This is a genomic window from Pseudomonas saponiphila, assembly GCF_900105185.1.
Taxonomy (GTDB): Bacteria; Pseudomonadota; Gammaproteobacteria; order Pseudomonadales; family Pseudomonadaceae; genus Aquipseudomonas; species Aquipseudomonas saponiphila.
Genome location: NZ_FNTJ01000001.1, coordinates 2113147 through 2168689, shown reverse-complemented (window position 1 = coordinate 2168689; position 55543 = coordinate 2113147). Strand labels below are relative to the sequence as shown.

General features: G+C 60.8%; 58 protein-coding genes, 3 tRNA genes and 1 pseudogene (2 of these 62 running past the window's edge). 20 read left to right on the top strand and 42 right to left on the bottom strand.

Translation table 11 applies throughout. The features are described from left to right. From BLV47_RS10200 to BLV47_RS10190, 3 genes are all read left to right on the top strand, one after another. On the top strand, positions 1-652 hold the 3' portion of the coding sequence (locus BLV47_RS10200; RefSeq protein WP_143038255.1) for a dienelactone hydrolase family protein. 194 nt of this gene lie to the left of the window's left edge; only the last 652 of its 846 coding nucleotides appear in the window; its start codon lies off the left edge, out of view; its stop codon occupies positions 650-652. A gap of 185 nt (positions 653-837) precedes the next feature. Next, entirely contained in the window at positions 838-1962 is a 1125-nt protein-coding gene (locus BLV47_RS10195; RefSeq protein ID WP_092312917.1) for a carbon-nitrogen hydrolase family protein, read from the top strand. Between the two features lie 4 nt (positions 1963-1966). Then, positions 1967-3007 (top strand): AraC family transcriptional regulator, encoded by a 1041-nt coding sequence (locus BLV47_RS10190; protein ID WP_092312914.1) that lies wholly within the window; start codon positions 1967-1969, stop codon positions 3005-3007. A gap of 456 nt (positions 3008-3463) precedes the next feature. Here BLV47_RS10190 and BLV47_RS10185 read toward each other — a convergent pair whose 3' ends face one another. The 4 genes from BLV47_RS10185 to BLV47_RS10170 form a co-directional block, all read right to left on the bottom strand. Then, complete coding sequence (locus BLV47_RS10185) at positions 3464-4288, bottom strand: DUF2242 domain-containing protein (protein WP_092312911.1); 825 nt, start codon at positions 4286-4288, stop codon at positions 3464-3466. A 99-nt stretch (positions 4289-4387) separates the two neighbouring features. Continuing rightward, positions 4388-5137: an IS21-like element IS1474 family helper ATPase IstB gene (gene istB / locus BLV47_RS10180; protein WP_062838242.1), complete on the bottom strand. Its 750-nt coding sequence runs from the start codon at positions 5135-5137 to the stop codon at positions 4388-4390. Beyond that, positions 5025-6710, bottom strand: a complete 1686-nt coding sequence (gene istA / locus BLV47_RS10175; protein WP_062838241.1) for an IS21 family transposase — start codon at positions 6708-6710, stop codon at positions 5025-5027. Before istA ends, istB begins: the two co-directional genes overlap by 113 nt. Positions 6711-7064: 354 nt before the next feature. After that, positions 7065-7964: a LysR family transcriptional regulator gene (locus tag BLV47_RS10170; RefSeq protein ID WP_092312908.1), complete on the bottom strand. Its 900-nt coding sequence runs from the start codon at positions 7962-7964 to the stop codon at positions 7065-7067. A gap of 123 nt (positions 7965-8087) precedes the next feature. Here BLV47_RS10170 and BLV47_RS10165 point away from each other — a divergent pair, with 123 nt between their 5' ends. Further along, complete coding sequence (locus tag BLV47_RS10165) at positions 8088-9293, top strand: MFS transporter (RefSeq protein WP_092312905.1); 1206 nt, start codon at positions 8088-8090, stop codon at positions 9291-9293. 166 nt (positions 9294-9459) lie between these two features. On the opposite strand, the gene BLV47_RS10160 is transcribed toward BLV47_RS10165, so the two are convergent. From BLV47_RS10160 to tig, 6 genes are all read right to left on the bottom strand, one after another. Then, positions 9460-11331: a SurA N-terminal domain-containing protein gene (locus BLV47_RS10160; RefSeq protein WP_092312901.1), complete on the bottom strand. Its 1872-nt coding sequence runs from the start codon at positions 11329-11331 to the stop codon at positions 9460-9462. Positions 11332-11557: 226 nt separating this feature from the next. Continuing rightward, positions 11558-11830, bottom strand: a complete 273-nt coding sequence (locus BLV47_RS10155) for an HU family DNA-binding protein (RefSeq protein ID WP_011062271.1) — start codon at positions 11828-11830, stop codon at positions 11558-11560. Between the two features lie 148 nt (positions 11831-11978). Continuing rightward, complete coding sequence (gene lon / locus BLV47_RS10150) at positions 11979-14375, bottom strand: endopeptidase La (protein WP_092312898.1); 2397 nt, start codon at positions 14373-14375, stop codon at positions 11979-11981. 162 nt (positions 14376-14537) lie between these two features. Then, positions 14538-15821 carry an ATP-dependent Clp protease ATP-binding subunit ClpX gene (clpX, locus tag BLV47_RS10145; RefSeq protein ID WP_016965273.1) on the bottom strand — a complete coding sequence of 428 codons (1284 nt, stop codon included), beginning with the start codon at positions 15819-15821 and terminating at the stop codon, positions 14538-14540. A 106-nt stretch (positions 15822-15927) separates the two neighbouring features. Next, positions 15928-16569 (bottom strand): ATP-dependent Clp endopeptidase proteolytic subunit ClpP, encoded by a 642-nt coding sequence (gene clpP / locus BLV47_RS10140; protein ID WP_044464003.1) that lies wholly within the window; start codon positions 16567-16569, stop codon positions 15928-15930. 92 nt (positions 16570-16661) lie between these two features. Further along, on the bottom strand, positions 16662-17972 hold the full coding sequence (tig, locus tag BLV47_RS10135; protein ID WP_092312895.1) for a trigger factor: 1311 nt from the start codon (positions 17970-17972) through the stop codon (positions 16662-16664). A 718-nt stretch (positions 17973-18690) separates the two neighbouring features. On the opposite strand from tig, the gene BLV47_RS10130 reads away from it, so the two are divergent. Then, positions 18691-19014 carry a hypothetical protein gene (locus tag BLV47_RS10130; protein WP_092312892.1) on the top strand — a complete coding sequence of 108 codons (324 nt, stop codon included), beginning with the start codon at positions 18691-18693 and terminating at the stop codon, positions 19012-19014. Position 19015: 1 nt separating this feature from the next. Here BLV47_RS10130 and BLV47_RS10125 read toward each other — a convergent pair whose 3' ends face one another. From BLV47_RS10125 to BLV47_RS09990, 28 genes are all read right to left on the bottom strand, one after another. Next, positions 19016-20638, bottom strand: coding sequence for a hypothetical protein (locus BLV47_RS10125; RefSeq protein WP_092312889.1), 1623 nt, complete (start codon positions 20636-20638; stop codon positions 19016-19018). 22 nt (positions 20639-20660) lie between these two features. Further along, positions 20661-22286, bottom strand: coding sequence for a phage terminase large subunit (gene terL / locus BLV47_RS10120; RefSeq protein ID WP_092312886.1), 1626 nt, complete (start codon positions 22284-22286; stop codon positions 20661-20663). Further along, positions 22276-22611, bottom strand: coding sequence for a hypothetical protein (locus tag BLV47_RS10115; protein ID WP_092312883.1), 336 nt, complete (start codon positions 22609-22611; stop codon positions 22276-22278). The genes terL and BLV47_RS10115 overlap by 11 nt, the downstream gene beginning before the upstream one ends. 1 nt (position 22612) lies before the next feature. Further along, complete coding sequence (locus BLV47_RS10110; protein ID WP_092312880.1) at positions 22613-25177, bottom strand: hypothetical protein; 2565 nt, start codon at positions 25175-25177, stop codon at positions 22613-22615. Positions 25178-25262: 85 nt separating this feature from the next. Continuing rightward, positions 25263-27164 carry a hypothetical protein gene (locus BLV47_RS10105; RefSeq protein ID WP_092312877.1) on the bottom strand — a complete coding sequence of 634 codons (1902 nt, stop codon included), beginning with the start codon at positions 27162-27164 and terminating at the stop codon, positions 25263-25265. Further along, positions 27161-29179 (bottom strand): hypothetical protein, encoded by a 2019-nt coding sequence (locus tag BLV47_RS10100; protein WP_092312874.1) that lies wholly within the window; start codon positions 29177-29179, stop codon positions 27161-27163. Before BLV47_RS10100 ends, BLV47_RS10105 begins: the two co-directional genes overlap by 4 nt. A 3-nt stretch (positions 29180-29182) precedes the next feature. Then, positions 29183-29695, bottom strand: a complete 513-nt coding sequence (locus BLV47_RS10095) for a hypothetical protein (RefSeq protein WP_092312871.1) — start codon at positions 29693-29695, stop codon at positions 29183-29185. Position 29696: 1 nt separating this feature from the next. Further along, complete coding sequence (locus tag BLV47_RS10090; RefSeq protein WP_167365638.1) at positions 29697-30086, bottom strand: GNAT family N-acetyltransferase; 390 nt, start codon at positions 30084-30086, stop codon at positions 29697-29699. A 65-nt stretch (positions 30087-30151) separates the two neighbouring features. Next, on the bottom strand, positions 30152-32302 hold the full coding sequence (locus BLV47_RS10085) for a phage tail protein (RefSeq protein ID WP_092312866.1): 2151 nt from the start codon (positions 32300-32302) through the stop codon (positions 30152-30154). After that, positions 32302-32883, bottom strand: coding sequence for a phage connector family protein (locus tag BLV47_RS10080; RefSeq protein ID WP_208605252.1), 582 nt, complete (start codon positions 32881-32883; stop codon positions 32302-32304). Before BLV47_RS10080 ends, BLV47_RS10085 begins: the two co-directional genes overlap by 1 nt. Positions 32884-32954: 71 nt before the next feature. Beyond that, the gene (locus tag BLV47_RS10075; protein WP_092312863.1) at positions 32955-33416 is read right to left on the bottom strand and encodes a hypothetical protein; all 462 of its coding nucleotides are present in this window, start codon (positions 33414-33416) and stop codon (positions 32955-32957) included. Positions 33417-33457: 41 nt separating this feature from the next. Beyond that, on the bottom strand, positions 33458-34324 hold the full coding sequence (locus BLV47_RS10070; protein ID WP_244168854.1) for a phage capsid protein: 867 nt from the start codon (positions 34322-34324) through the stop codon (positions 33458-33460). Positions 34325-34525: 201 nt separating this feature from the next. After that, positions 34526-35377 carry a hypothetical protein gene (locus BLV47_RS10065; protein WP_092312857.1) on the bottom strand — a complete coding sequence of 284 codons (852 nt, stop codon included), beginning with the start codon at positions 35375-35377 and terminating at the stop codon, positions 34526-34528. Further along, complete coding sequence (locus BLV47_RS10060) at positions 35374-35622, bottom strand: Bbp19 family protein (RefSeq protein ID WP_092312854.1); 249 nt, start codon at positions 35620-35622, stop codon at positions 35374-35376. The genes BLV47_RS10065 and BLV47_RS10060 overlap by 4 nt, the downstream gene beginning before the upstream one ends. Continuing rightward, positions 35619-37223 carry a portal protein gene (locus BLV47_RS10055; protein ID WP_092312851.1) on the bottom strand — a complete coding sequence of 535 codons (1605 nt, stop codon included), beginning with the start codon at positions 37221-37223 and terminating at the stop codon, positions 35619-35621. The genes BLV47_RS10060 and BLV47_RS10055 overlap by 4 nt, the downstream gene beginning before the upstream one ends. Continuing rightward, positions 37220-37426 (bottom strand): hypothetical protein, encoded by a 207-nt coding sequence (locus tag BLV47_RS10050; protein ID WP_092312848.1) that lies wholly within the window; start codon positions 37424-37426, stop codon positions 37220-37222. The genes BLV47_RS10055 and BLV47_RS10050 overlap by 4 nt, the downstream gene beginning before the upstream one ends. Positions 37427-37431: 5 nt before the next feature. Continuing rightward, a complete protein-coding gene (locus BLV47_RS10045) occupies positions 37432-37857 on the bottom strand; it encodes a hypothetical protein (RefSeq protein WP_143038254.1) in 426 nt (141 codons plus the stop codon). A gap of 48 nt (positions 37858-37905) precedes the next feature. After that, a complete protein-coding gene (locus BLV47_RS10040; RefSeq protein WP_092312842.1) occupies positions 37906-38124 on the bottom strand; it encodes a hypothetical protein in 219 nt (72 codons plus the stop codon). Positions 38125-38191: 67 nt separating this feature from the next. Next, positions 38192-38632 carry a lysis system i-spanin subunit Rz gene (locus BLV47_RS10035; protein WP_092312839.1) on the bottom strand — a complete coding sequence of 147 codons (441 nt, stop codon included), beginning with the start codon at positions 38630-38632 and terminating at the stop codon, positions 38192-38194. Then, positions 38629-39066: a structural protein P5 gene (locus tag BLV47_RS10030; RefSeq protein WP_092312836.1), complete on the bottom strand. Its 438-nt coding sequence runs from the start codon at positions 39064-39066 to the stop codon at positions 38629-38631. Before BLV47_RS10030 ends, BLV47_RS10035 begins: the two co-directional genes overlap by 4 nt. Further along, a complete protein-coding gene (locus BLV47_RS10025; RefSeq protein ID WP_092312833.1) occupies positions 39063-39398 on the bottom strand; it encodes a phage holin, lambda family in 336 nt (111 codons plus the stop codon). Before BLV47_RS10025 ends, BLV47_RS10030 begins: the two co-directional genes overlap by 4 nt. A 109-nt stretch (positions 39399-39507) precedes the next feature. Beyond that, on the bottom strand, positions 39508-39861 hold the full coding sequence (locus tag BLV47_RS10020; RefSeq protein WP_092312830.1) for a hypothetical protein: 354 nt from the start codon (positions 39859-39861) through the stop codon (positions 39508-39510). 2 nt (positions 39862-39863) lie between these two features. Next, on the bottom strand, positions 39864-40157 hold the full coding sequence (locus BLV47_RS10015; protein WP_092312828.1) for a hypothetical protein: 294 nt from the start codon (positions 40155-40157) through the stop codon (positions 39864-39866). Beyond that, positions 40154-40600 (bottom strand): RusA family crossover junction endodeoxyribonuclease, encoded by a 447-nt coding sequence (locus tag BLV47_RS10010; protein WP_092312825.1) that lies wholly within the window; start codon positions 40598-40600, stop codon positions 40154-40156. The genes BLV47_RS10015 and BLV47_RS10010 overlap by 4 nt, the downstream gene beginning before the upstream one ends. Beyond that, positions 40597-42024: a replicative DNA helicase gene (gene dnaB, locus BLV47_RS10005; RefSeq protein WP_092312822.1), complete on the bottom strand. Its 1428-nt coding sequence runs from the start codon at positions 42022-42024 to the stop codon at positions 40597-40599. The genes BLV47_RS10010 and dnaB overlap by 4 nt, the downstream gene beginning before the upstream one ends. After that, positions 42017-42784 (bottom strand): hypothetical protein, encoded by a 768-nt coding sequence (locus BLV47_RS36510; RefSeq protein WP_244168853.1) that lies wholly within the window; start codon positions 42782-42784, stop codon positions 42017-42019. The genes dnaB and BLV47_RS36510 overlap by 8 nt, the downstream gene beginning before the upstream one ends. A 2-nt stretch (positions 42785-42786) precedes the next feature. Continuing rightward, complete coding sequence (locus BLV47_RS09995) at positions 42787-43095, bottom strand: CII family transcriptional regulator (protein WP_092312819.1); 309 nt, start codon at positions 43093-43095, stop codon at positions 42787-42789. A 2-nt stretch (positions 43096-43097) separates the two neighbouring features. Next, on the bottom strand, positions 43098-43322 hold the full coding sequence (locus BLV47_RS09990) for a Cro/CI family transcriptional regulator (protein WP_425272145.1): 225 nt from the start codon (positions 43320-43322) through the stop codon (positions 43098-43100). Between the two features lie 53 nt (positions 43323-43375). Between BLV47_RS09990 and BLV47_RS09985 the strand changes: the two genes are divergently transcribed. From BLV47_RS09985 to BLV47_RS09925, 14 genes are all read left to right on the top strand, one after another. Then, positions 43376-44092, top strand: a complete 717-nt coding sequence (locus BLV47_RS09985) for an XRE family transcriptional regulator (protein WP_092312813.1) — start codon at positions 43376-43378, stop codon at positions 44090-44092. Between the two features lie 1161 nt (positions 44093-45253). Further along, positions 45254-45508, top strand: a complete 255-nt coding sequence (locus BLV47_RS09975; protein WP_092312807.1) for a hypothetical protein — start codon at positions 45254-45256, stop codon at positions 45506-45508. Continuing rightward, complete coding sequence (locus tag BLV47_RS09970; RefSeq protein ID WP_092312804.1) at positions 45505-45954, top strand: hypothetical protein; 450 nt, start codon at positions 45505-45507, stop codon at positions 45952-45954. Before BLV47_RS09975 ends, BLV47_RS09970 begins: the two co-directional genes overlap by 4 nt. Beyond that, complete coding sequence (locus BLV47_RS36135) at positions 45951-46124, top strand: hypothetical protein (RefSeq protein ID WP_167365637.1); 174 nt, start codon at positions 45951-45953, stop codon at positions 46122-46124. The genes BLV47_RS09970 and BLV47_RS36135 overlap by 4 nt, the downstream gene beginning before the upstream one ends. Before the next feature lie 80 nt (positions 46125-46204). Further along, on the top strand, positions 46205-47107 hold the full coding sequence (locus BLV47_RS09965; RefSeq protein WP_092312801.1) for a RecT family recombinase: 903 nt from the start codon (positions 46205-46207) through the stop codon (positions 47105-47107). After that, complete coding sequence (locus tag BLV47_RS09960; RefSeq protein ID WP_092312798.1) at positions 47094-48716, top strand: YqaJ viral recombinase family protein; 1623 nt, start codon at positions 47094-47096, stop codon at positions 48714-48716. Before BLV47_RS09965 ends, BLV47_RS09960 begins: the two co-directional genes overlap by 14 nt. A gap of 15 nt (positions 48717-48731) precedes the next feature. After that, positions 48732-48932 carry a hypothetical protein gene (locus tag BLV47_RS09955; protein WP_092312795.1) on the top strand — a complete coding sequence of 67 codons (201 nt, stop codon included), beginning with the start codon at positions 48732-48734 and terminating at the stop codon, positions 48930-48932. A gap of 11 nt (positions 48933-48943) precedes the next feature. Further along, positions 48944-49771: a hypothetical protein gene (locus BLV47_RS09950; protein ID WP_092312792.1), complete on the top strand. Its 828-nt coding sequence runs from the start codon at positions 48944-48946 to the stop codon at positions 49769-49771. A 64-nt stretch (positions 49772-49835) separates the two neighbouring features. Further along, on the top strand, positions 49836-50447 hold the full coding sequence (locus BLV47_RS09945) for a 3'-5' exonuclease (protein WP_092312789.1): 612 nt from the start codon (positions 49836-49838) through the stop codon (positions 50445-50447). 47 nt (positions 50448-50494) lie between these two features. Next, positions 50495-50665 carry a hypothetical protein gene (locus BLV47_RS36130; RefSeq protein ID WP_167365636.1) on the top strand — a complete coding sequence of 57 codons (171 nt, stop codon included), beginning with the start codon at positions 50495-50497 and terminating at the stop codon, positions 50663-50665. Next, a complete protein-coding gene (locus BLV47_RS09940; RefSeq protein WP_092312786.1) occupies positions 50665-51054 on the top strand; it encodes a DUF551 domain-containing protein in 390 nt (129 codons plus the stop codon). The genes BLV47_RS36130 and BLV47_RS09940 overlap by 1 nt, the downstream gene beginning before the upstream one ends. A 58-nt stretch (positions 51055-51112) precedes the next feature. Next, positions 51113-51709, top strand: a complete 597-nt coding sequence (locus BLV47_RS36505; protein ID WP_244168852.1) for an ead/Ea22-like family protein — start codon at positions 51113-51115, stop codon at positions 51707-51709. A gap of 49 nt (positions 51710-51758) precedes the next feature. Continuing rightward, positions 51759-52517, top strand: a complete 759-nt coding sequence (locus BLV47_RS09930; protein ID WP_092312783.1) for a hypothetical protein — start codon at positions 51759-51761, stop codon at positions 52515-52517. A 160-nt stretch (positions 52518-52677) separates the two neighbouring features. After that, on the top strand, positions 52678-52890 hold the full coding sequence (locus BLV47_RS09925) for a helix-turn-helix transcriptional regulator (RefSeq protein ID WP_092312780.1): 213 nt from the start codon (positions 52678-52680) through the stop codon (positions 52888-52890). A gap of 43 nt (positions 52891-52933) precedes the next feature. Here the strand turns inward: BLV47_RS09925 and BLV47_RS09920 are convergent. From BLV47_RS09920 to BLV47_RS09905, 4 genes and pseudogenes are all read right to left on the bottom strand, one after another. Continuing rightward, a pseudogene (locus BLV47_RS09920) lies at positions 52934-54148 on the bottom strand (tyrosine-type recombinase/integrase); the annotation flags it as partial. Positions 54149-54311: 163 nt separating this feature from the next. After that, positions 54312-54396 (bottom strand) — tRNA-Leu (locus BLV47_RS09915). 57 nt (positions 54397-54453) lie between these two features. Then, positions 54454-54529, bottom strand: a tRNA-His gene (locus BLV47_RS09910). Positions 54530-54561: 32 nt separating this feature from the next. Beyond that, positions 54562-54638 (bottom strand) — tRNA-Arg (locus tag BLV47_RS09905). Between the two features lie 280 nt (positions 54639-54918). Here BLV47_RS09905 and folD point away from each other — a divergent pair. Beyond that, a protein-coding gene (gene folD, locus BLV47_RS09900) for a bifunctional methylenetetrahydrofolate dehydrogenase/methenyltetrahydrofolate cyclohydrolase FolD (protein WP_092312774.1) crosses the window boundary here: on the top strand, positions 54919-55543 show its 5' portion. 230 nt of this gene lie beyond the right edge of the window; only the first 625 of its 855 coding nucleotides appear in the window; its start codon is at positions 54919-54921; its stop codon lies beyond the right edge, outside the window.

Genomic DNA, 55543 nt, shown 5'->3' with positions numbered 1-55543 from the left:
GCTCACGCTCTATATCGAGGGCGACGGCCTGGCCTGGCTCAACACCCGCCAGCCCTCCCCTGACCCGACCCCGCTGGACCCCATGGCGCTGCGCCTGGCCATGGCGCAGCCGACAGGCAACGCTGCCTACCTGGGCCGCCCTTGCCAATACCTGGGCACCACCGCGCCCTGCCATGCACGCTACTGGACGGATGCGCGGTTTTCCGAAGAGGTGGTTACAAGCCTTGATCAGGCGCTCGACCAGCTGAAAGCGCGCGCCGGCGCACAACGGCTGATCATCGTCGGTTACTCGGGCGGCGGCGCCCTGGCCCTGCTACTGGCGGCACGTCGCAGTGATGTGGAGCGAATCGTTACGGTGGCCGGCAACCTCGATCCTGCAGCCTGGACGCGCTATCACCGGGTCGCGCCACTCGGGGCTTCGCTGAATCCGGCCGCCCTGTACCCGGCGCTGGCCCATGTGCCGCAGTTGCACCTGGTGGGCGAGGCGGACAGCGTCATGCCTGCGCAACTGGCCAAAGCATTCATCGCTGACCATCCAATAGCGAGCAACACCCGCCTCAGGGTGATTTCCGGCTATGACCACCATTGCTGCTGGGCTCAGGACTGGGCCCGACTATGGCGCGAACAGGTCGCGCCCCTGGCCGAGCCGTGAGGAAGCCAGGCAGGCGAATCCGCCCTTGGCAGGCCCTCAGCCGCCCGGAAACCAGCCGTCGACACCAGGAGCAGGCCTTGCTCAATCGGCAGCGGCTTTCAGTAACCCATTAATTTTGCATATCTTCCAACGGCAATTTGAGCGAAAATCGCCGCTTCCTGCACACGGTCGCTGACTGCATCCCCATGCGCAAATTCCTCTATCTCTGCCTGTTCTCGGCGCTGATCGCAGCGCTCGGCAGCTATGCCCTATGGACCCGCGAACGGCCGGGCGCGCACTACCTGTCGGATCTGCGAATCCAGCTGGCGGTGGATCAGGGCACCCCTGGCGACCATGGCAACCTGCTGGCGATTCAGGCGGAACTCTTTCCCACCGACTACCAGAGCACCGAGCGCCTGCACCGCAAGCTCGCGGCCTACCTGCAACAGGCTCGCGACCAGGGCCTGGTGAATGCCAAGACCGTGGTGGTGCTGCCGGAACACATCGGCACCTGGCTGATGGTCGGCGGCGAGAAGAACGAGCTGTACCAGGCTCGAACGCAACGCGAAGCCATGAACTGGCTGGCGGTGAGCAACCCTCTGCCCTTCCTCAAGGCGCTGCTCGGCGCCAAGGGGCAAAGCCGTCTGGACGACGCCTACCTGCGCATGAAGGCGAAGAAAATGGCCAAGGACTACCAACTGCTGTTTGGCGGCCTGGCCAGGGAATTCCAGGTGACCCTGGTGGCCGGCTCGATCATCCTGCCCGACCCCAGCGTCAACCAGGGCCAGCTGCAGATCGGCAGCGGCGCCCTGTACAACAGCAGCCTGGTGTTCGGCAGCGATGGCTTGCCGATCGGCCAGCCGCAGCGGCAGATCTTTCCCGAAAGGGCCACAGGTGGCTTCGTGCGCGGCGATACCCGGCAAGGGCTGCAGGTGATCGATACCCCGGCCGGCCGCCTCGGGGTGCTGATCGGCAGTGACAGCTGGTACCCCGACAACTATCGACAACTCGACCGGCAGGGTGTGCAACTGGTGGTGGCGCCAGCCTTCATCAAGGGTCGCGATAGCTGGAAACAACCTTTGCGCCGCGAGCGTGACATGCCCCCGGCAGCCAACCTGCAACCCGAGGCCCAAAGCCTGGGCGAAGCCTGGCAGCGCCTGACCCTCACTTCCCGCGCGCCCCAGAGCCAGGCCAGCGCCGGGGTCAACGTGTTCCTGCGCGGCCAGTTCTGGGACCAGGGCAGCAGCGGCCAGAGCTTTGTCTGCAGCAACGGCCAAACCTTCGTCGACCAGGGCAACCATGGCGCCCGCCTACTGAACCTCTGGCTGTAGCGCGATGAAGAACACACCGATGCGCCTGGGCGACTTGTCGGTGGGCTTCGTCCATAGCCTGGCCGATGCGGTGCGCAGCCACGGCCAGGACCCCGCCCCGCTGCTCGAACAATATGCCCTGGACAGCGCACGCCTGGCGGAAGCCGGGGCGCGGCTGTCGATTCCACGTTACATGCGCCTGGGCCATGCAGCGATCCAGCTCACCGGCGACCCGGCCCTGGGCCTGCGCATGGGCCGCCTGAGCCGCCTGAGTCAGGTGGGCCTGGCCGGGGTCACTGCGGCGCAGGCGCCCAGCGTGCGTGAAGCGGCCCGCTGCCTGACCCGTTTCGAAGCCTTGCACGGCTCCAATTATCGTGGCCAGTCGAGCTTTCACGAGGATGCCAGCGGCGCCTGGCTGCGCTTCTACTCCATCAGCCCATACAACGCCTACAACCGCTTCGTGGTGGACTCGGTGATTGCCGGCTGGCTACAGCAACTGTCCAGCGTCGCCGCTCAGCCGATCCACGCTGAACAGATCGAAATCGAGTTCGAACGCCCGGACTATCACGATGCCTACGCTGTACTCGGCCCCACGCCCATTCAATTTGGCGTCGAGCAGAACCAGCTGCGCCTGAGCCAAGCCAGCCTGGCCCTGCGCAACCCGGAGCATTGCCCGAGTACCTGGCGTCATCTGCTGCAGTTGTGCGAAAGGGAGCTGGAACAACTGACCCGCACTCGCAGCCTGCGCGAGCGCATCATTCAATTGCTGGGACCTTTGCTCAATGGGGGCCGTGAGCCCGACCTGGAAGAAGTGGCGATGCGCCTGAAGCTGCCGACCTGGACCTTGCGGCGCAAGCTGGCGGAAGAAGGGACGCAGTTCCGGGCGATTCTCAATGACACCCGGCGCGACCTGGCCATGACCTACATCCGCGATACCGAACTGGCGTTCGGCGAGATTGCCTATCTGTTGGGCTTTGCCTCAGCCGAGGCGTTTCAACGAGCTTTCAAACGCTGGAACGGCCAGACTCCGGGAGAGTTCCGCCGCAGCCATCGGCAGTTCGGCTAAAAAAAACGCCACCGGCGTTACAGCTCGGTGGCGTCTTCTGCTGGTTCCAGAGGATCGAGCTCGAAAGCTTGATACTCCAGCAGTTCCTCTTGGTATTCGTCCATCGCGGACTCCTTTCTCGGTTGATTGAATAACTCTGTGTCCATTGACCGTCGGCACCAGCATAAAGTGCCGGGATGACAGAAAAAATACTACCCCTTCGGTCAGGATTTCTGCAATGGAAACGTAACAGCACATGAGCAATTCAGCTTCCGCCTGATACCGACGTTTTCGGCCCATCCACTAATCGGGAAAACCTGCAGGCATTGCTCGGCATTGCCGCCAACACTTCATTGCCTTGGCAGCGTTGAAAGCGCTGGTCGATGACGGGGAGTTCCCTTACAGGCAGATCAGCGACGCCTTGAAACGTTATCGGATCGACACTGAAAAAGCCGATCCGAGTTCGGTGTAGGCGTCTTAGTAACCGCTGCCCGGCAAGGCCGGAATCGGCTCGCTCGGCGGTGGCAAGTGGCTGGCCGGCGGCGGCGTGATGGTTTCACTGACGGGCGCTGGTTCACTGCTGGCGGCCGGCACGATCGGCGCGGCCTCGGCTGGCGGCGCCAGCGGTTGCGAAACAGCAGGCTCCGGTTCAGCGACGGCAGCCGGCGCGGCCAGCGCGGCAGGCTCGACCACTGGCTGCGAAGTCTTGGGCTCGGGCTTGGTTTCCGGCTTGGCTTGCGGCTCGGACTTGCTCTCGGGAACTCCGAGGTCGGCCTTGGGTTTCTCTTCGATATGCGCGGCCTTCTTGGCCTCAGGCGGCAGGAACAGCTCGACCAGCGCGAAGTAGCGCTCATAGAACTTGGCCGAAGACACCGTCTCGCTGGCCACCTTGACCATGGAGTCATCGGTGGAACCGATCGGCATCGATACCGAGCCCAACACGCCAACGCCGAGGCTGGCCGAGTTGTTGACCTTCTTCAATGCATAGCGGTCCTGCAGGGCATTGGCGAATACCGTCGAGCGCTGGTCGCCGCTGCCGTCACGGGCGCAGACCACGTTGAAGCTGATTTCCATGTGGGTCTCGCCAGTCTGCTGGAAGCTCTTGTGCCCGCTGACCAGTTTCGGATCGTTGCTGGTGATGATGTAACCCTGGCTCAGCAGCGCGCGGCGCGCGGCTTCACAGGAGGCCGCATCGCTGACCGGATAATTGCGCGAAAAAGTGCCGGAATCATCGAAGCTTTCATGCTCGTAGATGGCGGTCTTGTGCGACGAACAGCCGGCCACCGCAGTCAGCAGCAACACCCCGGCTGCGGATTTCGGTGAACGTGACCGAGCGTTTCGCTAATACGTGACCGGTGCTTCCACCCCGGTTGCGCGGGTTCTGGATTGTAATCGCATCGGTCACGATGCGGCTTGTTCCTCGGCTTTTTTTCGGCGCAGCGACTCGCCTTTCATCGTCAGTCGGTAGGCGTTGTGCACCAGGCGGTCGAGGATGGCATCGGCCAGGGTCGGGTCGTTGATCCAGCCGTGCCAGTGCTCGATGGGCAGTTGGCTCGTCAGGATGGTGGAGCGGCTGCCAGCGCGGTCGTCGATCACCTCCAGCAGGTCATGCCGGGCTCCTTCCTCCAGCGGGGCTAGCGCCCAGTCGTCCAGCACCAGGACGTCGACCTTTGCCAGCTGTTGCAGGGTACGGCCGAAGCTGCCGTCGCCATGAGCGATGCGCAGTTGTTCCAGCAGGCGCGGGGTGCGCAGGTACAGGGTGCTATAGCCCTGGCGGCAGGCCTGGTTGCCCAGGGCGCAGGCCAGCCAGGTTTTGCCGGCACCGGTCGGGCCGGTCAGCAGCAGGTTGTGCTGCTGGCGGATCCAGTCGCCACTGGCCAGGGTGGCGATCAGACGCTCGTCCAGGGCGCGTCCGGTGCGGCGGTCGAGATCTTCCAGGCAGGCGTTGGCGTACTTGAGCTTGGCCTTCTTGCGCAGCCGTACCAGGCGCTGGTTGTCACGCCAGGCCAGTTCGCGGTCGAGCAGTAGGCCGAGGCGTTCATCGAAGCTCAGGCTGTGGCTGGCCGGCAGCGTCCATTGCTCTTCCAGGGCGCGGGCCATGCCGTCCAGGCGTAGCTGGTGCAGTTGATTCAGGGTGTGTTGCGGCATCATCGAACAGCTCCTGTTGCGGGGGTTGGTAGTAGTCGGCGCCACGGACGTTCTCGTGGTCGCCGGGTAAGGTCGTTTCGGCGGCACGCTGGGGCAGCGGCTGTTGATCCAGGCCTTGCTGGAGCAGGTTGCGCACGCTGCGCCCGGTGAAGGCGCGCAGGTGTACGGCACGTTCGGCAGCGGCTTCCAGGCGTGCATTGCCATAGCGCCGGGCCAGCGAGAGCAGGCCGAGGCAGGCGCGGTAGCCCATCTCCGGGTGCGGCTTGTGGGTCAGTTGGTGATCGATCAGTTGGCGCGTGTAGGGGCCGATCCGCGCGCCCCAGTCGAGCAGGCGTTGTGGCGTCCATTCGCGATGCGCCTGGTGCGCCGCGGGCATGTGCTCGCGCTGGGTACTGTAAGCGCCGCGTCGCCCCAGCAGCAGGTGGCTGGCCACCCGCCGGTTGCCATGCAGCACTTCCAGGGTGTGTGCCGTCAGTCGCACGTCCACGTTCTGCCGGGCCAGGGCGGAGGGCACGCTGTAGAAGCTGCCATTGACCTCGATGTGGTAGTCGATGCTGACCTTGCAGCGCTTGAAGGTGGCGACCTCGTAGGGATGCACCGGCAGCGCTCGCAAGGCCGGGCGATCCAGGCGCTCGAACCAGTCGCGCCGGCAGCCATCGAGCCGCTTGAACGGGCGCCGATTCAGATCCTCCAGCAGCTCGGCGATGGCCTGGTTAAGCGCATGCAGGCTGAAGAACTGCCGATGGCGCAGCCGCGCCATGATCCAGCGCTCGACCACCTGCACCGCCACCTCGGCCTTGGCCTTGTCCTGAGGCTTGCGTGGCCGTGCCGGCAGGATCACCGTCTGGTAATGACGCGCGCACTCCAGCGTGGCCCGGTTCAGGCCCGGCTCGTAGCGATCCGGCTGGGCGACCAGGGCGCGCGGATTGTCCGGCACAACCATTTCCGGCACGCCGCCAAAGTAGGTCAGAGCCTGGCCCAGCGAGGTCAGCCAGTCCACCTGGGTTTCGCCTGGCGTCGCGCAGGCATAGGTGTAATTCGAGGCGCCCAGGGCGGCGACGAAGATGTGCGCCCGGCGCACTTCGCCGGTGGCCGGGTCGACCACCGGCAGCGTCGGCCCGGCATAGTCGATGAATAGCTTCTCGCCCGCACGGTGCAGCTGACGCATCGAACGTTTGAGCGTCTGGGCGTAGCGCCGGTAGTGCTCGACGAACTGGGTGTAGCGGTAGGTCGGCTGGCCCGCATGCGCGGCGAGATATTCCTCCCACAGCAGCTGCAAGGTCACGCCCTTGCGTCGCAACTCGCGGTGGATGCTCAGCACATCGGGCAGCACTCGCTCACCGCGCGGCTTGTTCGTCGACGTCGGTGCAAACAAGGCGGCCGCCAGCGCGGCCTCGTCCATGGCCACCAGCGCCGGCCAGTCCAGCCCGGCCACCCGCGCCGCCGCGATGTACTTGCTAACCACGCCCTTGGACAGCTGCAAGGCACGGGCAATCTTCTCGTGGGACAAGCCGGCCTCAAACTTGAGGCGCAGACATTCTTTGATGTTTCGCATGGCTACTCGCGGCGCCGCCATCTTCCTCTCCCGAAATCGGTCGAGGATGGCGGCGCATCAGGTCATGCGCAACGAAGGGGAAGGCTTTCGCTAAGTCGTGACCGGCGATTTCGGTAAGCCGTGACCACCTGTTTCGGAACAGGCGGAAAATCGGTCACGTTGCTACCGAAATGAGCGGTCACGCGTTAGCGAAATGACCGGTCACGATCAACCGAAACGGCCGGTCACGGTGCTCCGAAATCCGCACCCCGGCCATGGTGCGCAGATGAAATGATTTATACATCGAGAATCCTGAGGAAAACGCTCCGGCGCGTATTGTGCAACAGATCAATGCCCCGCAGCGCAGGTAATTGGTGTCTTAAATTTCACATAAGTCTAATGACCGCTGTTTGCCGGAAAAAGTCGCTCACTCAAATGCTCGATCAGCACCCGCAGCTTGGCCGCCGTGTGCCGGCTTGATGGCCACAGCACCCAGAATGTCCCGTTGTGCAGCAGAAAATCGTCGAGCACGACCTGCAACTCTCCCCGGCCTACCGCGGCCTGAACCATGAAGTCCGGCAGGCAGGCGATACCCAGCCCACTGCGGGCTGCATGCTCCACAGCTTCGATGGAACTGCTGGTAAAGCGCGTAGGCAACAACGGCTCCGGCTGCTGGACCTGGGGCTTGAAAGGCCAAGGCTCGAGTTTGCCGGTGTGGTGAAAGGTGTGTCGCAGGCAGGCGTGCTCCCGCAGGTCCTGGGGGCTGCGGGGCAAGCCGCGCCGCTCGAAATACCCGGGGCTGCCCACCAACTGCATGCGAAAGCGCCCCAGTTGCCGGGCCAGGAGCCGGGAATCCTTGGGTTGACCGGTACGCACCACCAGATCGAAGCCTTCCTCCACCACATCCACCATGCGATCGGAAAGGTCCACATCCAGTTCGATCTGCGGATAGCGCTGCATGAACTCGGCCAGCACGGGCATCAGCAGGCCATGGACCTGCGGCGCACTGATGCGCAATTTGCCCACCGGTGCACTGGAGGAATCGCACAGCTGGAACTCGGCGGCCTCGACCTCGGCAGCAATCCGCCGGCAACGCTCAAGCAAGCCCGCGCCTTCGGCGGTGAGGCTGATACTGCGGGTCGTTCGATGGAACAGCCGAGTCTTCAGGCGCTCCTCCAGGCGGGCGATGCTTTTGCCCACCGCCGAGGACGACACCCCCAATAGCCGCCCTGCCTCGGTGAAGCTGCGGGTTTCCGCCACCTGCACAAACACCGGGATACTGCCCAGCCAGTCCATTCTGCACTCCCGAATTAAGGACATCTGCGTCCGATAAGTTCGGAACCTTAGCCCATTTTTCCGCCATGCACAGCGCCCTACCCTAGGCCCCTCACCTTTGAGCCAACCCAACGGGACCTGCCCATGAACAATTCCGTCAATGCCTGCGAGCTGTTGCAAGCGCCTGGCGAAACCCGCGAGCGACTGCCTGTCGGCGGCCTATTGGCCCTGGCGACTGCCGGGTTCATCACCTTGATGACCGAGACGCTACCCGCCGGCCTGCTGCCACTGATGAGCGTCGACCTGGGCGTTTCACCCGCCCTGATCGGCCAGCTGGTGACCTTCTACGCCCTGGGATCGCTGCTGGCCGCCATCCCCCTGATCCTCCTGACCCAAGGCTGGCGGCGGCGACCGCTGTTGTTGATCGCCATCGGCGGCTTCGCCCTGGTTAACAGCGTTACCGCCCTTTCCACCAACTACAGCCTGATTCTTGTGGCGCGCTGGTGTGCCGGGGTCTTCGCCGGCCTGCTCTGGGCCCTGCTGGCCGGGTACGCCAGCCGAATGGCGGCGCCGCACCAGCAGGGACGGGCGATAACCCTGGCCATGCTCGGCGCGCCGCTGGCGTTGTCCGTGGGGATGCCCGCCGGAACCTGGCTGGGCGGCTTGCTGGGCTGGCGCATGAGCTTCGCCTGCATGACGCTGCTGACCCTGGGACTGATCGGCTGGGTGCTGGTTCAGGTACCGGACTTCCCTGGAGTTCGGATGCACAAGCGCCTGTCGCTGACTCGGGTCCTGACCTTGCCAGGAGTCCGCTCGGTGCTGTTCGTGACTTTCGCCTATGTGCTGGGACACAACATTCTCTACACCTACATCGCGCCCTTTCTTGAGTCGGCCGGTCTTGGCAAGCAGATTGAGCGGGTGCTGCTGGTGTTCGGCCTGGCAGCCTTGCTGAGCATCTGGCTGGTAGGTCTTTTGATTGACCGCTGGTTGCGTAAGCTGGTGCTCCTTGGTTGCCTGCTGTTTATCGGCGCCACCCTGGTATTGGGGCTGCTCGGCGATCAACCGCTGGCGATCTATGGGGCCACCGCAACTTGGGGGTTGTCCTTTGGTGGCATGGCCACCCTGCTGCAAACCGCACTGGCCAAGACAGCAGGCGAGCACGCCGACACCGCGCAGTCGATGCTGGTCACCCTGTGGAACCTGGCGATGGCCGGCGGCGGCGTGGGTGGCGCCTTGCTGCTGCAGGGACCGGGGGTGGCGACGTTCCCCTGGGTGATCGCCACCCTGTTGCTGCTGACCCTGTGGGTGGTGGTGAACGCCCGGCGCCACGGATTTCCAGCCAGCTCTTGAAAGGGGTTCATCGCGCTCACGACCGCCGGCTCACTAGGAGTGGCCGCTGGTGGTAACCGGCATACGCGCAACTGCTGGAAAACCGTCGTCACCCAAGATTGATCCGCCCCAAAAAAAAGACCCCGGCCTTGCGGACGGGGTCTTTTTCAACACAGCAGATCAGGCATCAGTAACGCTTGATGTCCGCCTGGTTTTCCAACTGCTTGCGATAAGCAGAGAAGTCCTGCTGGCCGATACGCGAGGCCAGGAAGCGACGGTATTGAACCTTCTCTTCCTCGGTCGGCGCGGCAGCTTCGTTGACGCTGTTGAGTTGCAGCACCAGCAAGTTGCCGTTGGGCAGAGTCACGCTGGTGAAGGTCGGCTTGTCTTTGGACTCGGGCTTGCTCATGCGGAACAGCGCCTGCAGTACGGTCGGATCGACACCGTCCTGGCCACGAGTCACGGCTTGCATGACTTTCCAGCTCTGACCGTCCACCGGCTTGTTCAGCGCGGTCTTGCCATCACGCAAGCTGGCGATCAGTTCTTCGGCCTTGGTCTTGGCCGCAGCACTGGCGTGCTCCTTGGCCAATTGCGCGCGAATGGCAGTGGCAACACCTTCCAGCGGCAGTTGCTCGGGCTTGTGGTGCTCTTTGACACGCAGCACCACGACGGTTTCTGGATCCAGTTCGATAGCGGTGCTGTTGGCACCCTCATCGAGAACCTCGGTACTGAAAGCAGCCTGCACCACGTTACGGTTGGCGGCGATGCCATCACCGCCCTCGCGGCCGAACGGCGCGGAGGTGTGAACAGTCAGTTTCAAATCCTGAGCCGGCTGAGCCAGATCGGATGCCTCGAACGACGAATCCTCAAGCTGCTTGGTGGCCTCGACAAAACGCTGCTCGACCTGCTGAGTTTTCAGATCGCGGGTCAGCTTGTCCTTGAGGCTGGCGAAGCTCGGCACTTGCGGTGCCTCGATGCCCAGCAGCTTGATCAGGTGGAAACCAAAGTCGGTACGTACCGGCGCCGAAACCTGATCCTTGTTCAGCGCATACAGCGCTTTTTCGAAGATCGGGTCATAAACACCTGGGCCGGCGTAGCCCAGGTCACCGCCGTTATTGGCCGAACCTGGATCCTGGGAGAACTCCTTGGCCAGTGCCTCGAAGCTTTCACCCTTGGCCAGACGAGCCTGGATTTCTTCGATCTTGGCCTTGGCCTGAGCCTCGTTCACCTTGTCGTTGACTTCGATCAGGATGTGCGCGGCACGACGTTGCTCGGACAGGTTGGCGACTTCTTTCTGATACAGCGCTTGCAGGTCTTCGTCCTTGACGCTGACCTGGTCGAAGAATGCGGCCTTCTTCAACTCGATGTAATCGATGACCACCTGGTCAGGAGTCATGAACTCCTTGGCGTGCTGATCGTAGTAGGCCTTGACCTCTTCGTCGGTCAGCTTGACTGCCGCCGGATCGGCCTTGATGGTCAGGGAGGCGAAATCACGGGTCTGCTTTTCCAGACGTGCGAAGGCCAGCACCTGGGCGTCGGTCACAAAACCGCTGCCGGCAAGACCGGCACGTACCTGGCCGATCAGCATTTCCTGAGCCAGCATCTGGCGGAATTGCAGACGGGTGTAACCCAGTTGACGGATGACCTGGTCGAAACGCTCGGGGCTGAATTTGCCGTCCACCTGGAACTCAGGTGTCTGCAGGATCACTTGATCCAGTGCGCCTTCGGAAAATGCGAACTTGGAATCCTTCGCCCCTTGCAGCAACAGCTTGCGATCGATCAGCCCTTTCAGAGCGGCTTCACGCAGCATCTTCTCATCCAGCAGGGAGGCATCGAAGTCTTTGCCCAACTGTTGCATCAACTGACGGCGTTGCATGTCGACGGCTTGGCTCAACTCGTTCTGAGTGATTTCCTCGCCGTTGACCTTGGCCGCGTCCTGGTTATGGGTAGTGGCCTTGAAAATGGCATCGAAACCGGTCAACGCCAGAAGCGCGACGATGACCCCGATGATGGTTTTGGCAATCCAGCCTTGTGAATTGTCCCTGATATTCTGCAGCATACGTCCCCCAAAAACGGCCGTAATTCAATTTGAGCAGCCGTGGAGCGTGGGTAGAATCCGGATAGAAGAAAGGCGCATCCGAGGATGCGCCTTCTCGTAACTGGCGGAGCGGACGAGAGTCGAATCTGCAACCCTCTGCGTAAACCGATGGTGCATCGGTCAACTGGCGCCCCGCTGCCAGATCAGGCATGACCCCGACCCGGATGGGCAAAGACCCTGAAGAAACTTAGTTAACGGCTTCTTTCAGTGCTTTACCGGCTTTGAAACCTGGCTTTTTAGCAGCGGCGATTTCCAGAGTCTTACCGGTCTGTGGGTTACGGCCGATACGAGCTGGACGATCAGTTACGGAGAAGGTACCGAAACCAACCAGAACAACAGAGTCACCGGCCTTCAGAGCGCCGGTAACGGATTCGATTACTGCGTCCAGCGCACGGCCAGCAGCAGCTTTCGGGAGATCAGCAGATGCAGCGATAGCATCAATCAGTTCCGACTTGTTCACTCTAAGTCCCCTTATATATCTATGAGTATGATTCTAAGTTTTTTGGTGAAAGCAAAAACGAGTGCTGAATGGCCTACAGACACTTAAGAGCCGCTTTATAACAAGGGCTCTAAAAAGCTGTCAAGGAAGCCCCCCAGGCTAATGCGTACTAATGCGTGCTAATTCTTTCCTTAGAGTCAGACTCGCGTTTTTCGTCCTTTGCAACTATCTCGGGAGCCACATCCGGCAAGGGCTCCGGCGCGTATTGCAGCGCAATTTGCAGGACTTCGTCAATCCATTTAACCGGTTTAATCTGCAGATCCTGCTTGATATTGTCAGGAATTTCTTTCAAATCGCGAACATTCTCTTCAGGAATGATCACTGTCTTGATTCCACCCCGATGAGCTGCGAGTAGTTTCTCTTTCAGACCACCGATGGCCAACACCTGACCACGCAGAGTGATTTCACCAGTCATCGCCACATCAGCCCGTACCGGGATCCCGGTCAATGCGGAAACCAGCGCCGTGCACATGCCTATGCCTGCGCTAGGGCCGTCTTTGGGGGTTGCCCCTTCAGGCATATGGATATGGGTATCGCGCTTCTCGTGGAAGTCCAGGGGAATGCCCAAACTCTTCGCCCGGCTGCGTACCACGGTCAATGCTGCGGTGATCGACTCGACCATGACATCGCCCAGGGAACCAGTCTTGATCAACTGGCCCTTGCCCGGCACCACAGCAGCTTCGATGGTCAGCAGTTCGCCGCCGACCTGAGTCCAGGCCAGCCCCGTTACCTGGCCGATCTGATCTTGCTGCTCTGCCAAGCCGTAGCGGAATTTACGCACACCAAGGAAGTGTTCCAGCAACTCGGAAGTCACTTTCACCGAGAAGCGTTTTTCCATTGCATGCTCTTTCACCGCCTTGCGGCAGACCTTGGCAATCTGGCGCTCCAGCCCACGCACACCGGCTTCGCGGGTGTAGTAACGAATGATGTCGCGGATCGCATCCGGATCGAATTCCAGCTCGCCCTTCTTCAGACCGTTGGCCTGGATTTGCTTGGGCGACAGGTACTTGATCGCAATGTTGATCTTCTCGTCCTCGGTATAGCCCGGCAGACGAATCACCTCCATCCGGTCCAGCAACGCCGGAGGGATATTCATCGAGTTGGAGGTGCACAGGAACATCACATCGGAAAGGTCGTAATCGACTTCCAGATAGTGGTCGTTGAAATTATGGTTCTGCTCGGGATCCAGAACCTCAAGCAAGGCAGAGGCTGGATCACCGCGCATATCACTGCCCATCTTGTCGATTTCATCAAGCAGGAACAGTGGGTTGCGTACACCCACCTTTGTCATTTTTTGAATCAATCTTCCCGGCATCGAACCGATGTAAGTCCGACGGTGTCCACGGATTTCCGCTTCATCCCGAACACCACCCAGGGCCATGCGCACAAACTTGCGATTGGTTGCGTTGGCGATCGATTCGGCCAGGGAGGTTTTGCCCACCCCTGGAGGCCCGACAAGGCACAACACCGGACCACGGATCTTCTTAACCCGCTTTTGTACGGCGAGGTATTCGAGAATCCGCTCTTTGACTTCTTCCAGACCATAGTGGTCGGCATCGAGGATATCTTCGGCACGAGCCAGGTCCAGACGCACCTTGCTCTGAGCCTTCCACGGCACCTGCACCAACCAGTCGATGTAGGAGCGAACCACAGTGGCTTCGGCAGACATCGGTGACATCTGCTTGAGCTTGTTCAGCTCGGCCTGAGCCTTGGTCATGGCATCTTTGGGTAGGCCGGCGGCATCGATGCGCTTCTTCAGCTCTTCGATTTCATTGTGGCCTTCGTCACCATCACCCAACTCTTTCTGAATGGCCTTCATCTGCTCGTTCAGGTAGTACTCACGCTGGCTGCGCTCCATTTGCTTCTTGACGCGGCCACGAATGCGCTTTTCCACTTGCAGCAGATCAATCTCGGCGTCCAGCAATGCCAGGACATGCTCGACTCGGGCTGACAGATCAATGATCTCGAGGATTTCCTGCTTCTGCTCGATCTTCAAAGCCATGTGCGCCGCCATGGTATCTACCAGGCGACTTGGCTCGTCGATGCTGTTGAGAGAAGACAACACCTCGGCCGGGACTTTCTTGCCCAGTTGCACATACTGCTCGAACTGGGACAGCAAACTGCGGACGAACACTTCTGACTCACGATCAGGAGCGTCGACCTCTTCAATCAGAGAGACTTCAGCACGGCAGTGACCATCAACTTCACTGAAGCGCTCCACAGCGCCGCGCTGTTCGCCTTCGACCAGCACCTTGACGGTGCCATCAGGCAATTTGAGCAACTGCAAGACAGTCGCAATGGTACCTACGCGATAGAGTGCATCTTCACCGGGATCATCATCAGCAGGGTTTCTCTGTGCCAGCAGAAGAATCTGCTTGTCGCCCGTCATCGCTGCCTCAAGGGCTTCGATCGACTTCTCGCGCCCCACGAACAGCGGGATAACCATGTGCGGATAAACCACGACATCACGCAATGGCAGGAGAGGCAATTCGATGGTTGTCTTCATGATTTCGCCTCTACGGCGGCCGTACGGCCGTAAACAGATGGAAGTAAGCTTGAAACCAAGATGGGGGCTGCCTGCAAAAAAAACAAGCTTAAAGACAGCACTTTAAAGACGCTAAAAGGAAAGGGGCCCGAAGGCCCCTTCTTTTAAGCAACACCACGACACTTACGCGTCTGGAGCAGCCTTGGCCGTCGGCTCACTGTTCTCATAGATGTACAGTGGCTGGGACTTGCCTTCAATAACGCTTTCATCGATCACTACTTTACTCACCTCGGATTGCGAGGGGATCTCATACATAGTATCGAGTAGAACACCTTCGAGAATCGAGCGCAGACCACGCGCACCAGTCTTACGCTCAAGTGCTCGCTTGGCGACCGACTTCAATGCGTCAGTACGGAACTCCAGGTCCACACCTTCCATCTCGAACAACTTTGCATACTGCTTGGTCAGGGCGTTCTTCGGTTCAGTAAGAATCTGAATCAAGGCAGCCTCGTCCAGCTCATCCAGCGTCGCAAGAACCGGCAGACGACCGACGAACTCCGGGATCAGACCGAACTTGACCAGATCGTCAGGTTCAACTTCACGCAGGGACTCACCGACCTTCTTGCCCTCTTCCTTGCTGCGAACTTCGGCGTTGAAGCCAATGCCGCCACGGGTAGAGCGGTTTTGGATAACCTTCTCCAGACCCGAGAAAGCGCCGCCGCAGATAAACAGGATGTTGCGAGTGTCGACTTGCAGGAACTCCTGCTGCGGATGCTTACGACCACCTTGAGGAGGAACGGAAGCGACCGTACCCTCGATCAACTTCAACAGAGCCTGCTGAACGCCCTCGCCGGAAACATCCCGAGTAATCGAAGGGTTATCAGACTTGCGGGAAATTTTGTCGATCTCATCGATGTAGACAATGCCCATCTGAGCTTTTTCTACGTCGTAATCGCACTTCTGCAGCAATTTCTGAATGATGTTCTCAACGTCCTCACCTACATAACCGGCTTCGGTCAGGGTGGTTGCGTCGGCAATGGTGAAAGGCACATTCAACAGACGAGCCAGGGTTTCCGCCAAAAGCGTCTTACCCGAACCTGTAGGCCCGATCAGCAAGATATTGCTCTTGCCGAGTTCGACATCGTCGTTCTTTTTGTCACGCTGATTCAGACGCTTGTAGTGGTTGTATACCGCTACCGCCAGAACCTTTTTCGCACGCTCCTGACCAATCACATACTGATCAAGGATGCCGCTGATTTCTTTAGGCGAAGGCAATTTATGCGCGCTGCTTTCGGCCTGTGCCTCCTGCACCTCCTCACGGATGATGTCATTGCACAAGTCGACGCACTCGTCGCAGATAAAGACCGAGGGGCCGGCAATCAATTTGCGTACTTCATGCTGGCTTTTGCCACAGAAGGAGCAATAAAGCAGTTTGCCGTTGTCCTCGCCGTTGCGGGTGTCAGTCATTCGATCGATCCAAATCCGATAGGCTTGCAACACAAGATGAAGGCAATTGCGGGCTTTTTCAAGTCCGCAGGCGGCCAGTTAAATAAGCCGCCTACATTTGAGTTGCTTAGGCAGGCATTTGACGCTTGTTGATCACGGAGTCGATCAGACCGTACTCCGCGGCGCGCTCGGCGCTCATGAAGTTGTCACGCTCAGTGTCACGCTCAATGGTTTCAAGGGTCTGACCAGTATGGTGAGCCAGCAGCGAGTTCAGGCGCGAACGAATGTGCAGGATTTCCTTGGCATGAATGTCGATATCCGACGCCTGGCCTTGGAAACCGCCGAGCGGTTGGTGAATCATCATCCGCGAGTTAGGCAGGCAATGGCGCTTGCCCGCGGCACCGCCAGCGAGCAGGAACGCCCCCATACTACATGCCTGACCGATGCAGATCGTCGAAACGTCAGGCTTGATGAATTGCATGGTGTCGTAGATCGACATGCCAGCAGTCACCGAGCCACCTGGCGAGTTGATGTAGAGATGGATGTCCTTGTCCGGGTTTTCCGCTTCAAGGAACAGCAGTTGCGCCGCAACCAGGTTGGCCATGTAGTCCTCTACCGGGCCAATCAGAAAGATCACTCGCTCCTTCAGGAGGCGCGAATAAATGTCATAGGCGCGTTCGCCACGGGCGGACTGCTCGATAACCATCGGGACCAGGCCGCCTGCGGCCTGGATGTCAGAGCTCTGCTGATAATAAGAATTGCGGGACATGTCCTGCAGTCACTCCCAAATAGTCATGTCTTGAATACGCATAAGCCAGCACGAAGGCTGGCTTATGGTGTGTGCTTCGAACGAAAAAAGGATCAGTCGGCTTGAGGTGCTTCTACCGGCTTGACCGCTTCTTCGTAAGAGACCGATTTGTCGGTCACGCTAGCTTTCTGCAGAACAGTATCCACAACTTGCTCTTCCAGCACAACAGAACGGACTTCGTTCAACTGCTGCTCGTTCTTGTAGTACCAGGACACGACTTGCTCAGGCTCCTGATAAGCCGAAGCCATTTCCTGGATCAGCTCGCGAACGCGGGCTTCATCAGGCTTGAGGTCGAATTGCTTAACCACTTCAGCGACGATCAGACCCAACACCACACGGCGCTTAGCCTGCTCTTCGAACAGCTCAGCCGGCAATTGATCAGGCTTGATGTTGCCACCGAATTGCTGAACAGCTTGAACGCGCAGACGATTAACTTCGTTGTCCAGCAGCGCTTTCGGCACTTCGATCGGGTTGGAGGCCAACAGACCGTCCATAACCTGATTCTTCACTTTGGACTTGATAGCCTGACGCAGTTCGCGCTCCATGTTCTTGCGAACTTCGGCACGGAAACCATCCAGACCTGCTTCCTTGATCCCGAATTGAGCGAAGAACTCTTCGGTCAGCTCAGGCAGCTTAGGCTCGGAAACGCTGTTGACAGTAACAGTGAACTCGGCGGCTTTGTTGGCCAGATCCAGGTTCTGATAGTTCTCAGGGAAGGTCAGGTTCAGAACACGCTCTTCGCCAGCTTTAGCGCCAACCAGACCGTCTTCGAAACCAGGAATCATGCGACCGGAACCCAACACCAGCTGAGTGCCCTTAGCCGAGCCACCTGCGAAAGCTTCGCCGTCGACCTTGCCAACGAAATCGATGTTCAGTTGATCATCGTTCTGCGCAGCGCGATCAACCACTTCAAAGCGAACATTCTGCTTGCGCAGGATTTCCAGCATGTTGTCCAGGTCGGCATCAGCCACTTCAGCGCTCAGGCGCTCAACAGCGATGTTTTCGAAACCGGCAACGGTGAACTCTGGGAAAACTTCGAAAGTGGCAACGTATTCCAGATCCTTGCCCTTCTCCAGCACTTTAGGCTCGACCGAAGGAGCGCCGGCTGGGTTCAGCTTCTGCTCAACAACAGCTTCATAGAAAGAAGCCTGGATCACGTCACCTACTGCTTCTTGACGCGCGTCAGCCTCATAACGCTGACGAATCACGCTCATTGGAACCTTGCCAGGACGGAAGCCTGGGATTTTGGCCTTTTGGGCAGTCTGCTGCAGACGCTTGTTGACCTGGCTCTCGATGCGCTCAGCCGGCACGGTGATGCTCATGCGGCGCTCAAGAGCAGAAGTATTTTCAACAGAAACTTGCATGGATATTCCTCGTTGCACAGACGTTAGCCGGCCGTTTTCCGACCCCAGAATCAAGGGCATGCATTCTAGTGGGTCAAACTCAAGAAGTCACCATACTGAAAAAGGGTGAAATACGACCGACAATGTGAAGGCGGGGACAAAAGGTTGAGCCTCGCCATGAGAGCAATTACTACAAATCCAGCCAGGTGCTCTAAACCAATCCTTCTATATATAGAAGGGATCGACCAGACCACCACTGACAGACACCAGCCAACAGCCGAATTCAAACACCTGACGACCAAGAGCGGATCTGGCACCACCGGCCAGCCCACTACAATGCGACCAAACACAGCATCGAATCCAGAAACGAAAACGGCGCAGCCCCTTTCAGGTGCTGCGCCGTGATCTGCTATTAACTAGCTACTTTAATGGTGCGGACGAAGAGAACCGAATCTAGGCTCGAAACCCTTGCCACACAAGGCTTAGTAGAAAGCGACACTGGCCAGCGTACTACCTGCTGTACTGATTTGCTGACGCTGGACCAGAGCAACAACGCTCAAACTTGGCGCGATTCTACACGGCTTCGAATCTGGCGCTCGCATTTTTTGCCTTCCTGATCAATGACCTACCCCGCCCGACAGCTCGCCGATTATGCGGCTGCAGCTCGTCGCCTTGAATCGCCGCCCCTCGAAACCTCGATTACTGTATGTACATACAGCATTGGATTCGAGGTAGTACCGTGCACACTGAAGACGCCGACGATTGGCTGGGCATACCAACGCCCCTTGAAACCAGCAAGCAGCACATCCTGCTGCTCGAAAACGAAATTGCTGAGCTGAATCAGCAGCTCCGCGCCGCCCGTGAGAACATTTTCAAACTGGTCAACATGCAGGCCCAGACAGAGCGGGACCGCGACGAAGCCCTGGGCCGGCTTCGTGAGCGCTCGGGAGAAGCGGCGCGACTGCGTCAGCAGGTCCGCGACCTGGAACTGCTGGGCAGAGCAAAGGACAGGGCCAACGAGGATCTGCGCAAGCAGATACAACCGCCGGCCCGGGCCAGGTGACTCACTCTGTGAGCTTAGTGCCGTACAAGTTGATCCAACCATTGCCACTGTATTGCACAGCACGTAGAAGGCGGCGCGTGGCACCCGTGTCCTCGAACTTGCAGACGGTCCAATTTCCAGTGCTGGACCCGATATACATAGTGGTTCCTGCCGGGAACTCAGCCAGCTCTCGGAGGCCGTTGACAGTCATCAGGTTTGACCCCCCGGAATAAACCGTTACGAACGTTTCATAGTTCCACACGTCATCATTCAGGGCGATCAGACTGCCGTTGCCGGAGCTTCCAGTCCACAGCGTGTATATGCCATATCGCTTCGTTTTCAGTCGGTTGTTCCACAGAGGGGTCAGCTTGTTGTCGATATCCGACTTCATCGCGGCGTAGGAAGTGGCAAGGGAATTCGCCTCAGCGGCCCCCAGCGGCGTGATAACGCCGAATAGGCGGGTCATCCAGCCGCCCTGCGCGTGGGTAGGGAAAGTCTCGCTTCCAAACCGCACGGCGCCACCGGTCTTGCCCTGGGCGGGAGACGTGCGTAGGGCGCCTGACGATGGGTCCACGTTTGCGAAGTACGCCCCCCTCAGGTTACTGGAGCCGCCCGATGCCGCAGGATACTGCGGGTGCTCAGCAAGAAACCATCCAGCTGTTGCAGCGTGGTCGTGATCCTGGATTTGATCACGGCGGATAACGCCATTCCCGGCTGCACCGCCCCCACGCAGAAACGTCGCACCGACGCTGCCGGGGCTCATGCCGTTCAGATCCCGCATGCGGAACTTGCCCGGGCTTGAGTTCGCGACGTAGCAGCCGCGCACGCTCGGGTCGGCCTGCCACTGTGCTTCGGTTACCCGCGGCCACAGGCCAGAGTCGATTGCAGCAGCAAAATCCGGGTACAGCGCCCTGTCCAACTCCTGCCCATCATCAAGGGCAAACCCTGCAAACGGCTGTAAGCGATAGCCCCAGGCCGACATGCCGAGCTGCAGGCCGGCGTCTGCCGCCGATTTCGCCGACGCTGCAGCAGCACTTGCCGACCCAGCCGCCGCATTCTTCGAAGCGTTCGCGCTTGAGGCCGAGCCCGCAGCATTGTTCGCTTCTACCCATGCGGCATCAGCGGAGGCCTTTGCAGCAGCAGCAGACTCCAGGGCCAGGGCCGGCTGCTGCTCGATCTGCTCGATCGTCAAGCTGGAGGCGACAGGATCGCCCGCAGCACTGAACCCCAGAAGCTTCTGGCTGCGTAGCGCCTTGAGCGGAATTGAAGGAATGCCCTCTGGCTCAAGGACTCCGACGGTTAGCGCTCGACCGCTATCTCGATTCAACTGCTTGACAGCGAGCCATAGCCGGTCGAAGTCGTGGTTAATCGTCTTCGAAAGAAAATCGCCGTTCATCTGGTAATCGGCCAGGCGCTGAAAGGTCATAACCTGCTGGAATAACAAATCCCCGTTTGGAGCCGCGGAGAATGTGCATGAACTGGTGGGATTGCCGACTCCGGTCAGGGTGAACCCTGAAGTAACAGGCGCTCCATTGAGGGTGATCCGCAGGTCTGCCGCATCGAGCAGCAAGAAAGGAATGGCGTAGACGGTGGCTACGCCATTGGCGGCGTAGCGTTTGAAGGTTGGTCCTGGTTGTACTGACATGCTGCCCCCTGGTGCAGGCGGGCTAGTAGTCGACCTGAACGTCATGTGTGCCCGCGCTTGGTCGCCAATCGTCGCGCCGCACCTCTGTCGGTTTCCCGACTATCCGGCCTATCCGCACTGGGGTCTGGGCAATCGCGCCGGCGCCGGAGTCGATGTAATCGTCGTCCTGGTTGGTCAGCGCTGGGTTGAAGTCGCGCATCTGGTCCCAAATCGTGCGCAGGACATCGACGTGGGCCCACAGGAACCTGGCCGACAGTGGAGACTCGAAGGCATCCAGGATGCGCTTCTGCTTGTTCGCGCTTGAATGCTCCTCACCTACCCCGCAGCCGGTGCCCTTCAAGGCTTGCTTGAGGATCGACGGCGCGAAGCCGCCCGGGCCGTTCGTCTCGATGATCACCCGCGGGATCTGATGATTGATGACCAGTTCGCGTATCTGGTGGACCTGGCCACCGATGATCCGGTCCCGGTCGTCGAACTCTGCGATTTCGCCAGTGAGGCCAACGGCCAGGTGCCAGTACAGCTGGCCCCGGGCGTCGGTGAGGATCAGCGAGAAGGCCGAGGCATCCGACTTGATCTTGCCCAGGGAACAGTCCCAATAGGCCACGGCGCCGACGATCTGCGTGCTACCCAGGTACATGGCCGCCGCGTTGTTGGCGTAGCGCATGGTCGGCTGCACGTCGTAGGGGATGATGCGGGCAGGGTCCAAACGAACCTCCGTTACAGGCTTCGAGTGCAGCTGGTACTGCGAATCCCATTCGTTGATGGTGCGGGTCTTCTTCCTGCGATCGGCCAATTCCCGAGCGTCGAAACGGTCTGGCCAGGCACACCCGGCGTAGCAGTCCACCAGTCCACCAGGTGGAGAGAAGAAGGCTATGCCAGTCTTGGTGATCTGGTAGTCGGTGCCGGCAACCATCAGCCGGGAGTTTTTGCCAATGCCCTGGAACACGATTTCAGGGATGAACGGTACGTCATAGACGGTAAGTTTGGCGTCCTCAATTCGATGCTCCTGACCGAACATGCGGATGGTCAGGCAATCAGCCCCTAGGCTCTCGACCTCGTCGTAAAGACTGTCATGGGTGTGGGGTGTACCAATGTAGAGCTGGCGGGCACCTGGCACCATGATGTGGACCTGCTCGCCCAGGCGATATCGCATTTTCTCCCGAGCCTCGGGCGTCTGGATATTGCGCGGCACCTCGACGTCGTCGTTCTGGCACTCATCCGCTCGGGCCGACGTGACGTTCGACAGAATACCTTTCGCGAACATGCTGGCATTTCGATGGTCCGTAGCGCCCAATACCCACCATTGTTCAACGGTTCCTTGGCCGGCGGGCAGCAGGTGCTTAGTAAGAGGGTGATTGCGAAGCACATTCTGCGTGTCGCGGCTGGTCTTGTAGGCCGTAGGGTCTGACTCCGACTGATGCAGGATTCGATAGGCTGGGTCGAGGTAGTACCGCCAGGCGTTGTACACGGCCAGGATGGTGGACTTGCCGAACCCCCGGAAACAGCGAAGCACCGCAAGGTTTCCACGGTGCTCCAGCCAATGGCACGCCCGGACATGCACGTTCGGGACTTTCCAGCCCATGCGGCGGGCCCACATGAGGAAGAACGCCAGCAGGGAGATATACGGGCGCTTGGGCTCAGTGGACATGACCACCCTGCTGCGCCTTCTCCAGCAGCGCGACGGCTTCCTGCTCGGCTCGGGCAATGTCTTTGTCCATGCCCTCCTCTTCCTCGTTGGGCGCTGGGGCGCCGGCACGATTCAGCGTGCCGCAAATGTTCATGACCTTGACCAGCAGCGTCATGGTCGCTGCAGCGTTCTTCTTGCACCAATAGCGGTCGCCCCGTTCATCTTTGGTCAAATCCGCCAGGAGTTTTCCTGCCCCAGGCCATTGCTTTGGGTCAGCCTCTTGAATCACAACTTCGGCCAAGTCCTCGGCCAGGTTCTGCATGCGGTCCAGTTGATCGCTTCGCATATCAGCGTCCCCCTACTGCGGCGCCAAAGCTCGGCGCCCGATCTGGCGAGGTATCGCCCGGCTCCCACCAGAACGACTGGCCGAACTCCTTCCGGGCGCGCTGCTTCATTCGCCGCAGGTAGCCAGGCGAGAAGTATTCCTGCAGCTGGTTAAAGATGAGGTGGTCGGTGGCTGCCTTGGTGTACCAGAGGTTGGCACCAGGGATGTGCGACTTGGCGAACGCAACCAGGTTCCCCCCGACCTTGTCGCCGTCGCCTTCTGCAGCATTACCCTTCAGCTGCGACAATGCATCGATGTCACTCGCTATCGGCCCCCCCAGGGATGCCACGAACGACCGGCCGCCCTGGGTGGTGTTGGAGAACAGGAAGTCGCCGTAGAGCCCCAGTGAACCACCCTTGAGAAATGCGGCCAGGCCGAACTGCAGGCCCGGGACGCCAAGGGTCTTGTCGCTGGTGATGTCCTTCGGATCTCGGCCCATCACAATTTCGCCCAGCTGAATGGCCATACCACCCAGCACCGTGGTGGTGGCGGTGAGCGCAGCCAGATACCCGGCCTTGCCCCAGCCTTCCTGGGCCATTCCGCGCCGGGCATGCCGCATCATCATGGCTATGGAGAAGCTCTTGAACTGCCAGAACGAGCGCACCAGCTCGCCTTTCCAGGTTCCGCGCTCGACCCCGCCGTGCATCAGCGCCTTCTCTCGGGCGCCGGGCTCGATGATCGCCATGTTGGTTTCGTCCAGCACGGTGCCCAGCAGCTTGGTGGCGGCCTGGTCCTTGAGGCGTTGCGGCGTGGTCTTGAGCTGCTTTGCCAGCGGCACCAGGTCTGCGTCCTTGATGCGGTAGATGCTGCCAGCAGTCAGGACAGTATCGCCGGCCCCGCGCCAGTCCTCGGGCTGGGCCAGGCGCCAGACTGACCAGTCCGTCTCGGTGACCCCCTGGCCGATCAGGCGCTTGCTGTCCGCCGCGTCCATGGCCGCCAGGCTCTGGTGCCGGCGGGACATATCCCCGAGGGTATCCATCATGGTCGCGCCGAAAGCCCGCTGCGTGCCGGCGGTCAAGGCGTTCATACCAGAGGCCTGCAAAACCTTGCTCGCGGTGGTCTGGCTGAATTTCGCCACCCTGCCGGCGATTGCTTCATTGGTGCCCAGGCCGTCGGCCCCGTAGCGGTTCAGGCTCCCAATCAGCTGATTCAGGCCCAGGCCGGCACGCTGCGCCAGGCGACGGTCGGCAGCGTTGGCCGGGTTGAGCATGCGCAGCTCATTTGCGAACACCTGCATTACCGGCATTCCGTTCATTGAAGCTGTAAGGCCCAGGGTGCCCTGGTCGGTGATCGATGTGATCACCGCAGAGCCCAGGCGGCTGGCGACGTTCAAGGCGCGGTAGGTGTCAAACCCGTTGGCCAGCGCAGCAGATACCGGCGGCTCCCGGGTGCCGGCCACTTCCTCATACAGGCTTTCAATGTGCTTGCGCTGTTTCTCGACTGCCCCCCGGGCCTTCTCGCCCTTCTTGCCTGGGATTGCCAGAGCCTTGTCCGCCTGCTGTTTCTGGCCTTCCTCCAGCCAGTAGCGCATCTGGTGGTTGGGGTTTGGGCCCAGGGCCTCTACCAGGGCAATGTCACGAGCGGCCCGATCTACGTGCCCGATCAGCAGTTCCAGCAGGTTCTTGTCGCCGTAGGCCTGCTGCGCGGCGATGAAGCTCTCAGCGTCCTTGTAGTGGATCTGGCGCGACTCGCTGCCACGGTTGGCCCGCATTCCGTTGCCAGCGACGGCCCCGGGCTGCAGCTTGTTCAGGCCGCCAGTGGCCAGGGTTTGCCAGGCGTGGCCGAGGAAGTCCGCAAGCTGCACGTCGTTCATCGGCGAACCGTCCTCGTTCATATACTTCGAACGGTTTGCCCACTGGATATGGTCGTTGACCCACTTCGCCCGGTTCTGAGCGACCTTCACCTGGGAATGGTCCCGGGGCATGGCCCAGTCATCGAGCAAACCAACGTCCCCACCTGCACGGTTGAAGCGCTGGCGCAGCTGCTCGGCGATATCGCTGAACGACTTGGCCGCAGCCTTTGCCGCGGCGCTGCCACTGTCCTGGCCGTGCAGCTCGCGCACCAGCGCCAGATTGCCCTGCTGGTCCTGGAGTAGGCCCAGGAACTTGCCCTTGGTCTGGTCGATCACGTCGAGCATCCGCGACAGAGCGTCGTCGCGGATGGCTCGGGTAGCCGACTCGATTGACTGGATGCCGCTTTTCCCGTCGCTGGAGAACGCCAGAAGCCGGTCCAGGCCTTCCAGCGGCTGGTCCGGGAATCGCGCCATGTAACTCTTGATGCGGTCGTGAGCCATGATGGTCAGCGCCACGCGCTTTTTCTTGAGGTTGGCCTCGGCTACGAGGTCCTGCGCCGACTTGGCGGCGGCTTCGTTCAAGCGGTCAGCGGCTGTTTTCGACTGCCAGGTAGCGTCGGTCTGGGCCAGTTGCCGCATATTGCGGCGCACTCGGTCTTCGATGCCCTTGATCTCGGGCTGGGTGAGGGTTCGGCCAATCGCCTGCGTGACGGCCTGGATGCATTCGGGGCGCATGGGCTTGCTCCTTCTGGGGATGGAGCAAGCCTATTGGTGGGAGATAGACGGTTTCCCGACTATTTAAAAGTGATTTTCCCCCACATTAAAAACCCCGCTGAAGGAAGCAGGCGGCAGCTGCAGCGAAGCCCCGGGCATCCTGGTGGGCTGCCTGGATGTCGGCATCAGCCTGGGCCAGTAGCTCGCGGGCAGACACGGTGACCGCATTGCCGTCGGCATCCGTGGCGCCGGTTGGAAGCTGCATATCTTCGGCCCGGGCCAGGATCTCGTCGGCGACAGCGATCTCTGGATCTGTTGCGGCTTTGCCAGGTGCTGATGCAGATTCCTGGGTATCCGTTGCGGGATGACCTGCATCCGTTGCAGGTTTGGCACCTTCCGCTGCAACAACATCAGGCTTGCCGGCCTGCCTTGGTACTCCGATTTCCAGCGGCTTGGCCTGCAGCGTGGGTTCGGCGCGCTCGATATCGTCGAGGATGCGCGTTATCTCCTGGCGGGCAATCTGGGCCATGGTCAGCTTGGTGTTGCCCTCGGCAACGCCTGCGGCCAATGGGGAGCGCTCGAAGCCCTTCGCAATGGCGTCGGCCCTGACATCCATGCGGTCTTGCAAGCGATTCGGTGTCTCACCACGGTTCAGGGCGGCCAGCTCGGCGCGGGCCAGCTCGGCGCTACGGTTGCCGTTCAGCGCATCGTTCAATGAGGTCTGCCGGTCGTTCAGCTCCAGGCGCTCTGCCTCGATGGCCTCCCGGGCTGACTGCTCGGCTCGCTTGCGGCCCTGGCCCTGCTGCTGGAATTCCTTTGCCCGTGCCTTGAACGAATCGTCCAAGGCATCCAGGCTCCGGCCAATCGAAGCCAGTTCGGTCTTCACGTCGCGCACGTTCGGCAGAATGCCGGCGGCCTCCTGTTCCAGTTCCAGGCGCACAGTCGGCTCCAGGTCCTGGCGGGCGGTGGCCAGCGCCATATCACGGCTTGGGGCCGCGACCGGCGACTCGTCAGCGGCACGCAGGAACTGGGCAGAGTGGATGCTTTCAGGCAGCACCACCGGCTCCCCGCGCTGCAACTGATCGATAGCCGTGCGCAGGGCATCCTGGTGAGCCACGGCAGAACGTGGGTTGATCGGCGCGCCCGGGGCTGTGTCGACGTCGGCGTGCTGAATGGTGCGCTCGGTCAACGCTGCGTCGACGTGCTCGGTCGTGGGCCGGCGCATCCCCGCCCGACCGATGCCGAAGAACGCGGCACCCAGCACCGCGTCGGTCAAGATGGCCGTGCCGTCCATGGCCTTGTACTGCTCGGCCTGCAGGTGGTAGCCGTTGCTCTCCAGAAGCGCCCCAGTGGCGCCGCGCCCAGTCATGCCAAGGCCGACGTTTGCGCCAACGGCAATTGCTGCATCCCCGATCACCGGACCGACGAACCGCGCCGCCGGCATCACTGCACCAACCCCCACGGTACTGGCATCGATCAAGCCCTTGAGGGTGGCGGTGGTTTCGTCGATGCCCTCGGCCATGGCCACCTGCTTACCGCTGTACCCTGCTGGCGCACCTGCAGCTACTGCCGCGCCAACCGGCCCAGCAGCAAAAGTACCGGCCACAGCGCGAGGCAAGACGGCGGCAGCCTCGCCCAGGATTTGGCCCACCATGCCGACCTCGGTCGGATCTGGCCGCAGATCCATCACAGACTTTGCCGTTTCCTCACCTATGCGCCGGGCCTCCCCCTCGCCGAACTCCCGCTGCGCCTGGACCTGGCCGTCTTCGAACTCAGGGAAGTACGAGGCGCCCATCGACAGATCCGACTCGATGGCCGCGCTACCCAGCTGCAGGGCTGTGGTCTGAACAGTTCGCCCCGCCTCGATGGCACCACGCAGCAGGCCGGGCCCTATCGTGCTGAGGGCGCCAGTGAAGGCGCCCGGGGCAAGCCGGTCAGTTGTCCGATCCAGCCGCTGTTCCTGGCTGGCCACTTCCCCTTCGTCGACCATCCCATCAAGCCAGCTCATTTAACCCTCACTATCATCGGTTCATTGGTCTTGGGGTCCACCTGGACCCGGCCAGCGTTCAGCAGGTAATACAGCCCCTCCTTGCCTGGTACCGGCGACAGCGGCATGTCTTCGAGCTGTCCGAGCGGAAACTCGGTGCGCTTGGCCAGGCCCTCAAGTTCGATGTCCACCGTTTTGCTGAACATCTTGTCGCTCATGCCGTAGGGCTTAACGACCTTCTGCTTTGCATGCTCTGCAATTCCGCCCGTGATCATGTCGATGGCTTTCTGGGTAGTGGACTTGTCCAGATCGTCGCCTTGCTCATAGGTCTTGCCTGCGGCGCTGGCGGTACTGGCATACAGAGCCTTGAAGCCCTGGTAGGCCTGCTCCCGCTGCGGGGTGCCGGGGGCAATGGACTGGCCGACCTTTTCATCGAAGGCGGCCCGCAGCAGGTTCTCCTTCGGCATGAGCACGGACTTGTCCGCCAGGATCTTCTGGCCTTGCAGCAGCATCTTGGGAACGCTCGCCCCATCCTCGCCTTTCAGGTCGCGGAACTGAGCCATGCCGGCCATCACAGTGATTGGCTGATCGGCTGCCAGGGGTTTGATAGATGCGGCATAGTCCGCCCCGGTTGGTGCGGCCTTGGCGAGGCTGCCGAACAGTTGCAGCTTGGTGGCGTCGTCCGCCTGGGCCAGCATTGCGGTCAGCATGGCCTGCTCGCCGGGCTTCCAGGGGCTGCGTGCCACTTCAGGGCCATAGGCCTTGCGAACAGAGTTCACAACGTCATAGCGGTGGGCCAACTGGTCAGCCAGGCGGGCCTGCCCTTCAGGCGTGGCAATACCGCTAACGTCGAGCGGTTCAACATCCTGCCCGGTGCGCATGGCATTGAAGGTCAGCGGGTCCTCTCGCATCATCTTGACGTTGCTGTCGACTGCGGTTTGCAGGCGGCTCAGGTTCGCAACCTGGGCGGCAGATCCGCCATTCGCGGCCATCTGCTGACGCTTGGTGTCCAGGTACTGCTGCTGTTCCAGGATCGGTTTGCGCAACAGGCCTTGTACTTCCATCATTTCGGCCATGCGTGGCTTGAACTCATCAGCCGCGGACGTGCCGGCCAGGGCTGCCGCCCACTTCTGCTGTAGTGCTGGTGGTGGGGGAACCCCGGTGGCGGCCTGTCGATCCATCGCATTCAGGGTGCGCTCCGCCTTCATTTCACGCATTTCGGCCTGGCGCTGCTGGTGCTCCTTCACCTGATAGATCCGCCCGGTTACGGTGTTCAGCAGCTGGTTACGCTTCTCCGGGTCCAACTTGCGGGAGTAGAAACCGTCTTCGGCGGTGAGGTCGTGCTCGATTTTATGTAGCTCGCCCAAGCCATCCCGCGCCTGCACAACCCGCTGGGTCGCCTGCGTGGTCCAATTGTCGTCCTTGAACTGCTGCTTTCGGGATGCCCACATCTCGCCATAAGCAAGGTGCCCGGCGACATCCACGTCTTTGGCATCCATCCTGGCGTTGATCTGATCGACGTTTGCCCCCGGCAGTGCGGCATCCTTGGCGAGCAAATCCATGCGGGTGGCCAGCTCGCCTTTGGCTGCATCGGTACGGGCCCCCACGGCAATGGCCTTGATCTGGTCAAGGCCACTGTTCTGGATGCGCTTCAGCGAGTTTCCGACCTCGCCCTGCTGGGCAGGATTCAAGCCTGGTGTTTCCAGCGGGTCGAGCTTCGACACAGCGCCGGTATAGGCTTCCTCCAGCTTGTCGTAACTGAGCGCGCCAGTGCGGACCTGGTCATGCAGGTCGCTGGAAATCGTCTTGATCTGCGACTCGCGATCGATAAGCGCCGTACTGGCCTTGACCCGCGCCAGGGCCTCGTCCTCGCGCCGCTGCTGCTGGAGAAAGTCAGTTGCAGCGCCCATCACGGCGCCAGTGGCCTGCTGCGTAGCGCGGGCCTGTGCTTCCGGGTTCGCCGCGATAACGCGGTTCTGGGCAGCCTCTGGTAGCACATTGGCGCGCCCGAAGCTTCCAAGCGGGATCTGTGCCATCGGTTACGCTCCCCCTACAGCAGCGGCAGAGCCATTGCGCCCAGCGGCCGAGGCCTTCCAGGACATCCCCATTTGGGCGCCCGTAGAAAGCACTGTACCGATGGACTGGGCATTGGCCTGCGACCTGGCCTGCGCCCCTGCGAGCCGGTAGTTGCTTGCATCAACCTGGCCCCGGGCTTTCTGCGATTGCCCATTGAGGAATGTCAGCGTCGCGTCCTCTTCAGCGTTGGCGTAAATCTCCTTGTTGATGTTGATCGCCGTCCCCTCGCCCACCTCCACGCCAGATGCCGCAAGCGCCGCATTGGCCTCGCCGGCCTGGTTACGGGCAAGGCGGCGGATACGGTCAGCCTGAACAGTCGCGGCGCTGGCTGCGGCGTCTGCGTCCGCCTGGGCCTGCTCCGCCTGTGAGTTCGCGTTTAAGCTGGCCTGCTTGCCGGACTGCTGCGTCGAGTAGACCGAGTACATTGTGGCTGCTGCCATGGCCGCATAAGCGGCATAAGCCATTGCACCTGTCATTTCAGATCTCCATCATCAAAAGCGGGCCGACATTCCGCAGGCCCTGAGACTCATAAAGCCGGGTAGTTCCTTCGACGTTGACGCCGGTCCCGATGCCCATGTAAATCTGCTTCGCCCCCTTGATCTTGGCCCACTCCTGGAAGGCACGGATCAGGCGAACAGCGACCACGCCATTGCGCTTGGAGGGCTCGACAAACAGCGAATAGTCGTAGGCAATCAGGTCATCGCTGAACCACTGGTCAATGATTCCGCCGGCCATGCCACCGACTACCTCGCCATTGACCTCTGCAACGAACACGACCCCGGCGCCGTTGATCAGCTCATGCAGGAAGGCCGCGGACTTCTCCGGAGAAAAAGCCATCGATGAATAGCTGCTGATCTCATGCAGCATGGTGCCCAGCTCGATCAGCCGGGGAACGTCAGAATGCTTTGCGGCCCTGATCATTTGGGGTTACCTCAATCGTTGATGGTCATTTTTTTGATGACGTTGAGCAGATGGAACGGCAGGGGCTGGTCTTGCTCGATCACAAGGGAGGCCTCGCCCCGCTCCCATCCAAGATTCTCCATACGGTGAACGCCAGTGAATGGCGCCGGCGGCTTGTCGAGCGTGTTCGAACCCAAATCACGGAACGCGATTGGCTGGTCATTGATCTTGCAGCCGATGGTTTCGAGGAATCGCAGCGCGATTTCGCCAACGCGCATGCTGTTGCCCTGTGCGCTGCCTGTGGCGCCTTGAACTTCTGGGGTCAAGGTCTTGATTCTGGTCTTGTAGGGCAGGCCGATCTGCACGGTGTGGGCTTTGCGGCTCAGGGTTACCGATCCCTCGACGACGACCTGCTGCTGCATTACGACGCCATCGGCGACAACATCGACGGTCTTGCCTTCCAGGTGACCCAAGCCAGACCAGGCGGCACTGCCCAATTCACTGGAGCCCTGAATGCCGCCGTCGACCTGGACACCCTGAGCAAAGCGCTCGATGTAGCGGGTCTGCACGCCGTTCACAGTCCGATTGACGACAGTCCACACCTGCTCCCCTCCAGCCACCGGGATGGCCGCGACCGACTCGAACCTGCCATCAGTGATCTGGCGGGCCCAGCCGATAACGTCCTGGTCCCGGTCCACTGTCATGGTGGCCAGCACACCGTCATTGCGAACCATAAACAGGATCGACTCCGGCTCCTGCTGATAGGCCATATCGACCACACCGCTGGTAGTGGCGTGCTCTGACAGCACCGACATATCGGGCGACCCGTAGCTGTCCGAGTCGTATTTGTAGGCCATGGCACGCAGTTTGCGACCGGCCTTCTGCACGAAGTACAGCTCGTTGCCGATCCGAACCGGGCGCACGCTGTTGCAGCCATACGCCGAGGGGTTCTTGGTCTGAATGTTGGTCGGGGTGATCGGCTTCTCCACGCCGCCGGTAGCTGTGAACTCGCCGCCGTAGGTCAACGGAATCAGGGCGTTGATCTGTGCCATGTGCAGGACCGGGTTGATCTGGTCACTGGTCAAGTTGTAGGTCAGCGCGTCGTCGTCCTTAGTGCCCAGCTCGAAGTTCAGGTACTCGCCGATGCGCGATAGCCAGATGGTTTGCGGGTAATTGGGTGAACCGGCAACGGCCAGGCGCTGCATGTACAGCGTTCCGGCCCGGGGGTAGCCATCAATATCGTTCCAGACGGAGCCCTCCAGCGACCAGGCGTTGGCAGGCGCAGGAACGGCAGAGGTGGGAGCAGAACGGATGATTCCGTTTACCGCTGTAGCGGAGGAATAGACTGTGATCTCCAGTAATCCGCCGTTTATCTTGACGAACTTGCCTACATCGTCTGGCCGCCAGCCGGCAGCGCCAAGCGTCATTGTCACAACCGCCCCGACTGGAGAAAAGGCGCTCAGGGTATTGGTGGTTTGCGGCGATCCTTTGAGCGCCCAGGCCGCCAGCGTGGTGGTAGAAAAGGCGTTGAGGACTTCAACGGTGGCCACAGTTGAGTTCGTGACAGACGTGACTTTTGCTACTCCACCGCCCGCCCAGATCTCCCGTCCAACATCAGCCGCCATGAAAGCAGCGACAGCAGATGTTGCCGCACGACCAGGGCCGACCGTTGATGCACCCAGAGTCAGCGCCGTGGCGAAACTGATGCCCTTCTCGTCGAATGGCCGGGTCACAAACGGGGCTGCGGCTAAGGTCCATTCGGTATTACTGGATCGCCGCAGGCGGTAAATCGGAACCCTGGTATGGAACAGGAACATCGTATCCGCGCCCTGCACATACTCCATCGAAAACAGCATGGCCTCGGTGTAAGGACTGGCCAGTTCGACACCGCTATAGGTGCCGTCGGAAAAGAATATCCGCACATACGAGTCGCCAAACTCGCACATGTACGCCTGCGATTCATTGAACACATACGGGATCAAGCGGCAGCGCTTGGCTGGAAACTTGGTCACCCCGGTGAACAGGGTACCGTCGCGGCGAACGCATCCACCGTGAACCAATGGCCACGCGTTCTCGATTATCTCCGCGCCGTTCTGGTATCGGGCAATGTCCACACGCCCAAGCATGCGCGGCGATATTTCGCCGGCTGTAAAGTTGGTCTGGTTGATCGTTGGCCGGGCCATTATCCGCGCGCTCCAAACCGGGAGGCATACAGGTGCTCGTCACCCAGCGTCTGTGGCGGGTCCTCCTGGCCGTCCACGGCTCGGGCCACTTTCTTCGCCATCTCCAGGTCTTGCTTGAGGCTGTCACGAACAGCAGCGGACTGGGTGATGGCGTAGGCCATCGCTGCCGCCATTGCCAGAGTCAACAGCGCGACAAGGTTTGCGTCCCAGGTGTTTTCTATCTCGTTGAGGTAGACGTAGCGCAGTTCCAGCGAAGTGGCGTTCGCCAGGATTTGCCGGCCCTCGACCAAGTAGTCGACCTGCAGGCCGGCCTGGCCAACCTCCAGGACGCGCAGGAAGTCCGCAGGCAACTCGAACTGGTTGGCATAACCGAAAGCAGGTGGCGTTGCATCCGGCGCCAGCAGAACGCGCTTGATCGTGCAGTTCCAGGGATGGGTGCGCAGCAAGTCATTGCGGACGGTGGGATACAAGTTCGCGGCGATCTTCGCCCGGTCCACGGGTTCGTTGAAGTCATTGATGCTCTTGGCGCCAAGCATCAGCAGGGCGTTGGAACAGATCGATACCCCGGTGGCCATGCTCATCTAAAACCTCCAGATAAAAAGACCGGGGCACGCGGCCCCGGTAAGTTGTTCGCCATCCATGGCAACCGCTATCAGTTCTGGCCGGCGTACTGCGCCACCAGGGTGATCACCTGGCCGGCCTGGAGCGCAGCACCCGCGACGATGGAAAACAGCTCGCTCTGGTCGGTGGGCTGGCCCGGGGCAACGACCGCGACCTCGAACAGACCACCGTTTGCATAGACCGCCTCGGCAGTCGCGCTACCAGCAGCAGCTACCGAGGTCGCCGCCAGGTAGCGGGCCTGGCTGGCGACGTCGCCCAGGTTGAGGGTGGAAGACGCCGCGCCGGCGCTGAAGTACAGGCGCGTGCTCGGCATGAGGCGCGTACCGAACGGGATCTGGCCCCATTTGATCCTGTCGCCGACGGCTACGCCGCCAGCTGGCACGGCGTAGGTACTGACCAGCACCTGCACGTCGGCGCCCTGCTGGCTCGGCTTGACCAGTTGCTGTGGGAGAGCTGCCCGAGCGGCAGCCACGGAAGCATTTACAGTTGCCATGGTGATTGGCTCCTTTCGTGAAAGTGGATGACCAAAGCCGCTTACGCGGCCTCGGCGACGGCGATCTCGACGACTTTCTCTTCTTCAACCCGAACCGAGCCGATCGACTGCTTGGCATAGACGCGGGTGTTAAAGGCCTTGCTCGGGTCTTCGCCGACCTTGGTTTTGATTTCTTGGCCTGTGCCCAAGACCACGCCGGACTTGGTCCAGGCGTACAGGCGGCGGGTGGCGCCATCCCACGGGGTGCGCTCACTTGGAATCCAGGTGAAGCCCATCCATTTGCCCTCGATGTCACCATCTTGGAGGAACTTGCCGGCCAGGTAGTCGGCGCTGGTGAGTTGCGGATCGGCCAGGATGTCGGCGGCGGCCTGGGCGCTGTAGGTGATGAACAACTCTTCACCGTTGTGGTTGTCCGCCTCGTTCTTACGAAACATCTTGCGCGTCTGGAGGATCTTGGCCTTGGTCAGACCGGAGCCGCCTACTGCGATCTTCTGGGAGGTGGGCAGGAGAATGCCGCCGGCGGTAGCACGCGATACACCTCCGAAGGCCTCGATAATCACGTCGTCTTTGGCGCGGTTCAGAGCGGCAACCATCGCCTTGACATAGTCAGAGGTCGGATCGACAAGCATGCGGATCTTGTCCTGGTCGTCGAGCATGTCGCCGTCGTCCCAGTCGAACAGGTCAACGAACCGGGTCGAGTGTGGCTGGTCGTTGATTGGGGTGTCGGCGTGGCGCTGGGTGCGACGCTGTGCGGTGCGTTGGCCCATGCGGTTCACGGACTTCGACATGCCCACGATGTTGGGCTCGGGGGTCACGCAGCGCTCAAGACGCGATTGCGTCTGCTGGGCAACGTGCTTGAAGTTGTCCGCGAATTGCTGGATGAAAGCTTCGGTAATTTGAAAAGACATCTGATGCACTCCAATGCAGATTTGGGATTGCCTGGCCGGGTGTCCGCTGCGCGGGCCGGGGTTCCTGGCGTGCATCGGCTTTGCTGCGCCTGGGGCTGTCCGGGTATCTGCGTGCCATCGCAGGCCGGCCCGGTATTGCTACCGGGTGCCTGTGATAGTCGGAGTTGTGGGGTGTCGGTTTCCCGACTATTTGGGCGGGAGTCAGCCCAGGCGGGATTGGGGCTTGCCGAATCGGCGGTTGTACATTTCGTCCAGCTGGGCCTGTACGCCTTTGCGCTTCGGATCGTGCGGGGGCAGCTCCACCAGCAACTGCCGCAGCTCTGCCGCCTTGACGTTGAAGTCGGCCTCGCTGACCGGCGCCCCGCCGTTGATCTGGCTGTCTTCGCGCAGCTCCTTGCCGATGTTTGCTGTGAAGGCGATGAAATCCGGGTCGTTGCCGTACTTGGCCGCCAGGTTCTGGAAGCTACCGGGCTGGCCCTCTGGGTTGGCGAAAGCCTCGGCGGCACGGAAAGAGGCGGTGACGTTGGTCCGCATGGTCTGATCGTCAGTCCAAACCGACTTGAGCGCCGCAGTGCAGTCCTGCTGGGTCAGCTGCACGCCGCCTTCGATCAGGCCCGGGGCCGCCTTCATGTACTCGCCAATCACGTACTGCACCTGGTCGTTGGTCAGGCCCTTGGCATGCGCCCCCTTCAGGAATGACTGGGTGCTCTCGTCGGCCTTGAACTCATCCCAGTTGAAGCCCTCGACCCCTTCCAGCTTGACGGTGTAGTCGTCTGCCGACTTGGGCGGCGCATCGCCGGAACCCATGCGGGATTCCAGATGGCGGTATGCCTCGGCCATCTTGCGGCTGGATGCGTCCAGGTCGAGCGAACCATCTTCCTTGCTGGTGCGGTACTTCTCGGGCATCCAGTCATGGGTGGCACCGCTGTTAAGCACAGAGCCTGCTGGCGGGGTAGCTGCTGGTGGAGTTGCACCGCCGCCGCCATCACCGCCATCGGCGCCGGCCTCGTTGCACAGGTAGTGACCCAGGCGGTTGTGAATGAACCAGTTCATTGGGAATCCTCTTCAGGTTGGTCTTCCACGCCATTGGCGCGATTGATTCGGAGCAGGATGTGGTCCAGCACTTCGCGGTGGCCGGCCTGCAGGTAGGTACGCAGAACGGCGTCAATGCCGCCCACGGTTACAGCGTTCTTGCTGAAGCGCTGGATCAGGTGTTCAAGAACAATCGCGCCCTCGGCGTGCTGCTCGAACACACGCTTGAACATGTCGTCCAGCTGCTCTGGGGTGTATGGGGTCATGCTGCAGCTCCTGGCTGTTGCCTCATTGCGGCCTCGCCGGCCTGTTGCATCATCATTTGCTGCTGCGCCTGCTCCTGGGCGTCCTGCTGTGCCTGGGCACGGTCTGCCCTGATCTTGTCCCTGTCGGCCTTGCTGCGAATGATGGAGTTCGGTACGCCCAGGGCCTCGCCCTTGAAGCGCTGGGCCTCGTCCAGGTCGATGTTGTCCAGAATCGAAGGGTCTTGCGTGGCAGAAACGATGCCCAGGGCACCGGCCACGAACTGGTCAATGGCGTTTACCTCTTCCAGCTTCTGGGCGCGCGCCAGGGGCGACAGGTAGCGCACTGTGAAGTTGCGGCCAGCCAGGCTTTCCGGTGCCTGCCCCAGGATGCCGGCGCGGTAGGCGATGCCGAAGCACCGCTCGATCAGGGGTTGCAGGTACTCGGTTTGCAGGCGGCCATAGACGGGGCCCAGCAGCTGACGGATCAGGTTCACCCGCACATGCACCTCGGTCGCGGTCATCGCCGGGCCGTCCTGGGCCTGGAGCTGGTCGGCCATCAGGATCTTGCGGATCGACGCCTGCAAGCGCTGGATCTTGGTTTCGGCGTACTGGAAGTTGGAGCCGCTTTGCAGGGGCTTCATGCTGTCCACGCTGTTGGCCACAATGATCTTGCGGGGGCCGACCTTCACCGTTCGCGGGTTCAGTACGCCGTCATCCTCGGCAATCCACATACCGGCAATGGCCAGATCCCCGGCGGCGAGGTCCATCCGGCACAGGTCATTCAGCGTGCGCGCATCCGGCAGCGCATCGAACACCGGGCCCACGGCATAGACGCTGTTCGGAATCATCATCCAGCGCGGAACCACCACCGGCATTTCGTGGTAGCCCGACTCGCTGACCATGCGCTTGGCCTCGACCTCGACCTTGCATGACGCAATCGGCATGTTCTTGGCCAGGCGGGCGCCGACCATGTATGTGCTGCGCGGATAGATTGCGTGGATGAACCGCACCATTTCCTGCGGCTTGTCCTGGGCCAGTTTGCGGGTGTTCTCGCTGACATTGGCCTCGCCGAACTCGTTTACCGCCTGCTGGGCAGTGAGCTGGTACTCGCGGTAAACGGTGTCGATCTTCCCGCCAGCCTTTGATGCCGAGCAGTAGACGCTCGCGATTGGCCACAGATCGAACGTGAAGCCGCCCCGCTCCTTGTCGCTATCGATGTACAGGGCGAACCAGCCGGCGCACACCTCGTCGAGCATGCCCTCGAAGGCTGCGGCGTCGAAGTTCGAAGCGTGGATGTTCTGCCAGAGGATGTCGGCCGAGTCGTCGAGCCACCGGCGTTCGTCCTCGGTTTCCTGGCCGACGTCCATGCCGAACCAGAGAGAGTTGGCCGGGGTCAGGCCCGACATGATGCTCGACGACAGAATGCGGGCTGCGTCCGTTGTGGTGCCGTCCAGCATCCGCGCCTTGCGCATTTGCGCCTCGATGGCGGTGATTTGCTCGGAGCAGAAGCCGCTACCCCGGATCGGGTAGCTGTGGTCATAGCAGTCGCGCCAGACCTGCTCATGCGGCGAGCGCAGAGACTTCAGGGTGCTCAACGTTGTGCAGATCTGGGATGCGTTCATTGCCCGAGGGTGCTCTTACCGGATGAGAGAACAGAGCCAGAGCCTTGGGCGCCAGACGTGAGCAGGCTGCTCTCGGCCTTGCGCTTCTTGCGGGTGGCGGTTTCTTCGTTGGCCTTGATGGCCGCGGCATCGGCGGCCTTCTGGGCTTCAATGGCCGGGTCTGGTGGCGGGACCACCTTCGGCGCCTTTGGCTTACTTCCCATGGGTCTTACTCCTTCGCTGCCTTGGGCTCAGGGCAGAGCCAGCCTTCGCTGGTCATGACCGCTTGCTTGATGGTTGTGGGGTCGATGGCCTCGCCGGGCTGCTGCCGCTGGAGCGCCTGGGGCGCTTGGGCCTGGCTGGTCACGGTCGGGGCCGGCGCAACGAAGGGTTCGCCGCCGGCATTCATGCGCTCGACCTCGGGAACGATCGAGTCCCGGTCGCCGACGAAATCACCGATGCGGGTGGCCTTGTCGTCGTTGGTGATCACAATCCAGCGCCCGCCGCCGTTGTGCTTGGCGGCGTAGGGCACTGCTGCTGGAGCTGGTGCTGCTGGGGGCTGCTGGCTGGCAGAGCCGTCGGCAGCGGACGCAACCGGCGCCTGGTTGGCGACAGGTACGCCTGGGGTTTGAACGATCAGGTCAGGGGCTGACATGGAGTTTCTCCGGTGGTGGGCGCACAAAGCGCGCCCGGGGCTTGGGGACTACTGGGCGACTGGCGGGGCTGGAAGACTGGGAACCTCGGTCTTGATCAGCTCTTTGGCGAACGCCGCCATATCCACCAGCAGGCTGTTGGTGGCGGCCTGCACTTCGGCACTGTTCGAACCAGGGAGCGCGGCAATCAGGCGCGACATGGCGTCGGTCAGTTGGGTGGCCTGGTCAAGGTCTTCGCGACTAACGCGGCGTGGGGTTGCTACTGGCATGGGTAAAGCCTCAGTGAGTTGATCAAAGAGGCTTCAGCATCGCGGGGGGAAGGCGTCGGAATCCCGACTATTTCGAAGCGGCGCGAACGCACGCGGAGAGGATGAACTGCTGCAGGCCGGCGACCTGGGCAGTCACTTTGCGGTTGGCTGCAACGAGGTCGGCATAATCCTGTCGAGCATCTGCTGCAAGTTGGGGGGCGGCTGCATCAGTGCTGCCGGTGGGGTTGGGATTGGTTGGCATGCAGGCGGCGCGGACGTACACGACGCGAGCGCCAGAGTTGAGGTCAGCAACAAGCTGAGGCTTGGAGTCTTCGGCATTGCGGATTTCCTCCTGAAACTGACTGTCGATGGAATCGCGAACGGTGATCGCCTGCTGGTGCGCTTCGGCTTGGCTCTCCAGATCGCGCACACGCTGCGATGATGCATCGAGGCTGGTGCTGATATGGTCGAGCCGCCAAAACGCCAGGATCAAAGCCACAGACAGCCCAAACACGATATAGCGGGTCACTTGAGGGCCCTGCGCAGACCTTCATCGAGCACAGCGTCCGGGTAAGGGTTGCCGCCGTTCTCATGAACGATGATTCCCAGCATCACTGCGCGCAGGGTTACCGGGTTCTTGATATTGATCACGTCGTTCGCCTTCACGCCCAGACGCTTAGCGATAGCGGCGATGTAGGCCTCGGTGTCGTTCTCGTTCCCGGGCGCCCAGCGGGTGATGAACTCGCGAGGGGTATCGATGCCTGGGCCACCAACCCCGGGCATGCCGTCCTTGCCGCGGTAGTTGAGCAACAGCCTGCCCAGGGCTCGGATGCCGTTCTCGGCGGTATCAAAGATAGCGAACCTGCCGTTCGGCTCCTTGCCGAGCTGGCCTTCCCAGTTGTTACGGGGGTTGTAGTCGATGTTTCCGGGGTTGTGGTTGCGGACGCCGCGGGCAATGGTCATTGGCCGGCCCCCCGGCGTGGCAGCTTGAAGTCGGCGAAGCGGTCGGCTAGGTCGGCAATTTTCTTCACGCCGATGAAGCCAATGCCACCGCCAAGTGCTGCGGCCAGGTTCTGGGGCAGCCCGAAATACTCGAGCAGTGGGAATGCCCCCGCGGTGAACAGCGCACACAAGCAGGCCTCAAGCCCAGCCTGTCGCCGCGTACCGCCTCCGTAAATGATCCGCACCGCGGCCATCAGGAACGACAGCAGCGCCGCATATAGCAAGGGGGCGTGCTGGCTTAGCCACGCCAGCAGGATCGCCCAGGTGTCAGGTTTGTCTGGCATGTTCGGCATCTCGATATCCCCTCGCCGGGGCTGGAAAAGAAAACCCCGCACATGGGCGGGGTCGTATTGATCGACGAGGGAAGCATCGGCGGGGTTGGGTGTCGGAATCCTGACTATTTCAGGTCTTGGAGTGATACGCCCACCAGTCGCGGGCGGCGACCATGGGCAGCGTGTCGCGGCTTTCGCCTGTGATCTTGCACCAGAGCAGCACCAGGCGCTCGCCTTCGCTGTAGCGCGGCTCGGCGCCCTGCTTCCAGCCAATCAGCGTGGTGCGCGCCACGCCGATTTCGTCCGCTGCGCCCTGGATCGAGTATTCGCCGGAGCGCAGAACCTCGGTGATCACCTTGAACCAGTCGATGCGCTTCGGCCCTGGCCGCGCAGGCGCCGCCGGTGTGTGCAGGACCAGCTGCGCGATGGACACCCGGGGCGGCTCCGCGAACAGCGGGATTTGCTCAGGTGCGGACGGCTTCATGGTCAGCCCCCAAACGCGTGCGCACGCGAGGCAGGCAGGGCTTGAACTATGCTGATCTCCCCTGTTTCAGGGTCGAATTGCATGAGTGGGAGCTGAACCCGTGCCATGACTTCGCTCATTTCCCCGATGGCCCTTGCGAGCGCCTGGGGGTCTTCGTCGAGCTGGAACGGGTGGAATGCCCGGCGGTGGCCGAGCATGCTTTCGGGGTCGTTGGGCCCGGTCAGGTCTTGGTCGGCGGCGATCAGCAGCCAGCCGTCAACGCCGATTTGGGTGCAGTGCCATTGGATCTTGCTCATGAGGGTTCTCCTTCCAGGGGAACGATGCGCACGCGGACGCCCGGGACTTCAGCAAAGCGCTTGCTCATGGAGACGTTGACCACCTGGACGTCGTCGCGGAAGACGATGCCGTTGATCCCGTCGCAGACGGCCTTAAGCACATTGTCGATGTCCGGCTTTTTCGTGGGCTTCACGTCGCCGGCCAGTGCCTGGGCGGTTTTCTTCTTCGACCATGACGCGGCAATGCCGACAGCGATTTTCAGCTCCACCAGCACTGGGCCGGTGATCAGCTCGCGCCCGGCCATGGCCTGCTGGGCCGCCATGGAGATCAGGGTTTCGTAGTTGGCGGTCTTTTTCGGGGTGAACATGCGGGCATGGCCGCCGATGGTGGTTACACGTGGCCTGCCCTTCCCCACGGCTTCACCTGGAACGACGAAAGAAACGGGTGTTGGATCGATGCTCATGAGCGATGGCCTCCATAGCTCTTGTTGTACCGCTCGGCCATGCTGGTGACCTTGGCTACTGGACTTTCTGGCTTGGGTGCATAGTCGGCGCTGTCGTCGAACAGATCCGGTGGCGGACTGCCGGCTATGGCCTGCAGATCGATAAACCGGCTGTAGCCCCCCTGGTACGCAACGCGGACGGTGCATGGCTGGATGCCACGGGCGGCGCCGATGATGATTTCGGCCACGCCGCGGTCCTTGGTGTTTGGCTCGTAGACCTCGTCCCGGTAAACGAAAATGATCATGTCCGCGTCTTGCTCGATCGAGCCGGAGTCGCGCAGGTCAGAGGGTACGGGGCGCTTGTTCGGGCGCTGTTCCAGCTGGCGGTTCAGCTGCGACAGGGCAATGACTGGAACGTCCAGTTCCTTGGCAAGCAGCTTGAGCTGGCGGGTGATTTCGCTGATCCGCTGCACAGAGTTGGCCCGGGCGTCGTCAACATCCACCAGGCCAATGTGGTCGACCACGATCAGATCCAGACCGAAGTTCATTTTCTGCCGGCGAGACACGGCGCGGATGCGGCTCACGGTAACGCCGCTGCGGTCGTACAGCTCGATGGCTGCGCCGTGAATCAGGTTCGAGGCTTCCAGCATCTGCGTTGGGTGGGTGCTGAGTGCAGAGCCGTCCTTGAGCGCCCTCAACGGGATGTTGCCCAGGGATGCCAGGGACTTGTCCATCAGCTCGCCGTGGGACATTTCCTGGCTAAACACCAGAACGCGCTTACCGCTGTGCACTGCGACGTTGTCCACGATGTTCATGGCCAGGGTGGTTTTACCCATCTTCGGCCGGCCTGCAACGATGATCAGTTGCCCGCCCTTGAGCCCCATGATCTTGGCGTCGAGCGAGGGGATGCCAGTTGCGAGGCCGTCCATTGCACCGCCTAGGGCTTCGCGGCGCTCCAGTTCCTCGATGTGCTTGCGAACAGCTTCGCCGGCGGTGATGGTTTCAGACCCTGCGGAACTGCTGCCGATGGCGTTAATCTCGGCCTGGGCCTGGGTGATCTTGTCCTCGGTCCCGCTGTCGCCCTGGGCAATTTCGTGGATGGCCTGGGCCGCGGTCATCAGGGCGCGCACGGTGCTGCGCTCGAGCACGGTGTTGGCGTAGGCCCGGGCGTTGGCAGCCGATGGCGTGTTGCGGTGCAGGTCAGCGCAGTAGGCCAGCGCTGAAGAGTCCTCGCCAAGGGTGCCAATCTTCTCGGCCACGGTCAGGAAGTCAACGGGAGTGCCTGCGGCCTTGAGCGCCTGGATCGCATCGAACACTGCGCGGTTGTCGGCGAAAAAGAAATCCGAGGTCTTGAGGTCTGCCGACAGGATGTCGATCAGCTCGGGCTTGATCAGCATTGCGCCCAGCACCGCGTGCTCGGCTTCGAGGCTGTACGGGTCACGCATGGTAATTACCCTCGATGACTTTGACGAAATTGCTTGGGGCGATCAGCCAATCGAACGTGGCGCGGAATGGCTTCCCACCGTTGCGCCCTTCGGCATTGCCCAGCAGGAACCGGGACGCTTTGACGTGGGTGAAGTAATCGGCCCAGAACTGCAGGTCCTGGTGCACAGCGTTCTCGCGCCAGCGGGCTTGCAGGTGGCGACGGCGCTGGTCGTTCAGCTGAGATACGCGGGGCAACTCGGGGAGAGCCTTGTGGAACAGGTCGACAATGGCCTGGGCCGGACACGCGGGAACCTTGGAATCAGAACTTTCAGAGTCGCCCAACGCATCCGGTTGATGCCCGGCGTCAACGTTATGTTTTTCTTCTGTATCTGTTCTGTTCTGTATCTGTTCTGGGGCGTTACTGGAACGTTTCTCGTCCGTTTCACTCCCTGCGGCGGCCTTCTTTTTCTTCTCCCGATGCGCTCGAACCCTTGCTGTGCTTGAGTCAGAGACATATTGGCGCTTGCTCCAGTTGCGCAGCGTCCAATCCTCATTGATGAAGCCCTTGGCCAAGAAAACGTCCTTCGTCCTGGCAATTTCTTCGTCTGGAATCCGCAGTGCGAAAGCGATAGAAGTTTCCCGTTCGGTTGCATGAAACGTTTCAAGTCCGTTACTGCATTCGAGGCAGAACAACATGATCAAGCGGCGCTGCATGGCCTCGCTCATCATCTGCACCTTGGGGTCGGTGGCGAACTCGCCATACATCCGGAACCAATCCATGATCAGTCCCACTCCAGCTGATGCACGCCGTCGATCTGCTCCATATGCAGCTTGGCCAGCTGCAGGTAGGCCGCGATGTCGCGCTCACGAAAACAGCGGGCATCGGTCGGCACCACCTTGAGGTCCAGGACGGCCAGGATCTGGGTGAATTGCTCGAATTTCTCGGGCTTCATGCGGCTGATCGTCGCCTCGTCGCAACCTACTGCATGCGCAACTGGCGCATTTCCGACTGACGCAAGACGCTGCATCAGGACTGAGTAGTTCTTGCGTGCCCTTGCATCCTGCTCGGGGCTTAATTTGTTCGCGCTCATGGTCAGGCCACCGATTGAGACTTGCTGTCATGGCCCGCCTTCAGTTGCCCATTGGTGAGTTTCTCCAATTGGTACTGACGCAGTTCTGGGATCTCCTCCCCCCACTGACGCACAGCCTCGTAAGTAATCTTGAGTGCTTTGGCCAGGGCGGGGATGGAGCCGAAATAATCAATAGCTGCTTGACGCTTCATAGGCACCTCCAATGCTGATGCGTCAAATTCAAGCATGCTTGTATTTATTAAGCAAGCATGCTTGGCAAGCGAACTTGTAGATTGGCCCTATGAACATTACCGATCGAATCACCAAGCTCGTACTGACTCGCAGGCCGGAAACTGGCGCCCGAGGAGTCAAGCGGAAGATTTCCACGACCTGCGGAATCAGCTATGAGGCTGTGCGCCAGTGGTTTGCCGGTGATACCGGCAACATCAAGAATGACAATCTTCTGGCTATTGCTCAGGCGTTTGACACCACTGTGGACTGGCTTCTGGATGGAGCTGGGGAACCACCGAGCCGCCGGCAAAGCTCCAACGTCGTGACAGCCGATTTCACGAGAAAAACACGCGACGATGAAATCCTGATACCTCAATACGATGTAGTCGGTTCAATGGGACACGGACAGGTTTTACCGAAGGAATACATTGAAACTGTGCGTAACATTACTGTGCGAACTGAGTATTTGAGAGAGCAAGGTATCGCCTATACACACGCCGATAATCTTTCAGTAATTACTGGCTTTGGCGAAAGTATGGGGGCAACTTTTTCAAGTGGTGATCCGCTGATAGTTGACCAGGGCGTTAACTCGGTGGTGGTAGATGGCGTCTATGTGTTTACCCTTGATGGAATGCTCTACATCAAGCGTTTGCAGCGCTTACCAAAGATGATTCGCATGATTTCTGACAATGAAACGTTCCCGCCCTACGACATCAAGGGCGCAGAACTGGAGTCCATGATTATTCACGCCCGGGTCCTGCTAGCCTGGAACGCAAGGAAGCTATGATGAAAAGCGCTTTATGGATTATTTATTGGATAGGAAACTTCGCAACTTTTATTAAGCTCACGTTTCTTGATGGGTATGTATATAACTGGTGGAACTGGATCATTGCCTTACCAGTAAATGAGTTCCTGGCCGCTATGTGGCCGCTGTATTGGGCAATCTTGAGGCCTCTATCGTCATGAGAATGACCAAAATCTTACTTCTCTCAACCGCGGTATCTTTGTCAGCATGCGCTAGCCACGGAGACTTGGTTTCTATGACTTCTGGGGTAATTGGATGCCCTAAGTCTGAAACAGTAGTCAAAGATACTGAGGCCGGATGGACCTCGTTTTCCTGGGTGGCGACCTGTCGAGGCCAGACGTTTTACTGCACAAACTCTGACCTTGGCGGATTCACTTGCGCCAAAGAGATAGCGCCCGCCAAGTCATAGGAAGCATCACTTCAAAGAAGCCCCAGGGCCCGCCACCGAGCGGGCTTTTTTTCGTCCCCAAGAAAAAACACAAGGTTGCTTGCATATGATGCACAAGCATGCTTTTATAAATGCAAGTCTGCTTGCACATTCGAGGCAGACAGCGAAACCCGGCGAAAGCCACCGCTCTTTAAAAACCAGCAGCAACACAGCGTCGGCCGGGAAAGGCTTTGACGCATTGGGCGTGGGCGACTCCCACACTGATGCGCCGTATAGATCTCGGTAGGTCGGCGTGCAACACCGAGCGCCTGGGCAACCAGGACGCATCGGAGTGTGATCTGAATGCGCAGGCTGATGCGCGAGTGTAAGACCTGGTGGATCGCGGGAATCATGGCCGGCAAAGTGAGTAAGCGCCCAGATGGCCATGGCGAGTCCAACAATATGCGGCTGAAACCTTCGCCCCGGTGAAACCCCGGTGTCACTGAGGCCGCTAATAGCCAAGCCGGAGATCAGCACCGGCCAGATCACACCCCGATGCGGAAGCCAACCCCGCGCATGCGGGACACCTGCATCAACCTGGTAGCCGGCGCCGGGCGGTGAAATCCCGACACGATTCGGTTGTGAATCACGCGCCGGCTACCTATCCCCCCCTTCTCCCGAATCCATCCGAATGCACTCACCCCCGCGCCCATCGGCAACCGACGGGAGGCCTGAGTGCATCCGGCTGTATTTGAATCCACCGCCTGGAGACGGCCATGCACCCAAGTATCGAACTCGGAAAGCAAGTCCGCGCAGCCCTGCGCACCCGCTCGCGTATCGCCACGAAAGACCTCTACGAACTGATCGGGCGCCCGTCTCCAGTGGAGAAACCGCGGTTCATCGTGAAGCCAGCCGGCGTGGCGTTCTTCCACGTCATTGACAGCAGCACAGGCAAAGCCCGGGGCTTTCGCCGTGACCACAACGAAGCCTGCGCCATTGCTCGGCGCCTTGAAGCGGAGAATCGGCCATGACCGACTTCCTCGAAACACCAGAGGGGCCGGACTGGCTCCACGATTCAATCAATGCCCTGATCTGTGGGCAGAACGTGACGGCGCCACGGGCGCACGGCAAATCCGTGGCCCTGGTCACCCCGCAATCGCTCTATGAGGCGCTGGCGGAACACCTGGGCGCCCAGGAGCATATCGCCCCGCTGCTTACAGACAATCGCGAGTACCCGATTGAGCAGATGATCTGCGAGGTGATCGCCGACGGGCGCCGGGTCCACCGGAACGCCTACGATCTGGCCATTGCGGCGATTGGACAGCCGAAGGATGAGCAGCACCCTACGGCCCTTCACGGTATCGCCGATTCGCTGATCAGGCCCTGGGCCAATGAGTACGGCCGTGCGCGTGCCGCCGAAATTGCTGCAGGTCTTGCAGCTGACCGGGCGGAGCAGCAAAAGGCAGATGCAGCATGAGCGGTACCGGCGCGCACAAGCGCGGCCAGCACCTGGCAATTCGCTGCGCGAAACTCCGTCGTGATGGCCTGACCCTTTCCGAGGTGGCCCAGGCCACCGGCATCAGGAAGGAACAGGCCAACGCCAAGATCATCTTGGGTGAACGCCTGCTCTCGCTGGTCGAGCCGTGATCGCCCTGCCGCTGTAACCCGTCCCCCATCCTTTCCCTAGACCCACTCAATGCTGCGCACGTCGCGGCAAGGAAACTCTTGTGTCCCAACAAAGCTTGGCGCCAGTGGCGCACGAACAAAACCTGCACGTCCTTCCGCACGCATCCACCAGCACCAGCGCCCTGGTTTTGGATGGCGACAGCCTGGACAAGATGATGCGCCTGGCCGATGTCATGGCCACCGGCCGCGCCACGCTGCCAAAGCACTTCTACGGAAATCCGGCTGACTGCCTGGCGGTCGTCATGCAATCGATGCAGTGGAAAATGAATCCATTCGCCGTGGCGCAGAAGACGCACCTGGTCAACGGCGTGTTGGGCTATGAAGCACAGCTGGTGAATGCGGTGATCACCACCTGCGCGCCGGTCGCTGATCGGCTGCACTACGAGTGGTACGGCGACTGGGAAAAGGTCATCGGCAAGTTCGAGATCCGCAAAGGCGAGAAAGGCGAATACCGCGTGCCCGGCTGGAAGATGGCCGACGAAGAAGGCCTCGGCGTAAGGGTTTGGGCTACGTTCCGTGGCGAACCTGAACCGCGCGTGCTCGAGCTGCTGCTCGCCCAGGCACGCACCCGAAACAGTACGCTGTGGGCTGATGACCCGCGCCAGCAACTGGCGTATCTCGCGACCAAACGTTGGTCGCGCCTCTACTGCCCTGACGTGATCCTGGGCGTTTACAGCCCTGACGAACTGGAAGAAACCTCCCAGCCAATGCGGGACCTCAACCCGCCGCGCAGGACCGAAGAACCAAAGCAGCTACCGCCCTACCCAGACAGCAAGCTTGACGAGAATGCGGACAAGTGGCGCGCAATGATCGCCACTGGCCGCGCGACCCCCGATCACATCCTTTCCAATATCACCAGCAAATACGCCGTCACCCCGGAGCAAGAAGAGCGCATCCGCGCCCTGGCCCCCATCGAAGGAGAAGCCACCAATGAAAGTGCATAACGTCCAGCAGGGCACGCCTGAGTGGCACGCCCTTCGCTCCAGCTATTTCACCGCTTCGGAGGCGCCCGCGATGATGGGGGCCTCGAAGTTCCAAACCCGCAACGACCTGCTGACGATGAAGAAAACCGGCATCGTGCCCGAGGTTACCCCGGCGCAGCAGGCCGTCTTCGACCGCGGCCATGCCACTGAAGAGCTGGCCCGGCCCCTGGTCGAGGAAATGATCGGCGAAGAGCTGTATCCCATCGTTGGCACCGCTGGCAACCTGCTGGCCTCGATGGATGGCGCCACGATGCTTGGCGATACCCTCTTCGAGCATAAGCTGTGGAACCAGAGACTGGTCGCGCAGATCCGCGCCGGCGCTCTTGACCCCCACTACTACTGGCAGCTTGAGCAGCAGCTGCTGGTCGCCGGCGCTGAGCGCGTGATCTTCGCCTGCTCCGATGGCACCCGCGAAAACTTCGTGCACCTGGAATACCGGCCAGTCCCGGGGCGCCGGGAACAGCTGGTCCAAGGCTGGGCCCAGTTCGAGCAGGATCTTGGCGAGTTCGCGCCGCAGGCGGCCACAGTCGAGTTGCTCGGCTCTGCACCTGACCAACTGCCAGCACTGCGCATCGAGGTCACCGGCATGGTGACCGCCAGCAATCTGGATGCCTTCAAGGCCCACGCTATGACGGTGTTCGGCAAAATCAACACCGAGCTATCCACCGACCAGGACTTTGCCGACGCTGAAACTACCGTGAAGTGGTGCAGCGACGTCGAGGACAAGCTCAAGGCTGCCAAAGAGCATGCCCTGAGCCAGACGGAAAGCATTGACCTGCTGTTCAAGGCCATCGACGACATCACCGCCGAGGCTCGCCGTAAGCGCCTGGAACTGGAAAAGCTGGTCAAGGCGCGCAAGGACACGATCCGCAACGACATCGTCATCGATGCGGCGAAGGCCCTGCAGGATCACATCGACCAGATCAACGGAACGCTGAATAGCCGTATCCGCATGCCGAAAGTCATGGCCGACTTTGCCGGCGTCATCAAAGGCAAGCGCACCATTTCCAGCCTCAAGGAAGCCGCCGACAGCGAACTGGCCCGCGCCAAGATCGAGGCCAGCCGCATCGGCGACTTGATCCGGACGAACCTGAAGAGCCTGAACGAGCTGGCCAGCAAGCACGGTTTCCTGTTCGCCGATGCCCAAGAACTGGTGCTCAAGGTCAACGACGACCTGGTGGCGCTGATCAAAGTTCGCATCAACGAGCACGAACAGCAGCAGGCCGAGCTGGCGCGCCAGGCGGACGCGAGCCAGGCCGCCCAGCAGCAGCCGACCAAAGAGCCTGTTCAGCCGGTCGCCGAGCAGGCCAAGCCGTTGGCGGCAACACCAATCACCAGCGCTGCACCTGCAGCTCAGCAGGTGGCTGACGATGGCCAGCGCATCAAGCTCGGCGAAATCTGCCGCTGCCTGGGCTTCACCTTGACGGCTGACTTCCTGCGCTCGCTGGGCTTTGAGGCTGTCGAGCGTGATCGCTCGGCAATGCTTTACCGCGCCGCCGACTTCCCGCGCATCTGCTCGGCCCTGGTGGTGCATGTCCAGCGCATACAGAACAGTCAGGCCGCCGCCTGATCAGGGGTAACAGCCATGGCCGCCCAATGCATCGAGGAAATCTACGGCGCCATCGAGGAATTCAGCGTCCTGCTCGCCGCCGCGGAGTTGCTGGCGGCCAACACCTGGGAAATTGAGTTCACCGAAAACATGCGGGCCAGCTTCCAGCGCCATGGCCCGCGCACCCACCTGAGCCCGGCCCAGCAGGCCGCGCTTGAACGCATCGCAAAACACTGAGGAATCACCGCATGAAACTGGAACACCGCTCTATCATCGAACGCTGCAAGCGCGAAGGTGCCTTTCCTGCCGACGTCGCCAGCCAGCTCCTGGAACACGACCTGGTACAGGTTGTGCTCGACCAACTCCGTGGGCAGGCCAGGCCCTACGGAGATCTCAGCGAGTCGGCCCAGCAGGCGACCATCGAACGTGTAACGCTGGGCGTCCACACGGCTGTGCAGCTGGCCATCCGCGTGATTGCCTCTAACGGCGTCAAGACCGTTCCGGTCGACGTCAAACGCGTTCAGGTCGACGACAAGTCGCTCACAGTGACCGCCAAGGTCGACGGCAAAGATCCGAGCAAGCACGACCTTGTCGATGCCGCTGGCCATCTGTGCCTGCTGGTGATGGCGCCAGATGATTACAGCGAGGCCCTGGACGACTTCGTTCCAGACCGCGACCAAAAGGATCTGCCGCTGAGCATCAAAGAACCGACCGCTGACCTGTTGAGCGATCAACCTGCCAACCCAGACGATTCGGATGGAGAAGTTGCCCAGCTTGGCACGAAGGAGGATCTGGAAGCACACCTGGCCGCGGGAAAGCCAGGCGCACAGGCCACCGTAGACCAGGAGTTCGGCGACTTCAGCTACGAGGACGCCGCTCAACTGATCGTGCTCAAGGCCGCGGCCAAGCCGTTCAAAGCCCACTGGGTGCAAAGCCGCCTGGCAATCGACAGCGACCAGGCCACTACCCTGCTGCTGCGCCTACTCGATAAAGGTGTGATCGAGCTCGAAACCGAGGGCGAATCAGCCCTGGAGCACAGCTACAAGGTCATTGCCACGCTGGAAGACGTGGCTTGACCCACCACAAATCGGAACACCGCCAGGCGCCTACGGGCGCCTTCTTTTCGCCTGGAGAAAACCTATGTCCGAATTGATCTGTTTCTTCGATACCGAAACCACCGGCCTGCCCTTGTTCAGGGAGCCCAGCGAAGACCCCCGCCAGCCGCATATCGTTGATATCTGCGCCCTGCTCTACACGCCCGACGGCATCCTGGTGGACTCGTTCGAAGCGATGGTAAAGCCAGACGGCTGGGTTATCCCTGACGACGTCGCAGCCATCCACGGCATCACCACCGAAATGGCCCTGGAGCAGGGGATTCCGGAAGCCGAAGCGGTCGCCGGGTTCATGAGCATCATGGCCCAGGCCGGCCTGCGGGTAGCGCATAACGTCTCGTTCGATGACCGCATTCTGCGCATTGGCTTGAAGCGTTTCATGGATGAGGCCACCGCTGATGAGTTCCGCGACGGGCCGAAGTACTGCACATGCCAGAACAGCACCGCCCTTGTGAAGTGCCCGCCAACCGCCCGAATGATCGCCGCCGGTCGTGGTCGGCAGTTCAAGCAACCCTCTGTCGCTGAAGCCCTTCTGCACTTCACCGGCGAGGTGCTGGTCGGGGGGCACCGAGCCCGGCCAGATACAGAAGCCTGTGCCCGCATTTACTTCGCAATGAACCCGCCAACCCGGGTTGCGTAACCCTGCCGGCGCCCTGCCCGGGCGCCCTTCCGAAAGGAGCTGTCGGCATGACCATCCTTCGCCGCAAGACCAAGATCCGCGGGCGCCCGATGAAAGCGATTGACCTCAACTTCACCTGCGACCAATGCAACAAGCAGCGGGCCCACGGCAACCACGAAAAATGCAGCAGAGCGCGCCAGGCCTTGATGGCCGAGTTGCGCGCACGGGAGAAACAGTGATGAGTAACGACATGATCAGCTTCCCCCGCGAACTCAGCGACGACCTGGCAGAGTTCATCGCCGAGAAGGCCCGGGTCTGTGGCGGTGGCGCGTATGACATATGGGAGGCGCTGTGCGAACGATTCGGGCAGCCTGCCGAGCAGTGGCAGCCAATCGAAACTGCGCCGAAGGATGGCACCGAGATCATCCTGCGCAAGGGTGACCGGATCACCGCCGGCGCCTGGATCGAGTGGAGCAATTCCGCCGCAGAGTTCCACGCGACTACCGGCGTGTACCTGGGTGACGTCGAGTATGAAAGCGGTGCGGACTGGTCCAGCTGGGACGGTGGCTTCAGGCGGGACGATTGGCCGACTCATTGGCAGCCTCTGCCCATCCCTCCCCAGCAGTAACCCCTCTACCCCTTCCCCACTTAAGCCAGCCGCAGCAGCGGAATGGCGGAGCTATGCCATGAATATCGACAAAGAAAAGCTGAAGGACCTGGCCGAGGCTGCACCTGAAGGACCTTGGTTTGGCCCAGAGTACGCACCCGGTACCAGCTATGTGTTCGACGTAGACCTTGGTTCCTTGCTGCATTACGAAAGCATCGAAACTGAGCAAGATGCCTGTCTGCGCTATGTGGCAGCAGCCAACCCGGCCATGGTACTGGGCCTGCTCGCTGAGATCGAACGGCTGTCGCCACCAGCGGGCCAGGTCTCGTACCAGGACCAGGCAGAGGCATGGAAGGCGGCGAGCAGCCAAGACCTTCGGGCCCGGGGCGAGCTGCTGGTCCAAGTCGAAGAACTGGAGGCCGACAACGAGGCGCTGCGCAAGGACGCCGAGCGCAGCAAGCGCATGTTGTTGGATGCCTGCGTCTCCATCGGCAGCATTGGCGAAGCCCTCGGCCTAGACATGGACGCCGATGCCGACACGATGATCGGCACAGCTCGCGAGCTGATCGACGGCCTGAACCGCATCATCAAGGAATGCCCGCTGGGAAGCCCAGGCTTTGCCATCGCTTGCGAGGTGCTTGGGGAGCTTGGCGTGCAGCAGGAGGTGCAGCCATGATCCTGCCCGTCCTGTACATGGCCTACCTGATCTACAGGGGGCCGAGGCCATGAGCAGCCAAGCGCCGGTGGTAGTCAGCTACGGCGCCGGCACGAACAGCACGGCCATGCTTGTGGAAATGGTCAAGCGCGGCATGCGTGTTGACTTGATCACCTTCGCAGACACGGGAGGCGAGCGCCGAGAAAACTACGAGTATCTGGAAATGTTCAGTGGATGGCTTGTCGCCCGTGGCTTTCCGTCGATCGTCACAGTACGCAAAGGGGGGCGCCCCGAAACCTTGGAGGAAAACTGCCACCGCATGAAGATGCTGCCGAGCGTGGCCTACGGCTTTAAGTCCTGCTCACAGAAGTACAAAGGCGAGCCGCAGGACGCCTATTGCAACAACTGGGAACCGGCCAAGGCGGCCTGGACGTCCGGACAGAAGGTAATCAAATGCATCGGGTATGACGCCGGCGAGCCTCAGCGCGCCAAGTTCGACGAAGACAAAAAGTACAAATGGCGGTACCCGCTGATCGAGTGGGACATGGGGCGCGAGGAGTGCATCAAATCCATCCGCGCTGCCGGCCTGCCACTTCCGGGCAAGAGTTCGTGCTTCTTCTGTCCGAACAGCAAGCAGCATGAAATCCTGTCGCTACCGGATGACCTGAAAGAACGAGCCATTGCCATCGAGCGCGGCGCCAACCTGACCTCAGTGAAAGGCCTGGGCCGCCGTTGGCGCTGGGAAGACCTGATCGCATCGGACCGCGACCAGATGCGACTCTTTGACGACAGCCATCAAGAAATGCCGTGCGGATGCTACGACGGCTGATCTGAAGAGTCCGCCCGGCCCAGGGCGCAGTCAGCCGAAAGCGGCAAGACATAGACCGAGCGGACACCGCACAGTGCCACGGCGCAACGCCGCGGCCCATCAGACAAACCCGAAACCCCACTCACTACAGCCTGCCGGCGATGGCGGGCGAGGAATCCCTATGCAAACTCAAGAGCAACACATCGAATACATCAAGCTGCCCGAGGTGATCAGCCTGGTGGGCATCAAGACCACCACCATCTACAAGATGGCCAACGAGGGGAAGTTTCCCAAGCAGGTCAAGCTGGGCGCCAGGTCCGTGGCCTGGATCAAGGCCGAGGTTCTGCAATGGAACCTGGAACAGGCCCAGGCTTCCCGTGGCCAGCCGGCTTGAAGCTGTAGGCCGAGTTCGGCCAGACGTCACAATCCCCACCCGCTTCAACGTGGTCGAGATAATCGGCCCAGTCCTGCATCATCTGCCGGCGCTGCTCTACATACTCCGCGTGGTTGTACGATCCCCGCACCTTATTGTCGTCAGCATGCGAGAGCTGCGCCTCGATCCAATCCTTGTTGTAGCCCAGGTCGTTCAGGATCGTCGACGCGGTGCCACGCACTCCGTGGCCCGTGAGGCGATCCTTGTACCCCATCCTCTTGATTGCCTGGTTCACCGTGTTCTCGCTCATCACCTTGCTTGGCTCGTTCCGGCCGGTGAATAGAAGCTTGCAACGCCCGGTGACCTGCATCACCTCCCGTACCACCCCCACCGCCTGCCGCGACAGTGGCACCAGATACGGCGGAATCTCCCCGCTTTCAGTTCGAACCCGGCTCTGCAACTGCTTGACGTCGTCAGGCGGAATGCTCCAGAGCTCGGCCTCCAGGTCGAAGTGCGCCGGCGATGCCCTGCGCGCTTCGATAGTGCGCACCATCGTCAACAGCATCAGGCGAATCGCCGACTTCGTGAGCATGCCCATGCCGCTTGCGCGCAACTTCACCAGGAACTCCGCCAGCTCATGCCGGCGCAATATCGGGTTGTGCTCAACTGGCGGCTGGATGGCGGCCACCACGTCGATATCGGACGCTGGGTTCAGCTCGATCAGGTCTTCGGCTATCGCATAGCGGAAAATCTCGTTCAGCCACCCGCGGCACTTCTCCGCAACATGCAGCGCGCCCCGGGCTTCAACCTTCCGCACAGCCTTGAGCACATCGGCCCGGCGCACCTGGTCAATTGGGATAGCGCCCAGGGACGGGATCAAGTCCTTGTCCAGGTAGCGGCGAGACTGCTCGGCACTCCCCTTCTTGGCGTTGGTCAATCGCAGGGCCTTGAAGTTGTGCCAGCGGTTGGCCACTGCCTCGAATGTGTTCTCTGCGCTCGCTACTGCGGCGCTACGCTCCTGCCGGCGCTCCGCCCGTGGATCGATCCCCTTGGCAACCAGGCTGCGGGCCTCGTCGCGCATGGTCCGAGCATCGCGCAGGGACAGCGCCGGGTATGTGCCGAAGGAATAGCGCGACTGCTTACCGAGCCAGCTAAATCTGAAGTGCCAGGACTTTGTCCCCTTGGCGGAGACGAACAACGACAGGCCGTCGGTATCGTTGAGGCTGTAGTCTTTCTCTTGGGGTTTGGACTGCCGGACGGCGGTATCAGTGAGGGGCATTAGTACATCCAGTACAGGTCGAATTCGCGGTGTACTTGCGAATGTACTAGATATTTGCGGAAGACGGCGAAAGAAGGCGAAACGGCGCGCAATAAAAAAGCCGCTCTAGGCGGCTTCTTTAGGGGGTTTCGCGAAAGTCACTGAAACTTGACGAAACTCGATATGGTGCGGACGAAGAGACTCGAACTCTTACACCTTGCGGCGCTGGAACCTAAATCCAGTGTGTCTACCAATTCCACCACGTCCGCTTAACAAGCTTCTAAAGCAAAGGCGCCAGACTATTAATCTGGCGCCTTTTTCGAATATGGGGTGGACGATGGGGATCGAACCCACGACAACAGGAGTCACAATCCTGTGCTCTACCAACTGAGCTACGCCCACCATATTGCGTTACTTGTGCCAAAGCTGCCTAATGGCGCACCCGGCAGGACTCGAACCTGCGACCATCCGCTTAGAAGGCGGATGCTCTATCCAGCTGAGCTACGGGCGCCTTATTAATCTGTATTCTCTAATGACTACAAACTAATTGCTTTCAGTCGTTACGAGTTAAACATCAACTCTGCCCGACCTTCTTAACCAGTGCTAGGCTGTGCCCGACAAGTGCGACGAATGTTATAGACGGGCCGTTAGGTCGTCAACTCTTTTTTAAAAAAAATTCATTTAATTAAAGGAGTTAGGGGAATTTGCAGACCAAGCGCCTTTGCCCTCACGTCCCGACATGCGAGAATGCGTTCTCTTTTTCTCTCCCTCTCGATGGTTAATCACGCGTCATGACTGCACAACTAATCGACGGCAAAGCGATCGCCGCTAGCCTGCGCCAGCAGATCGCCAAACGTGTCGCCGAGCGTCGCCAGCAAGGCCTGCGTACTCCGGGCCTCGCGGTGATTCTGGTCGGCAGCGACCCGGCCTCTCAGGTTTATGTCTCGCACAAGCGTAAAGACTGCGAAGAGGTCGGCTTCCTTTCACAAGCCTATGACTTGCCTGCCACCACGACTCAAGAAGATCTGGCCGGCCTGATCGACAAGCTCAACGATGACCCGAACATCGACGGCGTCCTGTTGCAATTGCCACTGCCCGAGCACCTGGATGCCTCCTTGTTGCTTGAGCGCATTCGCCCGGACAAAGACGTGGATGGCTTCCATCCTTATAACGTCGGTCGCCTGGCCCAACGCATTCCCCTGCTGCGCCCCTGCACTCCCAAGGGCATCATGACCCTGCTACAAAGCACCGGTGCCGATCTGTACGGCATGGACGCAGTCGTCGTGGGCGCTTCCAATATCGTCGGTCGTCCGATGGCCATGGAGTTGCTGCTGGCGGGCTGCACCGTGACCGTGACCCACCGCTTCACCAAAGACCTGGCCGGCCACGTTGGCCGTGCCGATCTGGTCGTGGTTG

Excerpts from the sequence above, each read along its gene's own strand:
- BLV47_RS10190 (WP_092312914.1), top strand. The coding sequence starts at position 1,967 with ATGAAGAACACACCGATGCGCCTGGGCGACTTGTCGGTGGGCTTCGTC.
- BLV47_RS10165 (WP_092312905.1), top strand. The coding sequence starts at position 8,088 with ATGAACAATTCCGTCAATGCCTGCGAGCTGTTGCAAGCGCCTGGCGAA.
- BLV47_RS09970 (WP_092312804.1), top strand. The coding sequence starts at position 45,505 with ATGACCGACTTCCTCGAAACACCAGAGGGGCCGGACTGGCTCCACGAT.
- BLV47_RS10195 (WP_092312917.1), top strand. The coding sequence starts at position 838 with ATGCGCAAATTCCTCTATCTCTGCCTGTTCTCGGCGCTGATCGCAGCG.
- lon (WP_092312898.1), bottom strand. The coding sequence starts at position 14,375 with ATGAAGACAACCATCGAATTGCCTCTCCTGCCATTGCGTGATGTCGTG.
- BLV47_RS10115 (WP_092312883.1), bottom strand. The coding sequence starts at position 22,611 with ATGCGAAGCGATCAACTGGACCGCATGCAGAACCTGGCCGAGGACTTG.
- BLV47_RS10045 (WP_143038254.1), bottom strand. The coding sequence starts at position 37,857 with ATGTCAGCCCCTGACCTGATCGTTCAAACCCCAGGCGTACCTGTCGCC.
- istB (WP_062838242.1), bottom strand. The coding sequence starts at position 5,137 with ATGATGCCGCAACACACCCTGAATCAACTGCACCAGCTACGCCTGGAC.
- BLV47_RS09995 (WP_092312819.1), bottom strand. The coding sequence starts at position 43,095 with ATGAGCGCGAACAAATTAAGCCCCGAGCAGGATGCAAGGGCACGCAAG.
- BLV47_RS36130 (WP_167365636.1), top strand. The coding sequence starts at position 50,495 with ATGACCATCCTTCGCCGCAAGACCAAGATCCGCGGGCGCCCGATGAAA.
- BLV47_RS10085 (WP_092312866.1), bottom strand. The coding sequence starts at position 32,302 with ATGGCCCGGCCAACGATCAACCAGACCAACTTTACAGCCGGCGAAATA.
- BLV47_RS10060 (WP_092312854.1), bottom strand. The coding sequence starts at position 35,622 with ATGACCCCATACACCCCAGAGCAGCTGGACGACATGTTCAAGCGTGTG.
- terL (WP_092312886.1), bottom strand. The coding sequence starts at position 22,286 with ATGTCCACTGAGCCCAAGCGCCCGTATATCTCCCTGCTGGCGTTCTTC.
- BLV47_RS10015 (WP_092312828.1), bottom strand. The coding sequence starts at position 40,157 with ATGAGCAAGATCCAATGGCACTGCACCCAAATCGGCGTTGACGGCTGG.
- BLV47_RS10080 (WP_208605252.1), bottom strand. The coding sequence starts at position 32,883 with ATGAGCATGGCCACCGGGGTATCGATCTGTTCCAACGCCCTGCTGATG.
- BLV47_RS10070 (WP_244168854.1), bottom strand. The coding sequence starts at position 34,324 with ATGTCTTTTCAAATTACCGAAGCTTTCATCCAGCAATTCGCGGACAAC.
- BLV47_RS09975 (WP_092312807.1), top strand. The coding sequence starts at position 45,254 with ATGCACCCAAGTATCGAACTCGGAAAGCAAGTCCGCGCAGCCCTGCGC.
- BLV47_RS10100 (WP_092312874.1), bottom strand. The coding sequence starts at position 29,179 with ATGGCACAGATCCCGCTTGGAAGCTTCGGGCGCGCCAATGTGCTACCA.
- BLV47_RS09940 (WP_092312786.1), top strand. The coding sequence starts at position 50,665 with ATGAGTAACGACATGATCAGCTTCCCCCGCGAACTCAGCGACGACCTG.
- BLV47_RS10055 (WP_092312851.1), bottom strand. The coding sequence starts at position 37,223 with ATGAACGCATCCCAGATCTGCACAACGTTGAGCACCCTGAAGTCTCTG.
- BLV47_RS09990 (WP_425272145.1), bottom strand. The coding sequence starts at position 43,322 with ATGCTTGAATTTGACGCATCAGCATTGGAGGTGCCTATGAAGCGTCAA.
- BLV47_RS10110 (WP_092312880.1), bottom strand. The coding sequence starts at position 25,177 with ATGCGCCCCGAATGCATCCAGGCCGTCACGCAGGCGATTGGCCGAACC.
- BLV47_RS09960 (WP_092312798.1), top strand. The coding sequence starts at position 47,094 with ATGAAAGTGCATAACGTCCAGCAGGGCACGCCTGAGTGGCACGCCCTT.
- BLV47_RS36135 (WP_167365637.1), top strand. The coding sequence starts at position 45,951 with ATGAGCGGTACCGGCGCGCACAAGCGCGGCCAGCACCTGGCAATTCGC.
- BLV47_RS09925 (WP_092312780.1), top strand. The coding sequence starts at position 52,678 with ATGCAAACTCAAGAGCAACACATCGAATACATCAAGCTGCCCGAGGTG.
- tig (WP_092312895.1), bottom strand. The coding sequence starts at position 17,972 with ATGCAAGTTTCTGTTGAAAATACTTCTGCTCTTGAGCGCCGCATGAGC.
- BLV47_RS09985 (WP_092312813.1), top strand. The coding sequence starts at position 43,376 with ATGAACATTACCGATCGAATCACCAAGCTCGTACTGACTCGCAGGCCG.
- BLV47_RS10020 (WP_092312830.1), bottom strand. The coding sequence starts at position 39,861 with ATGAAGCCGTCCGCACCTGAGCAAATCCCGCTGTTCGCGGAGCCGCCC.
- BLV47_RS10040 (WP_092312842.1), bottom strand. The coding sequence starts at position 38,124 with ATGCCAGTAGCAACCCCACGCCGCGTTAGTCGCGAAGACCTTGACCAG.
- BLV47_RS10030 (WP_092312836.1), bottom strand. The coding sequence starts at position 39,066 with ATGACCATTGCCCGCGGCGTCCGCAACCACAACCCCGGAAACATCGAC.
- BLV47_RS10160 (WP_092312901.1), bottom strand. The coding sequence starts at position 11,331 with ATGCTGCAGAATATCAGGGACAATTCACAAGGCTGGATTGCCAAAACC.
- BLV47_RS10065 (WP_092312857.1), bottom strand. The coding sequence starts at position 35,377 with ATGAACTGGTTCATTCACAACCGCCTGGGTCACTACCTGTGCAACGAG.
- BLV47_RS36510 (WP_244168853.1), bottom strand. The coding sequence starts at position 42,784 with ATGGATTGGTTCCGGATGTATGGCGAGTTCGCCACCGACCCCAAGGTG.
- BLV47_RS10010 (WP_092312825.1), bottom strand. The coding sequence starts at position 40,600 with ATGAGCATCGATCCAACACCCGTTTCTTTCGTCGTTCCAGGTGAAGCC.
- clpP (WP_044464003.1), bottom strand. The coding sequence starts at position 16,569 with ATGTCCCGCAATTCTTATTATCAGCAGAGCTCTGACATCCAGGCCGCA.
- istA (WP_062838241.1), bottom strand. The coding sequence starts at position 6,710 with ATGGCGGCGCCGCGAGTAGCCATGCGAAACATCAAAGAATGTCTGCGC.
- BLV47_RS10095 (WP_092312871.1), bottom strand. The coding sequence starts at position 29,695 with ATGACAGGTGCAATGGCTTATGCCGCTTATGCGGCCATGGCAGCAGCC.
- BLV47_RS10090 (WP_167365638.1), bottom strand. The coding sequence starts at position 30,086 with ATGCTGCATGAGATCAGCAGCTATTCATCGATGGCTTTTTCTCCGGAG.
- BLV47_RS10025 (WP_092312833.1), bottom strand. The coding sequence starts at position 39,398 with ATGCCGAACATGCCAGACAAACCTGACACCTGGGCGATCCTGCTGGCG.
- dnaB (WP_092312822.1), bottom strand. The coding sequence starts at position 42,024 with ATGCGTGACCCGTACAGCCTCGAAGCCGAGCACGCGGTGCTGGGCGCA.
- BLV47_RS10075 (WP_092312863.1), bottom strand. The coding sequence starts at position 33,416 with ATGGCAACTGTAAATGCTTCCGTGGCTGCCGCTCGGGCAGCTCTCCCA.
- BLV47_RS10125 (WP_092312889.1), bottom strand. The coding sequence starts at position 20,638 with ATGTCAGTACAACCAGGACCAACCTTCAAACGCTACGCCGCCAATGGC.
- clpX (WP_016965273.1), bottom strand. The coding sequence starts at position 15,821 with ATGACTGACACCCGCAACGGCGAGGACAACGGCAAACTGCTTTATTGC.
- BLV47_RS09955 (WP_092312795.1), top strand. The coding sequence starts at position 48,732 with ATGGCCGCCCAATGCATCGAGGAAATCTACGGCGCCATCGAGGAATTC.
- BLV47_RS36505 (WP_244168852.1), top strand. The coding sequence starts at position 51,113 with ATGAATATCGACAAAGAAAAGCTGAAGGACCTGGCCGAGGCTGCACCT.
- BLV47_RS10050 (WP_092312848.1), bottom strand. The coding sequence starts at position 37,426 with ATGGGAAGTAAGCCAAAGGCGCCGAAGGTGGTCCCGCCACCAGACCCG.
- BLV47_RS09930 (WP_092312783.1), top strand. The coding sequence starts at position 51,759 with ATGAGCAGCCAAGCGCCGGTGGTAGTCAGCTACGGCGCCGGCACGAAC.
- BLV47_RS09950 (WP_092312792.1), top strand. The coding sequence starts at position 48,944 with ATGAAACTGGAACACCGCTCTATCATCGAACGCTGCAAGCGCGAAGGT.
- BLV47_RS10170 (WP_092312908.1), bottom strand. The coding sequence starts at position 7,964 with ATGGACTGGCTGGGCAGTATCCCGGTGTTTGTGCAGGTGGCGGAAACC.
- BLV47_RS10105 (WP_092312877.1), bottom strand. The coding sequence starts at position 27,164 with ATGAGCTGGCTTGATGGGATGGTCGACGAAGGGGAAGTGGCCAGCCAG.
- BLV47_RS09945 (WP_092312789.1), top strand. The coding sequence starts at position 49,836 with ATGTCCGAATTGATCTGTTTCTTCGATACCGAAACCACCGGCCTGCCC.